The 57,200-nt window shown below is 62.2% G+C and carries 54 protein-coding genes and 2 pseudogenes (2 of these 56 only partly in view); 46 read left to right on the top strand and 10 right to left on the bottom strand.

What is annotated here, in order from left to right; genetic code table 11:
- From AC27VQ_RS17310 to AC27VQ_RS17285, 6 genes are all read left to right on the top strand, one after another.
- Positions 1–293, top strand: the 3' end of a protein-coding gene (locus AC27VQ_RS17310; protein ID WP_313523373.1) for a LysR family transcriptional regulator. 616 nt of this gene lie to the left of the window's left edge; only the last 293 of its 909 coding nucleotides appear in the window; its start codon lies beyond the left edge, outside the window; the stop codon is at positions 291–293.
- 129 nt (positions 294–422) lie between these two features.
- Positions 423–1,433: a hypothetical protein gene (locus AC27VQ_RS17305; protein WP_488717238.1), complete on the top strand. Its 1,011-nt coding sequence runs from the start codon at positions 423–425 to the stop codon at positions 1,431–1,433.
- A 64-nt stretch (positions 1,434–1,497) separates the two neighbouring features.
- Complete coding sequence (locus AC27VQ_RS17300) at positions 1,498–2,397, top strand: ABC transporter substrate-binding protein (protein ID WP_488717237.1); 900 nt, start codon at positions 1,498–1,500, stop codon at positions 2,395–2,397.
- Complete coding sequence (locus AC27VQ_RS17295; RefSeq protein WP_488717236.1) at positions 2,397–3,281, top strand: amino acid ABC transporter permease; 885 nt, start codon at positions 2,397–2,399, stop codon at positions 3,279–3,281. Before AC27VQ_RS17300 ends, AC27VQ_RS17295 begins: the two co-directional genes overlap by 1 nt.
- Positions 3,278–4,057 (top strand): amino acid ABC transporter ATP-binding protein, encoded by a 780-nt coding sequence (locus AC27VQ_RS17290; protein ID WP_313523381.1) that lies wholly within the window; start codon positions 3,278–3,280, stop codon positions 4,055–4,057. The genes AC27VQ_RS17295 and AC27VQ_RS17290 overlap by 4 nt, the downstream gene beginning before the upstream one ends.
- A 17-nt stretch (positions 4,058–4,074) precedes the next feature.
- The gene (locus AC27VQ_RS17285) at positions 4,075–5,019 is read left to right on the top strand and encodes an arginase family protein (RefSeq protein ID WP_488717235.1); all 945 of its coding nucleotides are present in this window, start codon (positions 4,075–4,077) and stop codon (positions 5,017–5,019) included.
- Positions 5,020–5,433: 414 nt separating this feature from the next.
- Here the strand turns inward: AC27VQ_RS17285 and AC27VQ_RS17280 are convergent, their stop codons facing one another.
- On the bottom strand, positions 5,434–7,143 hold the full coding sequence (locus AC27VQ_RS17280; RefSeq protein WP_488717234.1) for an IlvD/Edd family dehydratase: 1,710 nt from the start codon (positions 7,141–7,143) through the stop codon (positions 5,434–5,436).
- Positions 7,144–7,184: 41 nt separating this feature from the next.
- A complete protein-coding gene (locus AC27VQ_RS17275; protein ID WP_488717233.1) occupies positions 7,185–7,889 on the bottom strand; it encodes a GntR family transcriptional regulator in 705 nt (234 codons plus the stop codon).
- A 311-nt stretch (positions 7,890–8,200) separates the two neighbouring features.
- Between AC27VQ_RS17275 and AC27VQ_RS17270 the strand changes: the two genes are divergently transcribed.
- The 21 genes and pseudogenes from AC27VQ_RS17270 to AC27VQ_RS17170 all read left to right on the top strand — a co-directional run bounded on the left by AC27VQ_RS17270 (position 8,201) and on the right by AC27VQ_RS17170 (position 30,288).
- Entirely contained in the window at positions 8,201–9,064 is an 864-nt protein-coding gene (locus AC27VQ_RS17270; RefSeq protein WP_488717232.1) for a cyclase family protein, read from the top strand.
- A gap of 65 nt (positions 9,065–9,129) precedes the next feature.
- Positions 9,130–10,059 carry an NAD-dependent epimerase/dehydratase family protein gene (locus AC27VQ_RS17265; RefSeq protein ID WP_488717231.1) on the top strand — a complete coding sequence of 310 codons (930 nt, stop codon included), beginning with the start codon at positions 9,130–9,132 and terminating at the stop codon, positions 10,057–10,059.
- A gap of 3 nt (positions 10,060–10,062) precedes the next feature.
- A complete protein-coding gene (locus tag AC27VQ_RS17260; protein WP_488717230.1) occupies positions 10,063–10,821 on the top strand; it encodes an SDR family NAD(P)-dependent oxidoreductase in 759 nt (252 codons plus the stop codon).
- A gap of 27 nt (positions 10,822–10,848) precedes the next feature.
- Positions 10,849–12,318 (top strand): TCP-1/cpn60 chaperonin family protein, encoded by a 1,470-nt coding sequence (locus AC27VQ_RS17255; protein WP_488717229.1) that lies wholly within the window; start codon positions 10,849–10,851, stop codon positions 12,316–12,318.
- A 47-nt stretch (positions 12,319–12,365) separates the two neighbouring features.
- On the top strand, positions 12,366–13,454 hold the full coding sequence (locus AC27VQ_RS17250; protein WP_488717228.1) for an ABC transporter ATP-binding protein: 1,089 nt from the start codon (positions 12,366–12,368) through the stop codon (positions 13,452–13,454).
- 53 nt (positions 13,455–13,507) lie between these two features.
- On the top strand, positions 13,508–14,710 hold the full coding sequence (locus tag AC27VQ_RS17245; protein ID WP_313523396.1) for a twin-arginine translocation signal domain-containing protein: 1,203 nt from the start codon (positions 13,508–13,510) through the stop codon (positions 14,708–14,710).
- A 61-nt stretch (positions 14,711–14,771) separates the two neighbouring features.
- A complete protein-coding gene (locus AC27VQ_RS17240; RefSeq protein WP_488717227.1) occupies positions 14,772–15,674 on the top strand; it encodes an ABC transporter permease in 903 nt (300 codons plus the stop codon).
- An 11-nt stretch (positions 15,675–15,685) separates the two neighbouring features.
- Positions 15,686–16,528, top strand: coding sequence for an ABC transporter permease (locus AC27VQ_RS17235; RefSeq protein WP_488717226.1), 843 nt, complete (start codon positions 15,686–15,688; stop codon positions 16,526–16,528).
- Positions 16,529–16,558: 30 nt separating this feature from the next.
- Positions 16,559–17,383, top strand: a complete 825-nt coding sequence (locus tag AC27VQ_RS17230; protein ID WP_488717225.1) for a carbon-nitrogen hydrolase family protein — start codon at positions 16,559–16,561, stop codon at positions 17,381–17,383.
- Between the two features lie 53 nt (positions 17,384–17,436).
- Positions 17,437–18,588: a mandelate racemase/muconate lactonizing enzyme family protein gene (locus tag AC27VQ_RS17225; RefSeq protein ID WP_488717224.1), complete on the top strand. Its 1,152-nt coding sequence runs from the start codon at positions 17,437–17,439 to the stop codon at positions 18,586–18,588.
- Positions 18,589–18,635: 47 nt separating this feature from the next.
- On the top strand, positions 18,636–19,064 hold the full coding sequence (locus AC27VQ_RS17220) for a hypothetical protein (protein WP_488717223.1): 429 nt from the start codon (positions 18,636–18,638) through the stop codon (positions 19,062–19,064).
- A 55-nt stretch (positions 19,065–19,119) separates the two neighbouring features.
- Entirely contained in the window at positions 19,120–21,540 is a 2,421-nt protein-coding gene (locus tag AC27VQ_RS17215) for a TonB-dependent receptor (RefSeq protein ID WP_488717222.1), read from the top strand.
- A gap of 52 nt (positions 21,541–21,592) precedes the next feature.
- Positions 21,593–22,525: an iron-siderophore ABC transporter substrate-binding protein gene (locus AC27VQ_RS17210; RefSeq protein WP_488717221.1), complete on the top strand. Its 933-nt coding sequence runs from the start codon at positions 21,593–21,595 to the stop codon at positions 22,523–22,525.
- Positions 22,526–22,560: 35 nt separating this feature from the next.
- Positions 22,561–23,559, top strand: coding sequence for a FecCD family ABC transporter permease (locus tag AC27VQ_RS17205; RefSeq protein ID WP_488717250.1), 999 nt, complete (start codon positions 22,561–22,563; stop codon positions 23,557–23,559).
- Positions 23,556–24,542: a FecCD family ABC transporter permease gene (locus tag AC27VQ_RS17200; RefSeq protein WP_488717220.1), complete on the top strand. Its 987-nt coding sequence runs from the start codon at positions 23,556–23,558 to the stop codon at positions 24,540–24,542. The genes AC27VQ_RS17205 and AC27VQ_RS17200 overlap by 4 nt, the downstream gene beginning before the upstream one ends.
- Positions 24,529–25,326 (top strand): ABC transporter ATP-binding protein, encoded by a 798-nt coding sequence (locus tag AC27VQ_RS17195; RefSeq protein ID WP_488717219.1) that lies wholly within the window; start codon positions 24,529–24,531, stop codon positions 25,324–25,326. The genes AC27VQ_RS17200 and AC27VQ_RS17195 overlap by 14 nt, the downstream gene beginning before the upstream one ends.
- Positions 25,327–25,595: 269 nt before the next feature.
- On the top strand, positions 25,596–26,144 hold the full coding sequence (locus AC27VQ_RS17190; protein WP_488717249.1) for an RNA polymerase sigma factor: 549 nt from the start codon (positions 25,596–25,598) through the stop codon (positions 26,142–26,144).
- A gap of 60 nt (positions 26,145–26,204) precedes the next feature.
- Entirely contained in the window at positions 26,205–27,155 is a 951-nt protein-coding gene (locus AC27VQ_RS17185; protein ID WP_488717218.1) for a FecR family protein, read from the top strand.
- 59 nt (positions 27,156–27,214) lie between these two features.
- Complete coding sequence (locus tag AC27VQ_RS17180; RefSeq protein WP_313523418.1) at positions 27,215–27,511, top strand: DUF2218 domain-containing protein; 297 nt, start codon at positions 27,215–27,217, stop codon at positions 27,509–27,511.
- A 334-nt stretch (positions 27,512–27,845) separates the two neighbouring features.
- Entirely contained in the window at positions 27,846–28,223 is a 378-nt protein-coding gene (locus tag AC27VQ_RS17175; RefSeq protein WP_488717248.1) for a GFA family protein, read from the top strand.
- Between the two features lie 519 nt (positions 28,224–28,742).
- Positions 28,743–30,288 (top strand): annotated as a pseudogene (locus AC27VQ_RS17170) (ISL3 family transposase).
- A 52-nt stretch (positions 30,289–30,340) separates the two neighbouring features.
- Here the strand turns inward: AC27VQ_RS17170 and AC27VQ_RS17165 are convergent.
- Positions 30,341–30,562: pseudogene (locus AC27VQ_RS17165) on the bottom strand (histidine kinase); the annotation flags it as partial.
- A 356-nt stretch (positions 30,563–30,918) separates the two neighbouring features.
- On the opposite strand from AC27VQ_RS17165, the gene AC27VQ_RS17160 reads away from it, so the two are divergent.
- The 12 genes from AC27VQ_RS17160 (at position 30,919) to AC27VQ_RS17105 (ending at position 44,845) form a co-directional block, all read left to right on the top strand.
- Entirely contained in the window at positions 30,919–32,586 is a 1,668-nt protein-coding gene (locus AC27VQ_RS17160) for an amidohydrolase (RefSeq protein WP_488717217.1), read from the top strand.
- A gap of 316 nt (positions 32,587–32,902) precedes the next feature.
- Positions 32,903–34,003 (top strand): ABC transporter ATP-binding protein, encoded by a 1,101-nt coding sequence (locus AC27VQ_RS17155; protein ID WP_488717216.1) that lies wholly within the window; start codon positions 32,903–32,905, stop codon positions 34,001–34,003.
- A gap of 4 nt (positions 34,004–34,007) precedes the next feature.
- Positions 34,008–34,943 (top strand): ABC transporter permease, encoded by a 936-nt coding sequence (locus AC27VQ_RS17150; protein WP_488717215.1) that lies wholly within the window; start codon positions 34,008–34,010, stop codon positions 34,941–34,943.
- Complete coding sequence (locus tag AC27VQ_RS17145; protein WP_488717214.1) at positions 34,936–35,745, top strand: ABC transporter permease; 810 nt, start codon at positions 34,936–34,938, stop codon at positions 35,743–35,745. Before AC27VQ_RS17150 ends, AC27VQ_RS17145 begins: the two co-directional genes overlap by 8 nt.
- A gap of 3 nt (positions 35,746–35,748) precedes the next feature.
- Positions 35,749–36,780, top strand: coding sequence for an extracellular solute-binding protein (locus AC27VQ_RS17140; RefSeq protein ID WP_488717213.1), 1,032 nt, complete (start codon positions 35,749–35,751; stop codon positions 36,778–36,780).
- A gap of 336 nt (positions 36,781–37,116) precedes the next feature.
- A complete protein-coding gene (locus AC27VQ_RS17135; protein ID WP_488717212.1) occupies positions 37,117–38,166 on the top strand; it encodes a 2,5-dihydroxypyridine 5,6-dioxygenase NicX family protein in 1,050 nt (349 codons plus the stop codon).
- A 22-nt stretch (positions 38,167–38,188) separates the two neighbouring features.
- Positions 38,189–39,499, top strand: coding sequence for an acyl-CoA dehydrogenase family protein (locus AC27VQ_RS17130; RefSeq protein WP_313523432.1), 1,311 nt, complete (start codon positions 38,189–38,191; stop codon positions 39,497–39,499).
- A gap of 3 nt (positions 39,500–39,502) precedes the next feature.
- Positions 39,503–40,795: an alpha/beta fold hydrolase gene (locus AC27VQ_RS17125; RefSeq protein WP_488717211.1), complete on the top strand. Its 1,293-nt coding sequence runs from the start codon at positions 39,503–39,505 to the stop codon at positions 40,793–40,795.
- Positions 40,792–41,469, top strand: a complete 678-nt coding sequence (locus AC27VQ_RS17120; RefSeq protein ID WP_488717210.1) for a TetR/AcrR family transcriptional regulator — start codon at positions 40,792–40,794, stop codon at positions 41,467–41,469. The genes AC27VQ_RS17125 and AC27VQ_RS17120 overlap by 4 nt, the downstream gene beginning before the upstream one ends.
- 2 nt (positions 41,470–41,471) lie before the next feature.
- Entirely contained in the window at positions 41,472–42,815 is a 1,344-nt protein-coding gene (locus AC27VQ_RS17115; protein WP_421592868.1) for a glutamine synthetase family protein, read from the top strand.
- 4 nt (positions 42,816–42,819) lie between these two features.
- Positions 42,820–43,326, top strand: a complete 507-nt coding sequence (locus tag AC27VQ_RS17110) for a flavin reductase family protein (protein ID WP_488717209.1) — start codon at positions 42,820–42,822, stop codon at positions 43,324–43,326.
- 76 nt (positions 43,327–43,402) lie between these two features.
- Entirely contained in the window at positions 43,403–44,845 is a 1,443-nt protein-coding gene (locus AC27VQ_RS17105) for an APC family permease (protein WP_488717208.1), read from the top strand.
- 42 nt (positions 44,846–44,887) lie between these two features.
- Here the strand turns inward: AC27VQ_RS17105 and AC27VQ_RS17100 are convergent, their stop codons facing one another.
- Both AC27VQ_RS17100 and AC27VQ_RS17095 read right to left on the bottom strand, forming a co-directional pair.
- Positions 44,888–45,718, bottom strand: a complete 831-nt coding sequence (locus AC27VQ_RS17100; RefSeq protein WP_488717207.1) for an alpha/beta hydrolase — start codon at positions 45,716–45,718, stop codon at positions 44,888–44,890.
- Positions 45,719–45,800: 82 nt separating this feature from the next.
- On the bottom strand, positions 45,801–46,010 hold the full coding sequence (locus AC27VQ_RS17095) for a hypothetical protein (protein WP_488717206.1): 210 nt from the start codon (positions 46,008–46,010) through the stop codon (positions 45,801–45,803).
- Here AC27VQ_RS17095 and AC27VQ_RS17090 point away from each other — a divergent pair, their 5' ends adjacent.
- From AC27VQ_RS17090 to AC27VQ_RS17060, 7 genes are all read left to right on the top strand, one after another.
- Positions 46,011–47,630, top strand: coding sequence for an AMP-binding protein (locus tag AC27VQ_RS17090; RefSeq protein WP_488717205.1), 1,620 nt, complete (start codon positions 46,011–46,013; stop codon positions 47,628–47,630). It begins immediately after the preceding gene.
- A complete protein-coding gene (gene kynA / locus AC27VQ_RS17085; RefSeq protein ID WP_488717204.1) occupies positions 47,631–48,467 on the top strand; it encodes a tryptophan 2,3-dioxygenase in 837 nt (278 codons plus the stop codon). It abuts the gene before it with no gap.
- A gap of 39 nt (positions 48,468–48,506) precedes the next feature.
- Positions 48,507–49,643: an ABC transporter substrate-binding protein gene (locus AC27VQ_RS17080; RefSeq protein ID WP_488717203.1), complete on the top strand. Its 1,137-nt coding sequence runs from the start codon at positions 48,507–48,509 to the stop codon at positions 49,641–49,643.
- An 83-nt stretch (positions 49,644–49,726) separates the two neighbouring features.
- On the top strand, positions 49,727–50,647 hold the full coding sequence (locus tag AC27VQ_RS17075) for a branched-chain amino acid ABC transporter permease (protein ID WP_488717202.1): 921 nt from the start codon (positions 49,727–49,729) through the stop codon (positions 50,645–50,647).
- A 7-nt stretch (positions 50,648–50,654) separates the two neighbouring features.
- Entirely contained in the window at positions 50,655–51,626 is a 972-nt protein-coding gene (locus AC27VQ_RS17070; protein WP_488717201.1) for a branched-chain amino acid ABC transporter permease, read from the top strand.
- Positions 51,619–52,368: an ABC transporter ATP-binding protein gene (locus tag AC27VQ_RS17065; RefSeq protein ID WP_488717200.1), complete on the top strand. Its 750-nt coding sequence runs from the start codon at positions 51,619–51,621 to the stop codon at positions 52,366–52,368. The genes AC27VQ_RS17070 and AC27VQ_RS17065 overlap by 8 nt, the downstream gene beginning before the upstream one ends.
- Positions 52,365–53,051 (top strand): ABC transporter ATP-binding protein, encoded by a 687-nt coding sequence (locus tag AC27VQ_RS17060; protein WP_488717199.1) that lies wholly within the window; start codon positions 52,365–52,367, stop codon positions 53,049–53,051. Before AC27VQ_RS17065 ends, AC27VQ_RS17060 begins: the two co-directional genes overlap by 4 nt.
- 3 nt (positions 53,052–53,054) lie before the next feature.
- Here AC27VQ_RS17060 and AC27VQ_RS17055 read toward each other — a convergent pair whose 3' ends face one another.
- From AC27VQ_RS17055 to AC27VQ_RS17035, 5 genes are all read right to left on the bottom strand, one after another.
- Entirely contained in the window at positions 53,055–54,023 is a 969-nt protein-coding gene (locus tag AC27VQ_RS17055) for a threonine ammonia-lyase (RefSeq protein ID WP_488717198.1), read from the bottom strand.
- A gap of 55 nt (positions 54,024–54,078) precedes the next feature.
- The gene (gene kynU / locus AC27VQ_RS17050) at positions 54,079–55,326 is read right to left on the bottom strand and encodes a kynureninase (RefSeq protein ID WP_488717197.1); all 1,248 of its coding nucleotides are present in this window, start codon (positions 55,324–55,326) and stop codon (positions 54,079–54,081) included.
- 9 nt (positions 55,327–55,335) lie between these two features.
- Complete coding sequence (locus tag AC27VQ_RS17045; RefSeq protein WP_488717196.1) at positions 55,336–56,259, bottom strand: ABC transporter permease; 924 nt, start codon at positions 56,257–56,259, stop codon at positions 55,336–55,338.
- Positions 56,260–56,265: 6 nt separating this feature from the next.
- Positions 56,266–57,045, bottom strand: coding sequence for an ABC transporter ATP-binding protein (locus AC27VQ_RS17040; RefSeq protein ID WP_488717195.1), 780 nt, complete (start codon positions 57,043–57,045; stop codon positions 56,266–56,268).
- Positions 57,046–57,110: 65 nt separating this feature from the next.
- Positions 57,111–57,200 carry the 3' portion of an ABC transporter substrate-binding protein gene (locus tag AC27VQ_RS17035; protein WP_488717194.1) on the bottom strand. 897 nt of this gene lie beyond the right edge of the window, so only the last 90 of its 987 coding nucleotides appear in the window; its start codon lies off the right edge, out of view; the stop codon is at positions 57,111–57,113.

Below are 57,200 nucleotides of genomic sequence, written 5' to 3'. Positions count from 1 at the left end.
CTTACATCGCACGGGATTACCGCACGGATATTTTCAAGCCATTTGAACGAGAGTATCCGCTGCAGGTCGTCGCCCGTGGCAGTACACTTGAAGCCATTCTGGCTTCGGTGCTTGCCGGCGTCGGTTGCGCGTTGTTGCCTTCGCACCTCGTGCTGAGCGCTGGCGGCGGCCATCTTGTTGAAATCAGGACACGGCATACGCCCATCGACGTCCAGTTCCACTTCGCCTATCGACGCGATGCGGCCAAGCGCCGCGCGATCCGGGCGATGCTAGACTGTTTCCGCAAACGATAGCGATCCCTCCCACATTTGTTGGACCTGCTCATCACTTGCAATTTTCGCAAGTGTGATTTCACCCTTTGAGCTGTTGCCAAGCTCAATTCCAGTGAACGTTTAAGAGCCTTGCAACATATGGAGGAATGCATGGTTGTTTCGACCACGGCGCCCGCGGACTTATTCCTGGATCAGATCTATGTCGAATCCGAATGGGCGCCGCTCAAGGAATGTGTCTATGGATCGCCTGATACATGGGTGCTGCCAGTCTTCCTCAGCGATGTGAAGCTACGCGCTCAGGGCGAGTTCGGCGAGTTCTGGGCAAAGAACCAGGGTCGGAACGTCAAGGAGGCATCGCCCGAGCTGTTTGCCGAATTCAACAGCCAGATCAACGGTGCGATCGGTATTCTGGAAAGGCACGGCGTAAAGGTCCATGTGGCCGGCGAGATCAGCACGAACAACCGTAAGTATCCGCGCGGGCAGGACCATGGCGTTTCAACGCCGTGGATGCGCGATCCCTTCGTGACAATCGGCAACAACGTCATCGAACTCGCCCCGCGCAGCTTTTTCCACCGCCGTCAGCGCTTTGCAATCCGCGAAATCCTCGCCGGCACCATGGATCGCGGCGCACGTTATTTCTCCCAACCCGACAGCGGGGCTGACGACTATAATGACGGCCCGGGCTGGGGCTATCTGGAAGGCGGTGACGTCTTCGTGCTCGGCAAGAACATCCTGGTGGGGAATTCAGGCGGCTGTAGCAACCCCGAAGGCGCGCGTTGGCTGCAGCACATGCTTGGGCCGGACTATCGGGTCCAGACGGTCAAAATCGATCCGATGTTCCCGCATCTCGATTGCGTGTTGATGACGCCGCGAGAAGGGGTTGCCGTCGCCTGCATGGAGGCGCTTCCCGAAGGGCTGCCAGCCTTCATGAAGGACTGGGATATCTTTGTGGTTCCGAAAAGCCTCGCCAAGGGCCATATGGGCTGCAACAATCTCGTGCTCGATGACCAAACCGTCGTGGTTCCCTCGGAAGAGGCCCTGGATTCGGTGGCAGAAGCGCTTTCAGCCCGCAAGTTCGATGTCATTCGCATTCCCTATCGCGTGCCCTGCATGGCCGGTGGTTCTTTCCGCTGCGCCCATCAACCGCTCATCCGCGTCTGAAGCAGCGGGATAACCGCGGCGCCATCGGGCGCCGCTGCTCAACGTCACTCAAATATACAAAACGATGGGACCTGGTTCGCCAGGCCTACAACAAGAGGAGAACATCATGCGGAAATTTGCGGCTGTCCTGCCTGCCATCGCTGTACTGTCGTGTGCAGTATTTGCCTCGGGTAGCCTTGCGGCGCCGAACGAAAAGCTTCCCGAGCCGATAAAGGCGTCAGGTGTTCTAGTGCTCGGCACGACATCTAGCATCGGCTTACCCTGGACCGGCATCAAGGAAGGCACCAGCGACGTCTATGTTGGCGTCGAGCCCGACCTCGCCGCCGAGATCGCCAAGCGTTTGGGCCTGAAGCTCGAAGTGAACAATCTCGGCTTCGACTCCCTCATCCCGAGCCTTGAAGCCAACCGTATCAACATCATCATGTCCGACATGCTGGACACTCCGGTCCGCCAGAAGAAGGTCGATTTCGTCGACCACATCATGGGTGGCTCTGCCATGATGCAGAAAACCGGCTCCGACAAGAAGATCGCTTCCCTTGATGACGTATGCGGCCTCAAGGCGTCGGCATTGCGTGGTTCCATGGAATCGCTGTCTATCGCCAAGCAATCGGAAAAGTGCGTCGCCGAAGGCAAGCCTGCCATCGAAGCCCAACTCTTCCCGGACACCGGTGCGCAGATCACGGCCCTTTCAAGCAATCGCACCGATGTTGCGATGAGCGACCTCATCTATGTCGGCATGCTTGCCAAGAAACAGCCCGAACAGTTCACGATGGTCGGCGAGCCGTTCAACTTCGGCCCATGCGGCATCGCAGTGCCGAAGGATTCGCCCCTTGGTCCGCTGATCGCTGAAACGCTCGACTCGATGATTGCCGATGGCACCTATGCCGAGATCATGGAGCACAATGGCTTCGTCCCACAGTCCTACGTCACGAAGGCCGTAATAAACGGTGGTGAAGACAAATAATGGTCGGAATCGGCAAACAGGCAGGGCTGCCGTCCGTTCTCACGGACGAGCAGCTCGCATCTGCGCAGTTGCTGCCGCGCAAGCAACCGTGGACATGGGTTGCGGCCGTGGCCGTCGCGCTGGTGCTCGCAAATGCGCTTTATTCGATTGTCACCAATCGGGGTTTTGGATGGCCTGTCGTCAGCGAATATTTCTTCTCGCCGCAGGTGATGGCCGGTCTCTTCACCACGCTGATGCTGACAGCGATCTCGATGACGCTCGCGCTGTTGCTCGGCATCATCGTCGCGGTTGCCGCCGCCAGCCGCAATCCGGTGCTGTCATCGGTCGCCAGGGGCTACATCTGGATCTTTCGCGCCATTCCGCTGCTGGTCCAGATCATCTTCTGGTACAATCTGGCGGCGCTCTATCCTAAACTCGGTTTCGGCATCCCTTTCCTGCCGCCGATCGTTGAATTCGATACCAACAGCGTGATCACCGCTATCAGCGCGGCAATTATCGCGATGTCCCTCAACGAAGGTGCCTACATGGCCGAGATTGTCCGTTCGGGCCTCAACTCGGTGGATTCAGGGCAACGTGAGGCTGCCCGTGCGCTTGGCATGTCCTCTTTGGACTCCTTCAGACGCATCGTAATGCCACAGGCGATGCGCGTCATAATTCCTCCCACCGGCAACGAGACGCTGTCCATGTTGAAGTACACGTCGCTGGTAAGCGTGATCGCACTGCCGGACCTGCTTTATTCAACGCAGCTCATCTCCTCGCGCACCTTCGAAGTCATCCCCATGCTTCTTGTCGCCAGCTTATGGTACCTGTTGGTCAGTACCCTCTTGATGGTGATACAATCCGGCATCGAGCGCCACTTCGGTAAATCGGTGGTGCGCCCATGAGCGGCTCTGCGGTAAATCCGATCCGCGCGCGCGGCATTCGAAAATCATTCGGCGCGTTGGAAGTCCTGAAAGGCGTCGATCTCGATCTGGCCATGGGTGAAGTGCTGTGCATCCTGGGGCCTTCGGGCTCTGGAAAGAGTACGCTGCTGCGCTGCATCAACCATCTCGAACGACCGGACGGCGGCATGATCGAGCTGAACGGCGTGCCGGTAGGCTATCGTCTGTCGGGCACGACGTTCCGCGAGCTGCCCGAGCGCGAAATACAAAAGCAGCGCGCCGCCATGGGCATGGTGTTCCAGCGCTTCAATTTGTTCCCGCATCTAACGGCGCGCCAGAACATCATGGAAGCGCCGCGGCGGGTTCTCGGTCTGTCTGCCGCCGAGGCATCGCAGCGCGCGGAGCGCCTGATGAAGCAGGTCGGCCTTGCCGATAAGATCGACACCTATCCCGGCGCGCTTTCCGGCGGTCAGCAACAGCGCGTTGCGATTGCCAGGGCGCTCGCAATGGAGCCGGCGGTCATGCTTTTCGACGAGCCCACATCGGCGCTCGATCCTGAACTGGTGGGCGAGGTTCTCGACGTGATGCGAGCGCTGGCTGACTCGCACGCCATGTCGATGATCGTTGTGACCCATGAGATCGGCTTTGCCCGCAGCGTCGCCGACCGCGTCATGTTCATGGACGGTGGCGTCGTGGTGGAACAAGGCAAGCCGAAGGATGTGCTGGTAAATCCGGAACAAGAACGTACCCGCGCCTTCCTGCGCAGAATTCTCGAATAGATCTTTGGAGTACAAGCATGCTCTCTCCTTCCCTTCCGACCTTCCTCGGCGCTGAAAGCAGCATCGATCCCACTGGTGTCAAAACGCCCTACGCCTTTCTCGGCATACCTTACGGCCCTTCGTATGAGGCCTGGGAGTTGTCTGCGGCGGCCGGCGGCGCGGACAAGGTGCGTGCCGCAGCAGTGGCACATGCCTATACCCGTTTCCTCACGCACTGGAATTTCGACATCGGCGAACCGCAGTTCGAGGACGGCAAGCCGAACGTGACCGACCTCGGCAACATTGCCGGAAACGTGCGGGATCCGGAATGCATCGTGGATGATGCCGCCGCCGTCCTCGGTCCACTCGTTAAGGCGGGCGTGGTTCCCGTCGTAATCGGCGGCATGGATTCTGTGCCTCCGATGCTCGTCGCGCCCTTCGAGGGTCAAGAGGACATCAATGTCCTTCAGATCGACGCGCATATCGACTTTCGCGACGAGATCAATGGTCGTCGGGATGGCTTTTCCAGCCCGATGCGGCGTCTCCGCGACTATGCCTGCGTGCGCGATCTCGTGCAGGTCGGTGCGCGCTCGATCGGCAGCGCCCGTCGGCAGGAGGTCGAAGCTGCACTCAAGGCGGGCAATCGTATCGTCACGGCCTGGGACGTTCATGAGAATGGATCAAAGTGGGTCGCTGAATCGCTCGATCTTTCCCGACGGTGGGTTGTCTCGCTCGATTGCGACGGAATGGATCCGTCCGTGGCACCAGGTGTCGGTGCGATAGAGCCTGGCGGATTGACGTTCATGCAAACTGCCATCCTGCTGAACCACCTCGCCCGGAACAACCGTTTGGCAGGCATCGTCTTCACGGAATATCAGCCGGCCCGGGACGAGGGCGATGCAACGGCGCACGTGATTGCGCGCTTAATCCTTAACATTCTTGGTCTGCAACGCGATCCGCAAGCAATTGCGGTGCAGAGGTAACAGCCACGCCGCTTGCGTACGTTAACATATTCGGCGGGGTTTACGGCAATAGTCGTGAACCCGCCGAACGATGTTGCCCCCAGACTTCCTGAAGTGTTCTGCCGTTGGTTGCGGGCCTGTTCGTGGCCCTCAAGGCTGTGAACAATACGGGTTTGATCGAGACAAGATCGCCCGTACTGTGCTGACCTGCCATCAAGGCAGAGATCATCCATACGCAAATACCCAGGACGACGGAGACTGGAGCCGGAAAACATGGCAATACCGAGGTAGCACGTCGTGAAGAACGCGAGATAAGCGGGAAGCGTTTTTGCGCTGGCGACGCACGTTTCCCGGAAGGCTTCGGTCTCGTTCTTAGCGCCGACGATCATCAAGGCAGTTAAGCCGAAAAGCGGGCTTTTTCAGAAAATATCCACGCTACGGGTCCGACGGCTCTGGGACAAGGAAGGCGAAGTCGCATCCCTGTTCCGCCTGCAGGACCTCCTGGCCGTAGAGACGAGCGTAACCACGCTTGGGGAGAGGAGGGGCTTGTCCCGGCGTGCGCTGGGCAAGCACGTCTGCATCGACGAGAAGATCGACGCGGCGCTCCTTGACGGAAAGCCTTATGCGGTCTCCCGTCCTTACGAGCCCGAGAGGGCCGCCCGAGGCGGCGTCGGGGCTGACATGCAGGACGATGGTGCCATAGGCCGTGCCGCTCATGCGTGCATCGGAAATGCGCAGCATGTCCTTTACGCCCTTGCGAGCAAGTTTTGTCGGGATCGGCAGATAGCCGGCTTCAGGCATGCAGGATGCGCTCTTCGGCCCGGCATTCTGCAGGACCATGATGTCGTCCTCGTTGATGTCGAGGTCGGGATCATCGACGCGGGCTGCCATATCCTCGATGCTCGTGAAGACCACCGCGCGGCCCTCGTATTCGAACAGGCGCGGATCGGCGGCCGCGCGCTTCAGGATAGCTCCGTTCGGAGCAAGGGAGCCGAAAAGCGCGACAAGGCCACCTTCGGGCTGCAGCGGCGCGGATACGGCATGGATGATCTTGCGGTCGATATAGGGCTGCGGCGCCTCGAGGCGTTCACCGAGGGTTTCGCCCGATACGGTCATGCAGTCGAGATGAAGCAGATCCTTCAGCTCCCGCATGACGGCGCCAATGCCGCCTGCCGCATGGAGGTCCTCCATATAGTAGCTGCCGGTGGGCTTGAGATCGACGAGAACGGGGGTCGTGTCGGAGAGCTCGTTAAGTCGTTGCAGGTCGACCTTGATGCCCGCCCGCCCGGCAATCGCCGTAAGATGAATGATCGCGTTGGTCGATCCGCCGATGGCGAGCAGAACACGAAGGGCGTTCTCCACGGACTGTCCGGTGATGATCCGATCCGGGGTCAGCTTGTCGTGGGCAAGCCGCATGGCGGCTACGCCGCTTGCCTCGGCTGCCCGCAGCCGATCCGCATGCACGGCTGGGATTGCGGCCGTGCCCGGGAGCATGATGCCGAGCGCTTCGGCGATCGCCGCCATCGTGCTGGCCGTTCCCATCACCGCGCAAGTGCCGGCGGTCGTCGACAGGCTTCCCTCGACTTCCTGGATGCTTTCACTGTCGAGCTCGCCGGCGCGGTATTTTGCCCAGAAACGCCGACAATCCGTACAGGCGCCAAGACGTTCGCCGCGCCACCGGCCCGTCATCATCGGGCCGGTGACGAGTTGAATGGCTGGAATATTGGCCGAGACGGCGCCCATGAGCTGTGCCGGAACAGTCTTGTCGCAGCCGCCGATCAGGACAACAGCATCCATCGGCTGGCCCTTCAGCATCTCCTCGGTGTCCATGGACATGAGGTTGCGGAAGAAGAGGCTGGTCGGCTTCAAGAAAACCTCGCCGAGCGAGACCGTCGGAAACTCGAGCGGCAGGCCGCCGGCCGCGATGACCCCACGCTTGACCGCGGCAATCAGCTCCGGAACCAGACGGTGACAGTTGTTGAATTCGCTGTATGTCCCCGCGATGCCTACTACGGGGCGTGCGAGCATCTCCGTGGAATATCCCATGGATCGTGCGAACGACATTCGGAGATAACGCGCGAAATCGAAATCGCCATAATTGGTGAGGCCGCGCGAAATCCCGACCGGCTCTTGCTTGTCCGTCATAAAATGCTCCGAAAATGTAGTTGGTGAGAAAGACCGGCGGGCTAGCCGACGATCTTTCCGAAGGCTCGCAGATAGGCCATTTTCGACGCCGGAAGATGTTGCCGGCACAATGCCACCAGCGCGTCGCCATCCCCGCGCTCCAGCGCGGCGATCATCTGGTGATGTTCCTTGCGAGCCTTGTCACGCTCGGCTTTGTCGGCAAGCACGAGAAAGCGGATTCCGTGGGCACGCTGCGAGTAGGTTTCGATCGCGCTGGCGAGATAGTGGTTGCGGCAAAGCCCGAAAAGCTTGCGATGGAATTCGTGATTGTGTCGGAAGACGCCGACTAGGTCGTCCGTGTCGACTGCCGCATCGTGGTGTGCTTGGATGGCCTTGAGTTCGTTGATATGTGTTTCCTCGACTGGAAACACGATCTGCGCGGCAGCGGTGGATTCCAGCAGTTCGCGAACCGCATAAAGCTGCTCGACGTCGGAAGCCGAAAACGCCCGGATCATCGCGCCACGGTTCGGAAAGCGCTCGATCAGGCCCATTTTGTCGAGCTCCGCCAGCGCGAGTCGCAGGGAATGGCGCGAGACGGAAAACCGTTCGGCAAGCTCTTCCTCGATGAGGCGTTCGCGCGGATGAAGCCGGCCGAGAACGATATCTTCCTCAAGAGCCATCACGACCGCAGCGACAGGGTCCTGGCGTACGGCTTTCGCCTCGGATTCGCCGGACGGCAGTTCCTTCATGTCTTTCTGGACCCTCATGTTTCCTCCCCTGTCCAAAGCCGCATTCATCCTTATCTGAAATTGACCATACATACAGGCGACAAGATTGTCGACAAAAATGTTGTTTATTTTGTTGACGCCGAAATATCGTTGGTGCTATCGATGGCGTCATAAGCAAACGGCAATCCGGCTTCAGGCTTGGAAAATGCCGCGGGAACTCGAAAAAGCGAGGGTGTGCCATGTGCTCCGAATGTCTGGTCACGGAAGCGATTAAGGACAAGATCGCAGCCCATGGTGCGGCGTTCCGCAAGGCGACGGCCAGTCCCTTTGGTGCCGATGACGAGATCGGCATGCTCAATCTCGTCACTGGCGAGACCCGCAAGGCGATCATGGACCGTGCGGATCCGACACGAATGTACGACCTGTCGGTCGATAATTTCATCGGCATGCCGGGATGGTTCGGTGCCGAGGATCAGCCCTATCAGATATGGATGACGCATACGCCGCGCGGTGAAAAGGTCGACGACATCATGAATGTCGGCCCGGCGGCTAATGACCTGGTATCCTATTCCGGCGATGCGATCTCGATGTACACCCATACGGGAACGCACATCGACGCCTTCAATCACTTTGGTTACGACGGCAAAATCTTCAATGGTTTCTCCGTCGACGAGCACCTAGGCAGCCGTGCCTGGCGCAAGGCCGGCGCGGACAAGCATCCGCCGATCATCGCGCGCGGCATCATGCTCGACGTTGCCGCCCTGCATGGCGTGGACGTGCTTCCGCCAAGCTACGGTATCGGCGAGGCAGACCTGCGCGGATGTCTGAAGCATCAGGGCACCAAGCTGATGGTTGGCGATGTCGTTCTGATCCGCACGGGTCGGATGCGGCTCTGGCCGGATCGATCGACCTACCTACCGAACCCTCCGGGCCTCAATCGCGAAGGCGCAGAGTTCCTGGCCAAGGCCGGAGCGATCATCATCGGCGCCGACAATCATTGCCTCGAGCAGGCGCCGTCGGCGGATGCGGAAAACTGGCAGGTTGTGCATACCTATCTTCTGGCTGAGGCCGGCGTTCCGATCCTTGAGATTGTGAACCTGGAAGAGCTTGCGGAAGACGGCGTGTATGAATTCGCCTTCTTCGGTGCCTGCATTAAGCTGCGCGGGGCAACCGGCGCGCCGATGCGTCCGGTGGCGATGCGGCTCAAGAAGTAAGCTTTTTCCTCACGGCTTTCACGAGGGGGCGCATGGTGTCATGCGTGCCGACGGCGGAGTATGACATGGTGGCAAGAACCCATTTTATCACCGGCGCAGCCGGACTGGTCGGGCAGGCGGTGGCTAACAAACTCGTCGCTCGCGGCGACCGCGTCATCGCCATCGACAGGAATTCGGCCCTTCTTCCCTTCGGCAATGTCATTGCCTGCGATCTCAAGGATATCCACCGACTTTACGCGTTGGCCGAAGACGCCGATCTGGATTCGGTCATCCATTGTGGCGCCTATTCCGGCCCGATGGTCGCGCGCGACAACCCCTATGACCTCGTTGCGGTCAATGTCATGGGAACGGCAAATGTGCTGGAACTGGCCCGGATTTCCGGGGTGCGCCGTTTCATCAACTGTTCGTCCGTCAGCGTTTACGGCTCGACGGCGAAGGGGCCGGTAAAGGAGGATGTGCATCTAGCGCCCTCCACGGTCTACGGCGCTACCAAGCTTGCAGCCGAAGCGCTTGTGACGGCATTTGCGCGCGAGCATGGTGTGGATGCCGCATCGTTCCGTCTTTCCTGGGTGTATGGCCCCAACCGGAGCACGCCCTGTCTTCTCGGACGGATGCTGCGGGACGCCCTGTCTGGCAGGGCGACAGAACTGCCGTGGGGAAGCGATTTCTACCGCCAGTATATTCACGCGGATGATGCCGCGGACGGCTTGATTGCAGGCCTCGATACGAAAGAGCTCTCGACGCGCGTCTTCAACCTGACGGGCGCAAATTATCAGACGCTGGGAGAGACGGCAGCTCTCGTTCGACAGATCCTGCCGCAGGCGCAGATATCTCTGGGCGATGGGCCTGATCCGGGTGACGACGCCCAGCACGAATTCGACATTTCGGCGGCAACGGAAGAATTGGGATATCGGCCTTCCGTCTCCCTGGAGCAGGGAATTCGCCGCTTCGTCGCTTCAATCAACCGTGAAAACGGCAATTCTGAAGGAGTTTGAGCGATGCTGGATGTTTTCAGCCTGGAGGGGCGCACGGCCCTGGTGACCGGCGGCAGCCGCGGGATCGGAGCCGGCATCGTGAAGCTCTTTCTCGAAGCCGGTGCGCGTGTCGCATTCTGCCATTACCGTGACGGGGCCGAGGCCGAGCGACTGGCCGATGGTCTGAAGAGCGCGGGACATGCCGTTGATTTCATCGAATGCGACGTCGGCGACGCTGCCGACGTTGAAAGGCTTCGCGATTTTGCCATTGAGAAACTCGGCCATGTCGATATCGTCGTCAATTCTGCCGGCATCAGCGGCGACCGGCCGTTTGCCGAGGTCGAGGTCGCAGATTTCGATCGCATGATCGACGTCAACCTGCGCGGCACCTTCATCGTTACCCAGGCGTTTTTCCAGCAGATGGTCGAGCGTGGCCACGGCCGCATCATCAATTTCGCCTCGCAGCTGGCCTATAAGGGTGCTCCTGCCATGGCGCATTACTGCGCGTCCAAAGGTGGTGTCGTCGGGTTCACTCGGGCGCTCGCCTATGACGGCGCTCCGTTTGGTGTGACTGTCAACGCGATCGCGCCCGGGCCGATCGAAACCGCGCAGCTTGCCGGTATGACGGAAGACTGGCGGGCGATGAAACATGCGGAACTTCCGATCCGCCGCTTTGGCACCGTCGAGGAAATTGCACCGACGGCGCTGCTCCTTGCCTCGAAAGCGGGCTCCTACTTCGTCGGCCAAACGCTGTCGCCGAATGGCGGCGACGTGATGCTTTAGCCAACGGGCTTCCGGAGCGAGGCGATCATGGTTACCACGCGCTTGCATTTTGCCGATGATGCCAGACGCAGGATCGTGCGGGGGGCCACTCAGGTCGCACGGCTTGTCGAGGTGACACTCGGACCGGCTGCCCGAACTGTGCTCATCGAAAGGGCTCCGGCCGGGCCGCTTGTCGGCTCCAGTGGTTATGATGTGGCGCTTCATGTCGAACTTGTCTGTCCGGTTGAACAGATCGGTGCGCAGGCGATGCGCAATGTCGCCTGGGAGGTCAGCGACCGGTGGGGCGATGGCACGGCAACCGTGGTTTGCCTCGCGGCGGCGTTGCTGCAGTCGCTCGACCGGGCGGAGACGAGAGGGTGTGAGCGGCGCGCCCTTGCGGAGGCGCTCGACGCTGAGATTGACGAGGTGGTTGCGGCACTGACCCGATCCGCGACGCCCGTGATGGAGGATGACGATCTTCGCCGTGTCATAGAAACCGCAGCGGGCGGTCCTGATCTGTCGCCGCTTCTTTTCGAGGCAGCGCTGCGCGCCGGGCCGCAAGGTTACATCGATGTCGTGCCGGCAGCCGAAAGCGATGCGCTCGAGGTTGTTCAAGGCCTCGCTTTTGATGGTGGCTGGTTGAGCCCGAGCTTTGCCGCTTCCGGCGCGGATAGGATCATCCTTGAAAATACCTATGTGGTGGCATTCGACGGAGCCGTTCAGTCGATCGACGAGATCGGGCCCATGCTGGACGTCTTCGTTCGCATGGATCAGCCGTTGCTTTTCGTCGCGACGTCCTTCTCGGAGGACGCGAAAGAAAGACTTGGCTCGCTGGTTCGAAGGACCGGAGCGAAAATAGCAGCCATGCGCGCGCCGGGAGAGGGCGACTGGAGACGTTTTCATCTCGGCGATATCGCGGCTGCGACAGGCGCGACGCTCTTCGGCGACGAAGGGGGTTATTCGCTACGGACCGTCCGGCCCGAGCTGATTGGTCGCGCGAAAAAAGTGGAACTGACGGCGAGGGAAAGCCGCTTCTATGGGGGCGCCGGCGGTTTGCCTGAACTGGACTTTCGCAAGGCGCAAATCCGCGGCGATATCGCCCGCTCGCGTTACCTCTCGCTCGATCGTGAGCGACATGAGAAGCGCCTCGCCCTGTTCTTCTCCGGTATCGTGACGCTTTCGCTCGGTGGGCGTACGGAGCCGGAAAGGGCATTGCGCATTGGGTCGGCACAACGGGCCGTGCAGGCAATAAGGGCTGCCCGCCAGTCCGGCAGCATCGCCGGCGGTGGTCTAGCGCTGCGGGATGCAGGCCGCGCACTTGGAAATGGAAGTATCACAGGGCGAGCGTTCGAGGCACCGTTCCGCGCGCTTTCGGTCAATGGCGCCACTGACGCGACAGTCTCGCCGCGTGACCCCTGCAATCTGGTGATCGACGTGGTGCGGCGTGCCGCGGCAACTGCGGCATCCCTCGTGAGTACGGATGTGGCGATCACGCACCCGCGTCGGCTTGCGAACTGACAAGCGGGCAAAATCAAGAAGGCAATCTGATGTCAAAGGAAGATACCATGGCCGAGATGTTGCGTTCCCCGCGATCGAATATGCTCGAGGTGCTCGGCGCGACGCTCTACTACGGCAGCGTCAAGGCCCTGGATAACGTGTCGGTGGTGGCCGGCGAGGGTGAGTTCCTGACGATCCTCGGCGAAAGTGGTTCCGGGAAGACGACACTGCTCAAGATCATCTCGGGGCTGGAGCAGCCTTCCGAGGCGGAGACGTTACGCATCGGTGGCCAGGACGTTCGTGCACTTGGCGCATCCGATCGCAACTGCACCACCGTGTTCCAGCACTATGCGCTGTTTCCCCACATGTCGGTTCGCGAAAATGTCGAATACGGTTTGAAGGTGCGTGGAATCTCGCGGGATGCCCGCAAGAAGCAGGCGATGGACGCGCTTGAAATGGTGCGCCTGGCCCATAAGTCGGAACGCCGGATCACGCAGCTAAGCGGCGGCGAGCGCCAGCGCATCGCTCTTGCCCGCGCCTTCATCACCAAGCCGGCCATTCTGTTGCTCGACGAACCACTTGGCGCGCTGGACGAGAAGCTTCGGGTGGACATGCAGGAAGAGCTCATCGCTATCCAGCGCAATCTCGGCATCACGTTCGTCTACATCACGCACAGTCAGGAAGAGGCGCTGACTATGAGCGATCGCATCCTGTTGATGCGCAACGGCAGAATTGCTCAGGAGGGTGCGCCGACCGATCTGTTCGACCGGCCCAACAGCGGCTTTACTGCCCGTTTCATGGGCGTGGACAATGTTTTCGAAGGCGTGATCACCGCGATCGAAGGCTCGGCGGTTTCGTTGTCTGTCAGCGGTCAGCTACTCACGGGACAATGGTCGGGAACGTCGGCGCCCGTTGCCGGCCAGAAGGCTGTTCTCGGCGTTCGGGCCGAGAGGGTCAGGCTCGACCCGCAGGATGGACTGGAAAACGTGCTGGACGCAACAATCCAGAACTCGGTCTACAAGGGCAAATATCTCGATATCGCATTCGAAACGCCCATCGGGCCTGCACGTGCCCGACTGTGGGATTCCGAACAGCCGCCCGGCGGTGTCCGGAAGATCGGCTGGGCGAAGTCTGCCTGCACGGTCATGGATCCGTGATCCGGCCTGCAACATCGCTTCACGCTTCACGATAACCAAAAAAGGAGAGCAGCATGTCAGTTCATCAGCAGCATACCGGCGGAGACATCAGTCGCCGTTCGTTCCTGAAATCCACGGCAGCCGTCGGTGTGGCGATCGCAGCGGGTGGCGTCTTCAAATCGGCTGCGTTTGCGCAGGACGAAGTCCTTCTGAAGGCTTACGGCGTTACGACGGCGCAGATGGGCGATCCCTCGCTCCTGACCAAGGCAACCGGCGTCAAGCTCGAATTCACGGGAACCGATGCCGATATCGGCGTCTTTATGCGCGACGTCATGGCCAACAATATCGGCGAGACGCATGACATCCTCATCTTTGACAACGGGACGCAGAACATTCTCGGCCCCAACGGTTTTTACGCTGAGATCGACACCACCGACCCGGAACTGAACCTCTGGGACCGTACACCCGATTTCTGGAAGAAATCCGACATCTCAATGTTTGACGGCAAGGTCTACGGTGCGCCGATCCTTGGCAACTGCGATACCTTCGCCTATTTCCCGGAGGTTATCGGCGCCAATCCGAACGGTGAGGACGAAATTCCCTATGCGGTGCTCTACGAAGACGACCGCACCCGTGGCCGCGTGGCGCTCGACCGCGTCCTGTCGCAAGCCATGGCCTGCATGGCCAACTTCCTGAAGATCAACGGGCGTCTCCAGATCGGCGATCCGGCCAACCTGACGCCCGAGGAAGCCAAGGCGGTCGTCGATTATGCCATCGAGCGCAAGCGGGCGGGACAATTCCGCACGTTCCATAACTCCTTCGAGGAGCAGGTGCAGCTGATCCAGAATCGCGAAGTCGACGTGCTCGAGTGCTGGGAGCCGGCGGTCAAGGAGGCGGAGAAGACGATGGGCGAGAAGGCACCAATCTACGCTTTTGCCGTCGAAGGCGGCAAAAAGTGGGGACACGGCGCCTATGTTCCGGCTCAGGCGATCGAGCGAGGCAATAAGGACGCCATCTACAAGGTGCTCAACTACTTCCTCGGCGGCGAGTTCCGCGCCATCCAGGCACGGGACCGTGGCTATGCCGGCCCGAACATGGATCTTGGCGTCGAGTATGCCAAGCAGGCCGGCTGGGATCAGGCGCAGATCGACGCGCTTCAGGCGACCGACAAGAAGATCGAGCGCAAGATGTCCAACCCCAACGCCTTCTGGAGCAAGCCGACGGCTGAGAATGCCGACGTGATGGAACAGGAATGGCAGCGCTTCCTCAGTGCTTGATACGGTCAAAAGACGATCCCGCCGGTTGCCCGGCGGGATCGGCAGAAAGGAGAGGGACGGAATGACGATGTTTTCGAATCAAAGGAAACTGGCGCTGCCAAAAACGGCCACGGGCTGGTTCACGCTGGTCTTTCTGAGCGGCTGGGTCGGCATAGTTCTCGTACCGTTGCTGATCATTTCCGTGTTCAGCTTCTTCTCCATCAAGCAATATCAGATGGTCTTCGAGCCGACGCTCGCGACCTGGACCGGTCTTTTCGAATCCGGACGCTGGACCGTGGTCGCACGCACGCTTCAGTTCGCCGTGACGGTGACGATCATAGAGCTTCTGCTTGCCTTCCCCTTCGCGCTCTGGCTCGCCAAGGGCTGCCGGTCCGACCGGGTGAGGGCGCTGATCATCACGCTTCTGACGATACCCTTCTTTCTGGACGCATCCTCGCGCATCATCGTCTGGCGCTCGATCCTCGGCACGAATGGCTTGATCAACACATTGCTGATGAATGCAGGCCTGATCGACCAGCCGATCACCTGGCTGCTCTATTCGGGCTTTGCCGTGCATTTCGGCATGATCGGCAGCTACTTTCCCTCCGCGGTATTCCCGATCTTTCTGACCATCTCGTTGATCGATGACGATCTCATCAAGGCGAGCGCAGATCTGGGCGCCAGCGCCCGGCAGACGCTCTTAAACATCATTCTGCCGCTCGCAATGCCCGGCATCATCGGCGGCGCCATATTTACCGTCGTCCCCCTGATGGCCGCCTGGGTAGAGCCGCAATTGCTTGGCGGCGGGCAGGTCAATCTGCTTGGCCAGTCCATCCAGAGTGCGCTTTCCAACCTGAATTATCCGGTTGCGGCGGCCCTCTCTACCATCGTCATCGTCATTCTTGTCCTGTTGCTCTCCGTCCTGACGCTCAGCCTCAAAGGCAGGATGAACATGGCATCCATTTTCCAGAACCACGGTCATTGAGGGGCACGTCTATGTCAGCAATCGTCCATGACCAGGCCGCCTCCGGCATAAGGTTTTCAAGGCGAGGCAACTCTGCCAAAGCGTGGAGCCCCATTGCAAGGCTGTGCGGTTTCTTCGCCCTTGCGCTTATATACATTCCAGTTGTCTGGCTGGGGATCATGTCCATTAGCGCCGAGCCGCTTTCGGGCCGGCCTTATCCGCTGACCTTCAATCACTACCAACTGCTGTTTGCCAATACCAACTGGCATGCGCCATTCCTCAACAGCGTCCTGCTCGGTACGGCGGTTTCGGTTGCCTGCATGATTTGTGGGACCTTCGTGGCACGGTCGATCGTCGCGCTGGCGCGGCCGGGGCCGGTCGTCATGATGGCGGTGTTGCCGCTTTTCGTTCCAGGGCTGACGATCGGCGCGGCGCTCTTCGTGCTGTTGCGCACGGTTCTGGACCTGCGGCTCGGGTTTTGGTCGCTGTTCATCGCGCACATGGTGTGGGCGTTTCCATTCGCGCTGCTTCTCATCCTGATCGTCATGCTACGCTTCGACCGGCGACTGATACAGGCAGCCGAAGATCTCGGTGCCAAGCCCTTCCGCCGCTTCATGGATATCGAACTGCCGCTTCTGATGCCGGGCATTTCCGGTGCCGGCATCTTCAGTTTCCTCTTGTCCTTCAACGAATTGCTGCGTTCGACTTTCCTGCGCGGAACGGAAACCACGATGCCGATCTACAATTGGGCGATGGCATCGGCCCAGCAGTCGCAGGTACCGATCGTCTTTTCCCTCTCCACCCTCATTCTGCTGGTCACACTTCCAACGATGGCAGCGATTTTCATCTTCCTCTTCGCTCGCCCGAAGTCCTGACCACCACTTGGAACATTGAAAGGAAATTCGATGACTGAGAGCGCATATGTGGCCGTCGCCCAAGTGCCCGCCGTTCTGGGTGATGTCGCCCACAATCTCGCCGCCATGGGCGGTTGGATGAAGCAGGCCACCGAAAAAGGGGCCAAGCTTCTGGTCTTCCCGGAATGCTATCTCTCCGGATACATGTTCGAGAGCCGCGACGACGCCTATGCAAGCGCCATCGAGCAGGGCGGGCTGGAGCTCGAACAGGTGCGTCTGCTCTGCGCGGAGCATTCGCTGGAAGTCGTCGTCGGGTTCCTGGAGCGGGTTGGGCCGAAGCTGTATAACGTCGCAGCGGTCATCGGTCCCAATGGCGTGACCGGCATCCACCGAAAGCGTCACCTGCCTTTCCTAGGCGCAGATCGCTTCGTGGATGAGCCTGAAGGCATCGACGTTTCGGTTTTCGACACGGCCTTGGGCAAGGTGGGCGTGGCGATATGCTATGAGATTCGCTTCCCGGAGGTCTCGCGGACGCTGGCGCTGGCGGGCGCCGATTTCATCGCATTGCCGACGAACTGGCCGGTTCAGTCCGTCCTTCTCGCCGACTACTTCACGCGCGTACGCGCCGCCGAGAATTTCGTCTTCTTCCTCGTCGCCAACCGCGCGGACAGCGAAGGCGATGCCGATTTCCTCGGCAAGAGCCAGATCATCGACCCGCTCGGCAATGTCATCGTCAACGCGGGAACAGATGATGGCATCGTGGTGGCGGCCGCCGATGTTGACCGCGCTCGCAACAAGACGATCGCGTTCAAGGCTGGCGAGTTCGAACTGTCACCCTGGAAGGACCGCCGGCCGGCCACATACAGGCTCGATTGAGTTCCCCGGCTATGCCGCGCCCGCTGTGCCTTTGGAAATGAGGGAATTTTAAAATGAAAATCAAGATGATCGAGGCGCGCGCCGTCAGCGTGCCGGTGGCCAAGCCTACCCGTATCGCCAAACGGTTGCTCGACAAGCGCGATTATCTCGTCGTGGAAATTGCCGCGGATGGCAGCGAAGCGAAGGGCTTCGGATATATCTATGCTGGTACGCGCGGTGGTGCGGTCGCAGCGCAAGTCGTTGCCGATCTCCTCACGCCGGTGCTCGCCGGTGCCGATGCCGACGATATCTGGGGCCTTTGGGACCGGCTGTATCAGGAAACGCTGCTGACCGGCCGCCAAGGCATCGTCCTACGCGCAATTTCAGCGGTCGACATGGCGTTGTGGGACCTCGCGGCCAAGCGCAGGAACATGCCGCTTGCCGTCATGCTTGGCGGCACGGTCCGTCCGGTACCAGCCTATGCGTCTGGCGGCTATTATCGCCCGGACGACGGTCCGTGGGCAGAGGCGGTTCATCGCGAAATCCGCCTCAATATCGCGCATGGCTTTTCCGATCACAAGATCAAGGTCGGCGGTCTCTCGATCAAGGAAGACGCCGACCGCGTGAGAGCGGCGATTGATGCCATGGACGGGCAGGGCCGCCTGGCGCTCGACGCAAACAATGCTTACCGCGACTACAACGAGGCTCTTCTGGCCGCGCGTGCTTTCGAGAAGGCAGCCGGGGACGCAGGTCTCTGGTGGTTCGAGGAGCCTCTTTCTCCCGATGACTATGCCGGCCATGCGGAATTGGCACGCAGGCTGGATACACCGGTGGCTACCGGTGAAATCCACCAGACGCGCCACGAATTCCGAAGGCTCATCGAATCGCGATCAGCTGATATCCTGCAGCCGGATGTGGGTGTTCTCGGTGGCGTGAGCGAATGGATCCGAGTGACGCGTGCTGCCGAAAGCTTTGGCATCTCTGTTGCACCGCATTGGCATGCTAACGCGCATGCACAACTCGCCGCGGCGACACCTAACTGCATCGCGGTCGAACATTTCCTGCTTGAGAAGGACATTTATAATTTCGAGCATCTTGTCTCACCAGAAACGCGTCAGGTCTATAAAGATGGACAACTGATCCTCACCGATCGTGCGGGCTGGGGGTTCCAGTTTGATAGGGCGGCGCTGGATGAATTCACTGTTGAGCATTTCATGTCTAGCTGAAATATCAGCAAACTCATTTCCTGGGAGCAGACGCTAGGCTGGGGTGGATGTTTCCTGCTGATGGCTGCGGTGCTCGGCTGCTGCCTGGTGCAAATCCTGTTCTTTATGGCTGGATTTGGCGTTTTTGGGCACAGCCGGTCATGGCGAGCTGGGCGGGACTGATGATGATCGTGCCGTCCGGGATCGGCATGATCTTCGACATTCTCAGCCCGATGCTGGTGGATGTCGGATGGTCTCTCGAGGCCGTCGGCTTCACGCATCGCGAGCGCGGTTTGCTATTCGATGCTTGTGACCATTGCCGCGGGCCAGGAGTTCCCTGCCGGCTTGCTGGTAATCTGTCGTTTTCACCAGGTGCCGGGCGCGCCGGCCTTGAACAGGCTCCTGCGTCGAACCGGACTGACGGTTTCAAAAAACATCGAGCGGACAAGAGTCCCAAATCGGAAAACCCAATCGTCAAAGCCAGTGAGTGGGTGTGATCCGCTCCATTGGTGGACTGCGGCGCCTTGAACGCCGCATGGATTGGGGATTTTCATGAATACGAGTTTTTCCGCAAAGGCGATGCTCCTGGCCGGGACTACCGCTTTTGCGTTCGGCACTGCGGCGCCGGCCGTTGCACAGGCACCGGCACAATCGCAGTCCGCGGCGCGGTCCATCGTTGTGCCAAGCGGTCCGCTTACCCCGGCGCTCAACAGCCTGGCCGCTCAGACGGGCCTCCAGATCCTCTATGACGCATCGCTGGCAAACGGAAAATCGACGGCGGGTGCGCGTGGCAGCCTGACGCCCGAGCAGGCGCTGAAAGTCGTGCTGGCCGGCACCGGTGTCGATGCACGGTTTGCCGGCAGCAATCATGTGACGCTAAGCGTCGATCGGGCGGAAACCGGCGCCACGGCCGGTGGGATCGGCGAGGGTGCGACCATGCTGGAAGCGATCACGCTTTACGGCGCACGCGAGGCGACGACGCTCAACGATACGACCGCAAGCGTTGGTATCGTCGATGCCCGGGCAATCCAGAACGGCCAGATCCGGCATACGCAGGACGCCTATCGCCGTCTTGCCAACGTGCTGGACAGCGCCACGGTCAATTCCGGCTTCGTCATCCGCGGCATGAGCTCGGAAGGCTTCGTTCCGGGCGGTGCGCCGGTCGGCTCGCTCTATGTCGATGGCATCCTCCAGACCCGTTATAACTCGCGCTTCGGCGCCCGAAACCTCTGGGACGTCGAGCAAGTCGAGGTGTATCGCGGCCCGCAGTCGACGCTTTCCGGCCGTGCAGCCATGTCGGGTGCGGTCTATATCAAATCGAAGGACCCGACCTTCGACAAGGAGGTGGAGCTTTCCAGCACCGTCGGCAGCAACAATCTCGTCGGCGGCGCATTCGTCGTGAACACCCCGCTGGCCGAGGACCAGATTGCGCTGCGCATTGCCGGCGCATTCGAGCGGTCCCGCTCCGATGTCAGCTACTCGAATTTCAGCCACTATGCCGGTTATGACGATCTGACCACGGATATCAGCGGCACCATCAGGGCCAAGGTGCTGTTCACGCCGTCCGAAATGCCGGAGACGCGCGCAGTCGCGACCTATTCCTATTCTAAGGACCGTCCAAACGACCGCTTGGTCGGGCTTTACGACGGGCGGGGCGATTTCAACAACAATCCTGACACCTATACCGAGTATCGTTGGACCGAGGTCCACAATCTCGGCCTCGAATTGACGCATGATTTTTCCGATGCGCTGCGCTTCACCTCGCAGACGGGATTCCAGTACGGTATCAACAAACGGCGCTCCGTCGATGCTGATACGCCCGGTTATGTGACGGGCATCTGGGGTACGGACAACGATTCCATCATCACCCAGGAGCTGCGCCTCAATTACGAGGCCGACCGCTGGAAATGGGTCGCCGGCGTCTTCGGCAGCCATCAGGTCTTCGATGGCGCATCGCGTTTCATCGCGGAGCCCTATCCGGATTTCATGCCGGGCGTGATCTATCAGCTTGATGACGACCAGAATCGCAGGACCTCGAACCTCGCGGTATTCGGCGAGGCGACCTATGAGTTCGCGCCCACATGGTTTGCGACCGTCGGCGGGCGCCTCGATTACCTCAAGGAAAAGAACACCGAACTGAACTCGATGGTTCTCCACGGTATGGACCCGGTCTGGTCACCGCCGAACGGCACATCGTCATTTAACGAAGTGAACTTCGTGCCGAAAGTCGGTCTGGTGAAGGCGTTCGGCGACAATCATAAGGTGGGTGTCACCTATTCGCAGGGTTTCCGCTCGGGCGGCTCTTACGTCAACCGAAGCCGGGCACCGGTGTATACGATCGATACCTATGACCCGGAATACTCACAGAGCTATGAGCTGTCCTACAAGGGCACGCTGCTGGACGATCGCCTCACACTGAATGCCAACCTCTTCTATACGAAGTATACGGATCAACAGGTCGAAATCCGGCCACGCTCGGACATTCCCGGCTACCGCGTGACGGAAAACGCTGCATCCTCCCGCGCCTGGGGGTTCGAAATCGAGCCGACCTATCAGATCACCGTTCAATTTTCAGCATTTGCGTCAATCGGTTATCTGAATACCAAATTCCTCGAATGGAATCACGGTGGCCTCGGCGATCAGGCCGGCAAGTCCTTCCCGGAAGCGCCGGAATGGACCGTCGGTTTCGGTGGCCGATATGAGTTCGAGAACGGCGTCTATGTCGGCGCGGATGCCAAATACACCACGGACTACAATTCGCGCTTCGGCACGAAGGGCATGTACGCAATCGACTCTCGTTTCCTCGTGAACGCGCAGGCCGGGTTCAAGAAGGACAACTGGGAGATTACCGCCTTCGCGGAAAATCTCACCGACGAGAAATACTTCACCATCGTCGATCCGGACGCCGCCTTACCCTTCGGCCAGGCCGGCGCACGGCGGTCGTTCGGGCTGAATGTCCGCGCCAAGTTCTGATCGGGTTGCGGGGCGAAAGCCCCGCGATCGCCATCTGCATTGCTATGAAACGGTGTTCGCCTTGCGCTTTTGTCTGATTGTCGTGCTCCTTCTTTCCTCCCTCTCGCTGGCAAAAGCCGCCTGCCAGGGACGAGAGATAACGGAAGGCATCTATAACCCGCCGGTCTGCGTTCCGGCGGAGGCCAAGCGGATCGTCACGCTCGATCCCTTGCTGACGCTCGGCCTTCTCATCGAGCTCGATGCGCCCGTCGTCGCCACGCCCTACATGGCCATCCAGGATGAAGAGGTTTTGAATGCCGTCAAACAGGCGAAAATGGTGGATCTGGGAAACCCGCGCGAACCGAGCCTGGAGCGTGTCGCGGCTCTGAAACCCGATCTCATCATCGGCAGCACAGAGGGCCATGCCGCGATTTACGAGACGGTGTCGAAGATCGCGCCGACGGTTTTCCTCGACCACACGAACTGGAAGAAATATCGCCGGCGCATCGCGCAGATCACCGGCCGGGAAGGCATGGCCGACAAGACGTTTGCAGCCTATGAAACGCGCGTTGCAGCGATCCGCGAGCGCATGAAGGGCAAGGACATTACGGTGTCCACCGTTCGTTTTGCGCCGGGCCGGTTTGTCGTCTTCCTCGATGGCCCTGCCGCATATGCGCCCTTTGCGGTTCTGCACGAAGCCGGTGTGAAGCGCACCGCCTATGAGACGGTGATGGATGGAACGATCGTCAAGCGGCCGGACTGGGAGGAACTTGCCAATCTCGATGGTGATGTTCTTCTCTACGTATCGGCCAGCGGCTTCGAAAGCGGCCCGGACGACGCGCTTGAAAAGGAAGTGACGAGCAATCCGCTCTGGCAGCTTCTGCCCGCGGTGCAGAACGGTCGCGCCCACCGGGTCGATCGGGCAACCTGGCAGAGTTTTCACGGCGTCGCCTCCGCGCACCGCATCCTTGACGATATCGAGCGCTACATCCTGGCAGATCGATGAATCGTCGAGCCGGCACGAATACCGCACGTCGCGCCATGAAGAGCGGACGCAGGCCTCTGGGCCTGCTTCTGCTTTTCTGCCTGCTTGTTGCGGCTGTGCTGTGGTCGCTCGTCGCGGGCGCGACGCGCATACCGCTTGCGACCGTGTGGAGCGCGGTTGTCGACCCTGACAGGTCGCGAGACCACCTGCTGGTCACGATGATCCGCTTGCCACGCGTGCTTGCAGCCGTGCTCGCGGGCAGTGCACTCGCCGTTTCCGGCGCCATAATGCAGGCGGTCACGAACAATCCTCTCGCCTCGCCGGGACTGCTCGGCATCAATGCCGGTGCGGCCTTCGCCGTCGTTCTGGTCATGACGCTTTTCGGGACCGGCACCGGGGACATCTATATGTGGTTCGCCTTCGGCGGGGCGGGCGCTGCCGCGCTGCTCGTCCATGTGATGGGATCCTTCGGCCCGGCAGGGCATTCGACGATCGGGCTCGTCATCGCGGGCGCCATCGTCGCAACGTTTCTGACAGCCCTGACGAGCGCAGTTCTCATCTTCGACCAGAACACGCTCGATGCCGTCCGCCTCTGGACCGCGGGATCCGTAACCGGCCGGACGATGGCGCAAAATGCTGCGGTGGCTCCCTACGTCTTGACGGGGCTTGTGGCGGGTCTGCTTCTCGGACGTCATCTCGTGACGCTGAGTCTCGGGGCGGATGCCGCGCGGTCGCTGGGGCAAAATCAGGTGGTCTGGCGGTCGATTTCCATTGCGACCGTCATCCTGCTGGCCGGTAGTGTGGTGTCCCTTGCCGGGCCTATCGGCTTTGTCGGGCTGGTCGTTCCTCATATCGTGCGGCTTACGATCGGTGTCGATTATCGCTGGGTCCTGCCTTTCAGTGCGCTTGGCGGCGCGCTGCTGGTCGTGGTTGCCGATCTCGCGGGCCGTGTGATTTTCGGTAGCCAGGACTTTCCCGTGGGTGTGACGACGGCCTTGATCGGTGCACCGTTCTTCCTCTGGCTGGCGCGCAGCAGGGCAGGGAGCGGGATATGATGCGCTGCCTGCTTTTCCTGGCGTTCGTGCTTGCCGGATTGGTGATTGCCAGCCTTGCGTTGGGAGATGTCGGGTTGTCCCGACAGGATCTCTGGGAAGCGCTCACCCGACCGCGCGACATGACTTCGCAGAACGCCATGATCGTCTTCGATCTGCGGCTTCCGCGCGTTTTGCTCGCAGGCCTCGTCGGCGCGGCCCTTGCGACGGCCGGTACGATCACGCTCGCGATCATGCGCAATCCGCTCGCCGAACCGGGCGTTCTCGGTATCAACAGCGGTGCCGCGGTTGCGGTGATGGCCGTCATCGTGCTCCTGCAGGATCCACCGGTTCTCTTGCTTCCCGTTGCCGGTTTCGTGGGCGCGGCGGCGATGGCGGCTGCCGTATACCTGTTGTCCTGGTGCGGCGGGACGTCGTCGTTGCGCATCATATTGATCGGGATCGGCCTTGGCTCGCTGGCCAGCGCCGCCACAACCTTCCTTTCGGCCTTCGGCGAGATCGGCGATGTCCAGCGCGCGATGATCTGGCTGGCGGGCAGCGTCTATGACGCCAGCCTTGCCAAGGTGTGTTTCCTGTTCCTCTGGCTGGTCATTCCGCTGGCCCTGGTGTGGATGGCCTCACGCGAACTTGATCTGATCCGTTTCGGGGACGACGCGGCAAAAAGTTTCGGGCAGCCGGTGGATCGGACCCGCGGCCTCATGATCGTTCTCTGCACGCTCATCTCCGGAGCTGCCGTCGCCGCAGCGGGGCTGATCGGCTTCGTCGGGCTGGTCGCACCCCATGTCGCAGGCCGGTTGGTCGGTCCGTCTCATGTGAGGATCCTGCCCGTGGCCGCCCTCTGCGGGGCGATCCTCGTGGTGGCCGCCGATCTCCTGGGGCGGCTGGTCATTGCACCGGTCCAGCTTCCGGCCGGGATCGTGACGGGGCTGATCGGGGCTCCCTTCTTCGCCTCTCTCTTATGGAAACGTCGCCATGTCCGAGGATGAAAGCAATAGGTCGGCAAAGTTCGACGGGCAGGGGGTGTCCATTGCCTATCGCGACCGCCCGATCGTCGAAGACCTCGATCTTCCTGTGCCGAAGTGCTGTTTCACGGCGCTTGTCGGACCGAACGGCAGCGGCAAGTCCACGATCCTGCGTACCTTCGCCGGGCTCATGCCACTCCTTCGCGGATCGATCCTTCTGGATGGCAGGAGTATCGCGACACTCGGCGCGCGTGAGATGGCGCGGCGTGTCGGCGTTCTCCTTCAGGGACCCGTGGCGCCGGAGGGGCTGACGGTTCGCGATCTCGTCCAGCAGGGACGTTACCCGCATCGGTCTCTTTTCGGGCGGTGGTCCGAAGCCGATCAGGCAGCCTGTGACGAGGCCCTGAAGCTGACAGGCACGACGACACTGGCCGAAGTGCCTCTCGACACACTGTCCGGCGGCCAGCGGCAGCGCGCATGGATCGCGATGACGCTGGCGCAACAGGGCGAGGTGCTGCTGCTGGACGAGCCGACGACCTATCTTGATCTCGCGCATCAGATTGAGCTGATGAATCTGATCACGGTTCTCGTGCGCAATCACCGAAAGACTGTCGTCGCCGTGCTGCACGACCTCAATCAGGCGGCACGCTATGCCGACCATATTGTCCTGTTGAAAGACGGAAGGATCAGCGCGGCGGGCCGCCCATCGGATGTGATCTCGCAACAAGCGATTGCAGAAGTGTTCGGCGTGCGGTCGGTGGTCATTCGCGATCCCGTCGCTGGAACGCCCCTCTGCGTTCCGTTGTAGCTTCCGGAGTGTGGCGGAAATATCACGTCGAGTGGGTTTTCCGGGCAGAGGCCGAACCCGCTGAAACCGAGAGCCAAAAGGATTCTGGCAACGAAATCAGACATAAAGATGAGTTATTTTGTCTTGATTAATCGGATGACTCTCGGAGAAACTAACCTATTGCACTTGCAGGCATTTTATAGAGTCGATACCCCTTCCTCCGAAGGCCTGAAATGTTTTTTGATATCCGAATGCAGGCATGCCGTCATGCGACTGGGAACAGAGTGCTGATGTCTAACTCCTCCTCTCCGCTCGGTTGGGATGCTCTCGATAGCAACGATTTGCTCAATCGCGCGATGGAGGCTCACTACGCTGACATGACCAAGGCCGTACGGCGCAAGGGGCACCCACTCTCTACCGCCAGGGATGTGGTGCACGACCTCTACATCAAGCTGGCCGCCCAGCCCGATGTCCTGCGGAAAAAGCGATCCATCAAGGCGTTCCTCTGCCGTTCGGCCATCAATCTGGGGATCGATCGTCTGCGGCGCGAAAGCAGGGAAGCGCGCCTTTTCTCCGGCACGGAGAAGGAGGCGCTTACTGTTGCCAGCACCGGCCCGGCGCCGGACCTTGCGCTCGAGATCGAGGCGCGCATCGCCATCTTGCGCCACGCCATCTCCGAACTGCCCGAACGCCGCCGCGTGGTGTTCATCCTTCACCGGCTGCACCATCTTTCACCGGATGAAATTTCGCGAAAGCTCAAGATTTCCCGCAACATGGTCGACCGGCATCTGCGCCGGGCGTTCGCGCATTGCCTCGACCGTCTTCTTTGGATCGAATAAGAGTCCCGAACAGGCGGTGCCAATCGTCTACCAGGTAGACCAATGCTCCGGGAGAAGTCGATGCGGGGCAACCGTGCCAATCAAGTTCAACGAAAACGCAACAGGGAAGCGACGGACTGGTTGTTGCGCAACCGTGATCCCGCACAACCGTTGGAAGAGAAGGCGCATTTCGCGGATTGGCTGAACGATCCGGAAAACTGTCGTACATACCGGATCGCCGAGGCGCTGATGGGAGATGCCCGTTCGGCCATTCAGTCCGATCCGGCGTTGCGAAACATCAGAACCGAGACACGCAGCCGCGCCAAGCCCGTTCTGTCGGCCATGCTGCTGCTCGCCTGTGCTGCCGCGTCGTTTCTTGCTCTCGATGGCCCGATGCGCCTGCGGGCCGATGCCATGTCCAATGCGGACGAAATGCCGGTTCTCGCGCTTGAGGACGGATCCATTGTGCAGATGAATGCGTCGTCGGCGATCGCGGTGGATTTCGACGAGAAGCGCCGGACGATCCGCCTGCTGCGCGGGCAGGCTTTCTTCCAGGTTGCATCTGCCCCCTCGAGGCCTTTTACCGTCGAGGCGGGAGACACGCGCGTGACGGCTCTCGGTACGGCATTCGATGTTCGCTACGGCGCTCTCGACACGGGGGTCACGGTCACCGAGCACACCGTGCTGCTCGAATCCGGTGGTGCAAGTTCGCCATCCATGCGCGTGTCCGAGGGCGAGCAGGCCACCTACGATCGCGCAAGCGGAAAGACGCAGATCCAGTCCGTGGACGGCGTCGTGGCCCTCGCCTGGCAGCGCGGCCAACTCGCTGTGGAAAACGCGCCGCTTTCGTATGTCATCGAGGAGATAGGCCGCCACTTCTCCGGCCGGATCATCCTTGCCGGCAGCGGGCTCGCAAATCGCCGGGTGAGCGGCACGATCACCGTCTCCGATACGACGGCCGCGCTCTCCTTCGTTCGTCAGGCGCTTGGCGTGAAGATGACGCGGGTCGGACCGCTGATCGTCATTCGCTAAGGTCGATCAAGAGATAATGCCCTTTCGAGGGCGCAGAAGTCGATGACAGGAGCAATCACATGATCGCAACAACCGCCGTGGTGAAGACCGAATTTGCGGCCAAGTACCTGGTCCAGATGTGCAAGCACTTCGCCCACAAGGTGGATGTCGAATACACCGAGACCCACGGTGAATGCCGTTTTGATGGTGGTGTCGCGACCTTCGACGCAAATGCGGAGGGCCTGCATCTGTCCGTGCAGGCGCCGACCGAGGAAATCGTCGCCTGGGCCCAGTCGGCCATCGAAACCCACTTGGTGCGCTTTTCTTTCCGTGAGGATATTGAAGGCCTCGCTTGGCAGCGCTCAAATGTTACCTAGCCTGGTACGGCAGCCACCGCGCCACTACGATCGAACGAAATCATTGAATGTGGCGGATTATTCGATGAGCATGGGTCCATATCCGCTCGAGAGCTTATCGGTCGCACGGGCTCACGATCCTGAAACATCGAAATGACGGTTCTGCAGCATCAAGGGGACCGAAGGTTTGGTCTGTTGCTCGAATTGGTGAAAGAAGCCGGCCTCGATCATTCGGGCATCCTTAAACAGGGTGTAGGACACTGAGGGACCAGTGAGCACAGGGGTGGGTTCTGCTTCCAGAATGGGTACAGCAACAAATTATTCAACCGTGGTGAATGCACCGGGGAACGCCATGATGAAACGCAAGGCAATGTGTACCTGCGGCGCGCTTACGATCGTTGCGCACGGCGAGCCTGGAAAGATTTCCGCCTGTCACTGTCAGGAATGTCAGCGCCGCACCGGTTCCGCCTTCGGGGTCGCCGTCTTTTTTGCAACGGAGGTAACGGCGGTTACAGGCCCCGACGCGCTATTTTCCCGGATAGGCGATAGCGGTCTGCCGGTTGAGTTTCACTTCTGCCCCACCTGCGGGTCAACCGTCTTCTGGAAACCTGCCTTCAAGCCGGGCATGACGGCAATCGCCTTCGGTTGTTTTGAAGACAAGGAGGGGCTCAGCCCAACCCAAAGTGTCTATGACGCCCATCGCCACCTATGGGTAACGATACGAACCCCATAGGTGCCCCGTCGAACACGAGCCTGCTGCGCGAGTCCGCTGTCATCATTGCGTTCGACACACACTTCGGTGAGACGGCCACTGGCGCCTAGACACTCTTCGACGCGCCGCAGCCAGACCAGCAGATCATCCATGTCGACGGTTCGGATCTGGAGGTCGACGAGGTTTACTGGCCGACGTTCGGCATTCACGCTGTCCGAATGCCTTTGCGAAAGCATGTTCTCGCCGACCGGCCGACGGATAGCTGTTCGGACCAAAACGGTCGCAGCCTCGCCGGCACTCGGCACATAGCTGGGATCGCGGTGGATAGATGTGCTCCTTTTCGCTCTGCGGCGGCTTCTCCTTCTCGATCTAACATCGAAAGGAGCTGCGTCTCCACTGGCGTTTGCGATGCCTAGATGGCACCCAACAACGCGCAAAAGCTTAGTGTGGCTGCGTTTCCGCGACCAATTTTGAGTCTGACCCAGTTTTGATGCCGTTGTGACGATGCTGAATTGCTTGTTTCCACAGAGGAATGATCTGATGAGCACCAAGTTTGGCCCCTCAGATTTGGTGCCGGCCGGTTGCATCGCCGAACGCATCACCCACATTGACGATGAGACCTGCATCTTGCTTCCCGAGCCGGCGCTACCGCCTCATGTCCGGTATGCGGGCGAATTTCGCGAACGGTTCGAAGCGGATATTGCCGCCAGGTCGCGGACCTCCCCCTGTCGGGAAGGCGCGTCAGACGTCTCGTGCGCACACGGAGGCTCACCTGTGACGCAGTGCTACTGCGGCAGGCAGATATTCGCCGAGCGGTTCGGCGATGTGCTATCTTCCTACGCCCGACGAACCGGGCGTATCGGGCATCTCGTCCACCATCTCGCCCTCGCGCTTGGAGGACGCCCGGCGGCGCGTTTTGCACAGCGGCTCATGCTTCCCGTCAGCAACGACACTTTGCTCCGCGTTATCCGCAGGCAAGGATTGCCGTCGCCGATCCCGCCCTCGGTGATTGGCATCGACGACTGGGCCTGGCGGCGCAATCACCGCTATGACACGATCGTGTGTGACTGGAGCGCCGGCGGCCGATCCGTCTGCTGCCCGAAGATGAGCCAGCGACGGCAGAGGCCTGGTTACAGGGAAATCCTCAAATCCAGATCATGGCACGCGACCGTGGCGGCGCTTACGGGCTGCGGCGGCAAAGGCGTTGCCGATGCACCGCAGGTCGCTGATTGATGGCATCGGATGTAGAACGCTAGCCGTGCATTCCTGGATTCCGTCGCAAATCTATGCGGCAAATTCGCAAGGCGCTCGGTACAACGCGCATCAATCCTAAACTTCTGACTGCGGCCGAACGCCTTCAATACGAAGGCTATCTCAGGCGCGAGCATACCAACTCGACGATTATAGCGCTCGCAAAGAGCGGTGTTACGATCAGGAGATCGTGCGCCATACCGGTCATAGCCGCGGCTTAATCCGCAAAGTACTCAGAGGGCGACGCAACGACGTCTTTCGGTCAAGAAAGTTCGAAGGAGCCCTGTCTCGAATGCTCGATGCGCAATGGACTGCCGGCAAGCGGAACGGCACTGGGCTATGGCGGCGATTGAGACCACTGGGCTTTCGTGGTTCCCGTCGGGTCGTCGGTGAATGGGTCACACGGCGGAAGCGGGCCGACAAGGCGGATGCAGAGTCATTGATCCGCATCCGCTCTGCTCCAACGATTGCCCGCCTTTTGACAACCAGCAGAGGCAACCTGACGAAATCCGAGACCGTCACCATCGCCGCGATCGAAAGCGGCGTTCCCTTGCTCGTTGCTGCTCGCAATATCATTGCCGACTTTCATCTTATGATCCGACGCAAATCGGAAAACGAGCTCGCATCGTGGGCCGACCCCGCTTGCGACAGTCTGGTTGCCTCCTTTGGCAATGGCGTTGCGAAAACGATACAGGCAGTCCGGGCAGCGATCGTCTAGACGTGGCCCAATGGATAAACCGAAGGTCAGATCACCAAGCTCAAGCTCGTGAAACACCACATCTACGGTCGCGGAAAGCTTGATCTTCTTCAAGCCCGCCCGATCGGCGCGACATGAGAGAATTCCACCAAATCTGCGGCAGAGCCAAAATTGGAAGCCGATTGACAGGTAGAAGTGAGGCGAGCTTGGGCATTGCCCATTCGCCACTTCCGAGCGAACCGAGTGGTCTGCCGGGAATTGTCGCCGGATCGATTTCGAAGGTCCGGCAGAACGATGTGCTCGCTGCAATGACCGTCTGGTCTTTGGAGAGGAAAAGCAGCGACTCGTTCGATGAAACCACCACGGCAAGGATACTTGCCGCTTCGAAATGGACGATCGGTTTGTTGGACATGGAAATGGCCCTCGAGGACCGAAAACTCGCGGGGCACGAGCCATCACTCGGCAGGAACGTCGCCGGATGCAAATCCTCATGCCTACGTTCTGAAACACCATATCATATCGAACCTGAACAGGCGTTACACTTAATCGGCATGGTCGTTGCTATGTCGAGCGTAACGGCTGGGTCGCCCGTGACATCGACGATCGTCCCGATCTCGATGAGAGTAACGCCGTGTCGTCGCCTGGATTTGAATGAGACCTCATCCTAGCCTTTTGGCGTATTCCTTCACCTGTACGCCTGCGTCAAAGGTCGTGGCGAAATCGATGCCTGATCGATGGACGCTGGCGTAGCAAGAGGAGGAGATTTGCATGCCTGTAACCGCTGATCTGATTGTCACCAATGCGCGCATCCTGACCATGGATGACGCCAATCCGCGTGCCGAGGCGATTGCACTTTCCGGCGGCCGGATCGTCGCCGTCGGCGGCGTGGACGCGGTTCTGGCGCTGAAGGGCGAGACCACGCGGGTGATCGACGCTGGCCGCACTTCGGTGCTGCCGGGCTTTATCGAAAGCCATCTCCATATGTTCGGCGGCGCCGAGGAGCTGCCGCATCTGCAGGTCGGCGATATCGAGGGCTTCGAGGCGCTGAAGGCGAGCCTTTCGGCGCATGCCGCCGCCCGGCCGAAAGATGCGCTCCTCAGGGCGCATGGCGCCGGCTATACGATCATTTCCGAAAGCGAGACGCTGACCCGTCACCACATCGATCGCATCGTCGCCGATCGTCCTGTCGTCATCGTCGCCGCCGACCATCACACCGCATGGGCCAATACCAAGGCGTTGGACATGGCCGGCATCCTCAAGGGCAAGGCGGTCAATCCGGGCAACGAGGTCGTCATGGGGCCGGATGGCCTTGCGACGGGCGAATTGCGGGAAGGGGAGGCCATGGCACCCGTGCTGCATCTCGCAGGCGCGAACCGAAGCCATCTCGGCATCGAGACCGGCGGCGAGCCCGACCCGGCGCCGACGGCGGCCGAATGGGAGGCCGACAAGGAGATCATGCGCGCGGGCCTCGCCCATGCCGCCAAACACGGCATCACCTCGTTCCACAATATGGACGGCAATCTCTACCAGCTCCAGCTGCTGGACGCGCTGGAGAAGGACGGCACGATCACCGTGCGCGGCCAGGTGCCGTTCCACTTCAAGAAGCCGATGACGCTTGCCGATCTGGAAAAGGCGAGCGAGATGGACCGGCGCTATCGCGGCGACTGGGTATCCTCGGGCATGGTCAAGGTGTTCATGGACGGCGTGCTGGAATCCGGCACGGCCTTTCTCGTCGAGCCCTATGCCGATCGGCCGGACTGGCATGGCGAACCCTATTTCAGCAATGAGGAGTTTTCGGAACTCGCCACCGAGATCGACCGCCGCGGGTTGCAGATCGCCGTGCATTCGATTGGCGACGGCGCGGTGCGCCGCGTGCTCAATGGCTACGAGGCGGCGCAGAAGGCGAATGGCGTGCGCGACAGCCGCCACCGCGTCGAGCATGTCGAATTGATCACCGAAGAGGATATACCGCGCTTTGCCGCGCTTGGCGTCATCGCCTCCATGCAGCCGCCGCATCCGCCCGGCGGCATGTGCTTTCCGCTCGAACCGACCCTTTCGCGCATCGGCGAAAAGCGGCGGTATCTCGCCTATGCCTGGCGCCGCATCAAGGAGACGGGGGCAGCGATTGCCTTCTCCTCCGACTGGCCGGTTTCGCCGATCGACCCCATCGCCGGCATCCACGCCGCCGTGACGCGCAAAGTCTGGCAGGACGGTGATCCGGACCATTCCGTCAGCCTGCACGATGCCATCGCCGCCTATACGATCGGCAGCGCCTATGCGGAATTCGCCGAAGACCGCAAGGGCATGCTGAAGCCAGGCTACTTCGCCGACCTCGTCATTCTCGACGAGGACATCGAGGCCGTCGCGCCCGAGAGCATCGACAAGATCCGCCCCAAGATGACGATCTGCGGCGGCCGGATCACCTACGCAGCCTGAGGTCAAATCACCGGAAAGCGGAAACGAAGACGCGCGGCAAAAGAAGCCGCGACTGAAATGCGCATGTTGACGATCTTGCATTGCAGTGATATTTCACTGATGTATTAATGAGCGAGCCTGCGAGATACGCGAGCGGAGGAATGGGTGGCAACACAGACAATGTCGGCCGCAGCAGGAGCGCGGCCACGGACATTCCGGGGCGGCGCATCAGGAAAAGCAGCGTGGGCCAGCCCGCAGCCTCGGCCGCGGGCTGGCAAGCCGTACGCATTTGACAGGGATAGCCGCTCCGTGCGGCCCAACGGGAGGACCATCGATAGTGCCGGATCGGACGCATAAGAGTGCCATTGAAGTCTGCGATGTCAGCAAGGTTTTCGGCACGGGCGACAGCCCGTTCAAGGCCCTGGATCATGTCAGCGTCGATATCCGCGAGAACGAGTTCTTCACGCTGCTCGGCCCGTCCGGCTGCGGCAAGACCACGCTGCTGCGCATGATCGCCGGTTTCACCTATCCGACGGATGGCGAGATCAGGCTCTACGGCCAGAACATCGCCGCGCTGCCGCCGTTCAAGCGGCCTGTCAACACGGTGTTCCAGAACTACGCGCTCTTCCCGCATATGACGGTCGGCGAAAACATCGCCTTCGGCCTCGAAATGCTCGACCGCCCCAAGGCCGAGATCGCCAAGCGCGTCGAGGAGATGCTGGCGCTCGTCAAGATGGGGCATCTGAGGGACCGCAAGACGGCGCAGATTTCCGGTGGCCAGCAGCAGCGTGTGGCGCTCGCCCGCGCGCTTGCCCCGCAGCCGAAGGTGCTGCTGCTCGACGAGCCGCTGTCCGCCCTCGACTACAAGCTGCGCAAGGACATGCAGATCGAGCTGAAGCGCCTGCAGACCGAGACCGGCATCACCTTCATCTTCGTCACCCATGACCAGGAGGAAGCGTTGACCATGTCGGACCGCATCGCCGTCATGTCGGCAGGCAAGATCCTTCAGGTCGGCGGCCCGCGCGATATCTACGATCGGCCGGCCGAACGTTTCGTCGCCGAATTCATCGGCGAGACGAATTTCTTGAAGGCCGACGTCTTGTCGGTCGCGGACGGCAAGGCGGATGTCGTGCTGCCCGGCGGCACGCGCGTCTCCGCCCGCCTGCCCGAGGGCTTTTCGCCCGCCGGCAAGGTCACCGTGGTCACGCGGCCGGAACACGCCGCCATCGTCGCCAATCCTGAAGGCGCGCATCTCACCGGCAAGCTGTCGAGTGTGGTCTATGTCGGCACCGACACGCATTTCCACGTCGCGCTGGAAAGCGGCGACCGTTTCTGCGTGCGCCGCCAGAACAGCCTCGAACAGGGCGCGGCTTTTGCCGAAGGCGATGTGGTCGGCATCGTGCTGGAGACGGGCGCGGCCCAGGTGCTAAAGGATTGACCCGATGAGCACTGTCACCAGCACAGCAAGCGAAGCCGCGCGCCGGGTCGAGGCGCAGGATATCCGCAACCGCTGGCTCCTTTCGACGCCGGCCCTTCTCATCATTGCGCTGGCGGCCATCGGGCCGCTCGCCATCGTCTTCGTCTATTCCTTCCTGATGCCTGGCAGCTATGGCGACGTCGTCTGGACCTTCTCGCCCGACGCGTGGATCGCCGTGCTCTTCGAAAAGGATATTTTCGACGGCACCTGGTCGATTGCCGATGCGCATCTGTCGATCTTCTGGCGCTCCGTCTGGCTGTCGCTCATGACCACGGTCACGACGCTGCTGCTCGGCTTCCCCACCGCCTATTTCATCGCCACGCGCTCCGAGCGCACGCGCGAAATCTGGCTTTTCCTCATCACCATCCCGTTCTGGACGAATCTCCTCATCCGCACCTTCGCGATCCAGGAGCTCATTCGCAACGAGGGCATGATCAACACGCTGCTCATGAAGATCGGCGTGATCTCCGCACCGATCCAGATGATGTACACCGACTTCGCCATCCTGCTCGGCATGACCTATGTGTTCTTTCCGCTGATGGTGCTGCCGCTCTATGCGAGCCTGGAAAAGGTCGATTTCCGCCTCGTCGAGGCTGGCTACGATCTCTATGCCAGCCGCTGGCGCGTGCTGAAGCGCATCATCCTGCCGCTGGTGAAGCCCGGCGTGATCGCCGGCTCCATCCTCGTCTTCATCCCCTCGCTCGGCTCCTACGTCACCCCGCGCATGCTGGGCGGCGGCAGCAAGATGATGCTCGGCAACCTGATCGAGCTGCAATTCGGCCAGGGCCGCAACTGGCCGCTCGGCGCCTCGCTCTCCATGGCGCTGCTCGCCATCGTCATGATCGCGCTGATGGTGCAGGTGCGGTTTGCCGGAAACCAGGGAGGACACAACCATGGCTGAGACATCAGGCGTCTTCGACGTTCGCCGCCAGGCCGGCTTCCCGACGATTGCGGTCGTCTGCTTCTTCCTGCTCTATCTGCCGATTGCCGCCCTCGTCGTCCTCTCGTTCAACGACGGCGCGTCGATCGCCACCTGGGAAGGCCTGTCGCTGCGCTGGTTTGCGGCGGCATGGAACAACGACAAGGTGGTGGAGGCCTCGATCCGCTCCGTGCAGATCGCCGCGGTCGCCGCCGTCATCGCGACGGTCGCCGCCACCATGGCCGCCATCGCCACCACGCGCACGCGCAAATATCGCGGGCTCAATGCGAAATACGCCTTCATCAACATGCCGCTGATGGTGCCGGAAATCGTCGTCGCCGTGGCGCTGCTGATCTTCTTCTCGCGCATCAAGATGGCGACCGGCTATTCCGGCCTCGGCTACCTGATCGCCGCGCACACGGCCTTCTGCATTCCCTTCGCCTATCTGCCGATCCGCGCACGGCTGGAGACCATGGACCTCTCGCTGGAAACGGCGGCCGCCGATCTCTATGCGACGCCGTTCAGGGCCTTCCGCCGGGTGACGCTGCCCTTGCTCTGGCCGGGCATCCTTGCCGGCCTGATGCTTGCCTTCGTTATTTCTCTTGATGACGTCGTCATCACGGAATTCGTCAAATCCGGCGGGCAGGACACGCTTCCGACCTATATGCTCGGCCAGCTGCGCCGCGTGGTGACACCCGAGATGAATGCGATTTCGACGGTGTTCCTGCTGCTCTCCATCGCCATCGTCACCCTCTTCTTCTTCATCAGCCGTAAAAAGGATTGATCCATGACCCGTACTTTAGGCCTCGCCGCTCTCGGCCTTGCGCTCCTCGGCTCCACCGCCGCCCATGCCGCCGGCGAGCTCAACATCTTCAACTGGGGCAACTACACCAACCCCGAGCTCATCAAGAAGTTCGAGAAGGAATATGACGTCAAGGTCACCGTGACGGACTACGATTCCAACGATACGGCGCTGGCGAAGATCCGCCAGGGCGGCCACGGCTTCGACATGGTCGTGCCGTCCGCCAACGTTCTGAAGATCTGGATCGACGAGGGCCTGCTGCTCGAAGCGCGCCCCGACCAGATGGAGAACTTCAAGAATGTCGACGAGCGCTGGATCGACGTCGCCTTCGATCCGGGCCGCCACTACACCGTTCCGTGGCAGTGGGGTACGACGGGCGTGATCGTCAACAAGTCCATCTACAAGGGCGATCCGAACACCTCGGCCATCTTCCTCGATCCGCCGGCCGAACTGCAGAACAAGTTGAACGTCGTGCCGGAAATGTCCGACACCATGTTCCTCGCCATCCGCTATGTCGGCGGAGAGCCCTGCACGAACGACCTCGCCGTGCTCAAGAAGGCCCGCGACGTGCTGGTCGCCGCCAAGCCGAAATGGCTGTCCGTCGACTACGGCACCATCGAACAGCTGGTGAAGGGCGACTTTGCCGGCGGCACGGACTGGAGCGGCGCCGCCTTCCGCGCCCGCCTGCAGAATCCCGATCTCGTCTACGGCTATCCGAAGGAAGGCTATCCGGTCTGGATGGACAATCTCGGCATCATCAAGGATGCAAAGAATGTCGAGAACGCAAAACTCTTCATGAACTTCGTCATGGACCCGCAAAACGCCGCCATGATCTCCGCCTTCGCCCGCTACGGCAACGGCATCAAGGGTTCCGAAGAGTTCATGCCCGCCGACATGAAGGACGCGCCGGAAGTCAAGATTCCCGAGGAGTTCAAGTCTGCGGGCAAATTCAACCTTGCCTGCTCGCCGGAAGTCCAGCAGCTCTACACGAAGATCTGGACCGATCTGATGAAGTAAGCGGAGACAATCCCGGCCGCGCCTGCATGGGTGCGGCCGGGGCTCCCGCCGGATTTTACCGGCTGATGGCCGCGGGTTTGCATCGCCTGCCGCCGGATGGATCGTCCGCGACGACATCCGAAATCTTTGGCGCTCCTGGCCGCCGAGGCTGCCTTCCTGATGCGCATCCTTGATTTAACAGTCTGAAAATAAAAGATTTTCAACGCCGGTACAGAGGACGGCTCCGGTGCATTCGCGCGCCCGGAATTAGCACTTGACAAAACTTCAGACTTCAAACAATTCTTAACTCATAAGTAAAGAAATCGCTGAGGGGCGATCCAAAATCGGGAGGGTTCAATGCTGCAGGAGCGCATTGAAGGGAAGTGGCTTGCCTGCTTCCGACGGGTCTTCGTGCTCAATGGAATTGGCTTGGGAACGCGGGTGGCGATCGTAGCGGAGACGCAGTCGCGGCCGGTGCTGGTGCAGCTTGCCGATCTCGCCTGCCACGATCTCGGCGCTGATTACTGCATGATCACCATGCCCACCCCGCGCCAGACGGCGCCCGTTCCGGTCAAATCGACCGGCACCTCGCTCGCCATCCAGGGCAACCGCGCGGCGATCGAGGCCATGAAGCAGTGCGAGATCATCGTCGATTGCACGGTGGAGGGCATGATCCATGCCGCCGAATGGCCTGAAATCGAAGAGGCCGGCGCGCGCATCCTCGTCGTCTGCAACGAGCATCCCGAAATCCTCGAACGCTGCGAGCCCAAGGCCGAACTCGGCCCAAAGGTGGCGCTCGGCATCCAGATGCTGCGCGAGGCGAAGGAAATGCGCGTGACCTCGGCTGCGGGCACCGATCTCGTCATCGACCTGCGCGATGCACCCTGCGGCGGCACGCCGGGCTTCGGCACGACGCCGGGTGCGGTGGCGCACTGGCCGGGCGGCCTGTGCCTGGCCTTCCCGGGTCCGAACACCGTCAACGGCCGCATCGTCATGGATGTCGGCGATATGAACCTGACCTTCAAGAGCTACCTGACGAGCCGTATCGACTTCACCGTCGAGAACGATTTCGTCAAGGAAATCAAAGGCGACGGTTTGGATGCCGAGCTGTTCCGCGACTATATGGAAGCCTGGGAGGACCCGCTGGCCTACGGTTTCTCCCATGTCGGCTGGGGCATGAACCCCGCCGCCCGCTGGGTCTCCGGCGCGCTCTATGACAAGCGCGACATGCAGGCGGTCGAGTTCCGCGCCTGGGCCGGCAACTTCCTCTGGTCGACGGGCGCCAACCAATATGCCGGCCGCTTCACCGAGGGGCATTTCGACCTGCCGATGCGCAAATGCACGATCACGCTCGATGGCCGCGTGGTGGTGAAGGAAGGCCGTCTCCAGGGTGACCTCGCCCTCTGACCGGATTTGAGAAGGACTGCTCATGAGCGAACCTGCAGACTATTATGACCTCTCCCGCATCCGGCCCGAAGTGCTCGATGTGCTCACAAGGATCAACGAACTCGGCCGCGAGCGTTTCGCCCCGCGCGCCAAAAGCGTCGACGACGAGGCGTCCTTCCCGGTCGAGAACTACAGGGATCTCGCCGCCGAGGGCTTTCTGACCCTGACGGTGCCGAAGGAGTTCGGCGGCCACGGCTTCAGCCTCGGCGAATATGCCATGGTCGGCGCGGAGATCGGCAAATATTGCGGCGCCACCGCGCTCACCTTCAACATGCACAACTCCTCCATGATGTGGTCGCGCTTCATGTACGAGCTGCCGAACCTCACCGACGAGGACCGCGCCGCCTTCGCGCCGTTGCGCGAGCGCCAGTTCCGCCGCGCCGTCAAGGAGCAGGGCATCTATTCGCAGCCGATTTCCGAGGCCGGGCAGAACTGGACCTCCAAGCCCGCGCAGACCGCCTGCCGCAAGGTGGAGGGCGGGTGGAAGATCAACGGCTTCAAGAAGTTCGCCTCGCTCGCCGGCTATTGCGACTATTATTCCATCGTCTGCACCGAGCATTTCGAGGGCATCGAGCCGCGCCACGAGGACACGATGATCTTCGTCGTGCACAAGGACGCGCCGGGGCTTTCCGTGACGGGCAGCTGGGATCCGCTCGGCATGCGCGGCACCAACAGCCGCGACCTGATCCTGAAGGATGTCTTCGTCACCGAAGAGGATCTGATGATGCCGCGCGGCATCTTCATCAAGACCCTGCCGCACTGGCCGCACATGATGGCGACGCTCTCGCCGACTTATATGGGCGTGGCGCAGGGCGCCTTCGATTTCACCGTCGCCTATCTGCGCGGCGAAGTGCCCGGCCAGCCGCCGGCCGACCGGCGTATGTTCGGCACCAAGCGCCTCACCGTGGGGAAAATGTACACCCAGCTCGCCGCCATGCGCGCGCTGTGGTGGCAGGCCTTCATGGAGGCGCAGGGTTTTCCGACCAAGGCGCAGGTCATGCGCATGTATGCCGCGCAGTATAATGTCATGGAGGGCGTGCAGGAGATCGCGGCGCTCGCCATCCGCACCTGCGGCGGCCAGTCGATGCTCAAGACCATGCCGCTGGAGCGCATGTATCGCGACAGCCGCTGCGGCGCGCTGATGCTGCCTTATACGACCGAGATCATGGAGGACTATCTCTCCGTCCTGACGCTCTACGACATGGACGAACTCGACAAGGCGCCGGGCGACGAGGGCGGTGCGCGCTCCTCGCTGTGGCGCGGCACGGGCGGCACGCTCAAGGGGCTGCGCTGAGCCATGGTGGAGGAGCGGGTTCAGGTCATCGGGTTTTCCGCGGCAGAACCTGCTGCGGTCTGGGCCGTCGCCGGCAATTTCTGCGGCGCCTGGCATCCCGTGATCGCGGAAATCAGGGCCGAGCGCAATGGGCGCGGCGCGCTGATCCGCGCCTTCACCACGAAGGGTGAGGACACGCTCTACCGCGAACAGCTGACCTATCGTTCCGACACGGATCGCGTGCTCGCCTATACGCATCTCGAAGGCATTGCCGGTGTCGAGCGCTACGACGCCCGGCTTCAGGTCTTTGCCGGCGAGGCCGGCGGCAGCCGGATCGAATGGTCGGCACGACTTTCCGCCTCCGCCGAACGCGCCTCCGCGATTGCCGCCGGCACCCGGGCGATCTTCGAAATGGGAATTGCGGCGTTTGATGGTCTCGTCGGCGATGTGCAGCCGGGGAAGCCTGCTATCTCGGAGGAGGAGACGCCCGCACTCCGGACGCTTTTCATCGACGGCGACGCGCAACTCGCGCTGACCGTCTCGCCCCACAAACCGGGGCCGCTGGTGCTTTTCCTGCATGGCATCGGCGGCGGCCGCAGCAACTGGCTGGCGCAGTTTCGCGCGGTTGCGCCGACCATGCGGGTCGCCGCGCTCGACCTGCGGGGCTATGGCGAAAGCAGCCTCGGCGGATCGCAAAGCACGGTCGAGGACTATTGCGACGACATTCTGAGCGTCGCCGATGCGCTGGGCGCTCAAAAACTCGTGCTCTGCGGCCTCTCCTACGGATCGTGGATCGCCACCTCCTTCGCCATGCGCCATGCCGAGCGGTTGGCGGGCCTTGTGCTCTCGGGCGGCTGCACCGGCATGTCCGAGGCCGGTGTCGCGGAGCGCGATGCCTTTCGCACGGCGCGGGAAGTGCCGCTCGATGCCGGCAAGACACCGGCCGATTTCGCGCCTGCCGTCGTCGATGTGCTGGCCGGCCCGAATGCCGGGGAGGTGGTGCGCCAGACGCTCCTCGCTTCGATGGCGGCGATCCCCGCTTCGACCTACCGGGATGCGCTCACCTGCTTCACAAACCCGCCGGAGCGTTTCGATTTTGCCAAACTCACCATGCCGGTGCTGATGATGACGGGCGAACACGACCGCCTCGCATCCCCGGACGAAATCCGCGGCGTGGCAAGCCGGATCGTCAAGGCCGCCCCACGCGCCTCGGTCCGCTTCGAGGTGATCGCGGATGCCGGCCATGTTTGCAATGTCGAGCGGCCCGAGGCCTATAACCGGGTGCTCACGGAATTCCTCTCGGAGGTCGCGTCATGACGGCTCTTCCCAAGCGCCAGCAGAACCGCATCCTGCGCGAGCGCCGCATTCTCGACGCCGCCCTCGTCGTCTTCTCGCAGAAGGGCTTCGTCAGCGCCTCGATGGATGACATCGCCGCCGAGGCTGGGCTGACCAAGCCGACGCTCTACCAGTATTTCCCGTCCAAGGACGAGCTCTTCACGGCCATGATGACCGAGGAGCGCGACCACATGCTCGAATCCTTCGAGTATCCCTCGGCCTCCGGCATGGTCGCCGAACTCTACGCCTTCTCGTGGCACTATGCCGATGTCGTGCTGCGGCCCGACATGCTGAACCTCGCCCGGCTGATCATCGGCGAGGCGCAGCGGCTGCCGGATATCGGCCGCGCCTACCAGGCGTCCGGTCCCGACCGGGTGCTCGCCGGCATGATCGCCTATCTGGAGCGCCAGCGCGCGGCGGGCCTGATCGTCTTCGACGATGCCGAGCTGGCGGCGGAAGACCTCTGGGGCCTCATCCTCTCCGCGCCGCGCAACAGGGCGCTGCACATTCCTGATGCCGTGCCCGACCGGGCGACCATCGAACGCTATATCCGCAACGGCCTCCGCGTCTTCCTGCGCGCCTATTCCACGGCGCCGCATAAGGACCTTGCCACCCTTTCATCCCTGACACCGCCGCCGGCCACCGAAACGGAGTGACCATGACCCTCGACGCCTATCTCGACGATCCCGCAAGCCGTTTCGCCACCGTCGCCATGACCGATACGAACGGCCTGCTGCGCGGCCAGATGGTGTCCGTGCGCTCGCTCGCCGGCATCGCGCGCGCGGGCATGGGCATGTCGCCGGTCACCTTCGCGCTCGATCCCACCGACGTGGTGCTGAACATTCCCGGCGTCTCGGACGACACGTCGGATTTCCACGACGACCCGCTGGTGCTGGACCCCTCCACGGTCCGCCGCCTGCCCTGGTCAAAGCCGGGCCACGACCTGCTGGTGCTCTCCAACTATGGCGGCGCGACATCGGCGCTTTGCCCGCGCTCGCTTCTGACGCGGGTGCTGGCGCGGGCCGGGGAGGCGGGTTATGCGCCGCGCTACGGCATGGAGCTGGAATATACGCTTTTCGACGAGACGCCGGAAAGTGCGCGCGAAAAGGGCTATCGCAATCTCAAGACCGCGACCATGCACAAGAGTCACGATCTCGTGCTCTATCAGGTGCAGCAGACGGAGTGGTACGAGGCGCTCGCCGAAATCTGCGAGCCGCTGAAGATCGACCTCGCCAAGATGCATGAGGAGATCGGCGGCGGTTTTCTCGAAGCCTGCATTGCCGCCGGCACGGGCCTCGAGCCCGCCGACCAGCTCGTGCTGCTCAAGAATTTCGTGCGCGCCCTGGCGCAGCGCCAGGGCAAATGCGTCACCTTCATGCCGCGCTGGACGGAGGATGCCGACAGCCAGTCGATCCACCTCCATGTCAGCCTGACGGACGGGGAGGGCAGGAAGGTCTTCCACGATCCCGCAGGCAGAAACGGCATGTCAGAGACCTTCCGCCACTTCATCGGCGGCCTGCAGAAATATATCGGCGACATGACGCTGATCTTCCAGCCGACAGTCAATTCCTACCGTCGCTTCGCGCCCGGCACCTTCGCGCCGCCCGGCCTGACCTGGGGCTTCGAGAACCGCACGACCTGCTTCCGCGTCGTCGGCCATGATGCCGGCTCGCTGCGCGTCGAAAACCGTCTGCCGGGCGCTGATACCAACCCCTATCTGACCGTCGCAGCGACTGTGGCGGCCGGTGTCGCCGGCATCGTCGAGGGCATCGAGCCGGAGCCTGAAGTCATCGGCAACGGCTATGTACAGGCGGGTGCCGGCCCGGATTTCGCCCGCTCCATGCCGGAGGCGATCCAGCGGCTGCGCAACTCCACCTTCGCCAAGGACTGGCTCGGCGAGCGCTTCGTCGAGGCCTTTGCCGCGAGCCGCCAGAGCCAGCATGACGAATTCTGCAAGAAAGTACCCGATGTAGAACTGCAACGCTTCTTTGACCTGGGGTAGCGCCATGAAACCGGAACTTCGCCTGCAATTCCTCGAAGGCATGAGCCGCGCCGCAACCTTCGTCGCCGTGGTGACGACAGATGGCGAGGCGGGACGCTTCGGCGTCACGATCAGTTCCCTCACATCGGTCTCGGCCGATGGCGACCATCCCTCGCTGCTCGCCTGCCTCCACCATATGAGCCCGGTCGCCGCGGCGATCCTGAAGAACCGGTCCTTCTGCGCCAACCTCCTCCACGAGGACCAGCACCAGGTCTCCGACCTTTTCGCGGGGCGGCTTTCGGCCGGCGAACATGCCGAGCGCTTCGAACGCACGCCCTGGTCTTCAGGTGAACTCGGCCAGCCCTCCCTTGAAGGGGCCACCGCCAGCTTTCAGTGCCAGGTCGCGACCTCGGTGCTCTGGGAAACGCATCACATCATCATCGGACGCGTCATGAACGTCCGCTTGTCGGAAAAGCCGGCCTCTCTGCTCTACGGCCACCGGGCCTATCACCGGGCGGTTCAACTGCCGTAGCGCACATAAAAACGAAAAGAGGCTGCGCATGCCGGTCGGGTGAGCCGGCGAATGGGGAACAAAACTGGAGAGACCAATGACTGACGTGACGACGGCGGGGATAAACCAACTCCGCAGAAATTCGCTGGGGCTGATCGCCGTGACCTTCATGGTCATCTCGGCCGCCGCTCCGCTCACCGGCGTGGCCGGTGCGGTGCCGATCGCCTTCCTGCTCGGCAACGGCACGGGCGTTCCCGCAACCTTCCTTCTGATGACGCTGATCATGCTGGCCTTCTCGGCCGGCTACGTGGCGATGTCGCGCCATGTCACCAATGCCGGCGCCTTCTATGCCTATGCCGCGCGCGGGCTCGGCGGGCGCATGGCCGGTGCCGTGGCGATCATCGCGGTGGTCGCCTACAATGCTATGCAGTTCGGCCTGATCGGCCTGCTCGGGGGCGTGGCAGCGGGCGTCTTCGCCGGCTTCGGCATCGAGCTGCCGTGGTATCTCTGGAGCCTGATCGCGGTCGCCCTCGTCGGCATCCTCGGCTACCGGCAGGTCGATCTCTCGGCCAAGGTGATGATCGTGCTGGTACTGCTCGAATATCTCATCGTGCTGCTGGTCGATTTCGCCATTTTGGGCAAGGGCGGGGCAGGGACCCTTTCGTTTAATTTCTTCGACACGACGGCCATGTTCTCCGGCTCGCTGACGGCCGCAGTCCTGTTCTGCCTCGGCTCCTTCATCGGCTTCGAGGCGACGACGATCTATGCGGAGGAGGCGCGCGATCCGGAAAAGACCATTCCGCGTGCGACCTATCTCTCGGTGCTGATGATCGGCCTGTTCTTCGTCTTCACCACCTGGCTGATGATTGCCGGCGTCGGAGCCGAGAAGCTCCTGCCGACGATCGGCGCCCTGCCCGATCCGACCGCCTTCTTCTTCGATCTCGCCGGCAGCTATGTCGGCGGCCCGGTGCCGGCCATTGCCGGTCTGCTTCTGGTGTCGAGCCTGTTTGCGGCGATCAGCGCCTTCCACAACTACATCGCCCGCTACAGCTATGTCGCGGGTCGTGAGGGCCTGCTGCCGGCCGCCTTCGGCCGCACGCATGATGCGCATCAGAGCCCGCATGTCGGCTCGGTGGTACAGACAGTGATGGCGCTTGTCGTGCTGGCGGTCTTTGCCGGCCTCGGGCTCGATCCGGTGCTCAACATGTTCACCTGGATCAGCCAGGTCGGCACGCTCGGCGTGCTCGGCATGATGACGATCACCTCGCTCTCGGTCATCGTTTTCTTCCGCAAGCGGGGCGGCGACAATCCGGTGCTGACGACGCTCATCCTGCCGGCCGTCTCCGGCCTCGTGATGGCGGCGCTCTTCGTCTACATCTTCATCAATTTCGGCGATCTCACCCAGACCGCCGGCGGTTCGCTCGGCATCATCCTGCCGGCGCTGATCCCTCTCGCGGGCATCGTCGGCTTCCTGATGGCGAGCCGCCTCAAGGCATCCGACCCGGCCGCCTATGCCCGCATGGGCCAGAACCGCGCCTGATCGTTTCGGCGGCGCCGGCCCGTGCCGGCGCCGCTGATCCCGTCAGATGGACAGAAGCCGGCGCGTCAGCGGATGCTGCGCATCGGCAAGGCCGTCGATGACGTTGAAATGGTGCCTGTCCGGCTCGACGACTTCAGCCGTGGTCGCGCCGAGACCGGTCCAGATATTGGCGAGCAGCGCGTTCTGCCGTAGGAATTCCGAACGCTCGTTGCCGCCCACCCAGCAGGTGATGCGGGCATTCCGCATGGGCCGCAGCAAGGCGGGGCTTTCCGCCAGTGCCTCCGCCTCGTCGATCGCAAGCCTTGCATTCATGGCGGTCGAGAGCATCGGGCGCAGGTCGTGCACGCCTGAAATCGAAACGACGTTGCGGATGCGCTCATGGACCTCGGGTGCGAGCGGTGCCGTCGTCGTGACCATGCGGCTGGCAAGATGCCCGCCGGCCGAATGCCCCGTCAGCATCAACGGTCCCTCGACATGGCGTGCCGCCTCCGTCACCGACGCGGCGATCTCCTTCACGATCTCGGCGATGCGCACCTCGGGGCAAAGCGTATAGGACGGCATGGCGACGGCATACCCGCTCTCGACGCTGCCGGCAGCGAGATGCGACCAGAAACTCTTGTCGAGCTGCAGCCAGAAGCCGCCATGCACGAAGACGACAAGCCCTTTGGGCGTGCCTTCCGGGAGGAAGAGATCAAGCCGGTTGCGCGGCCTGTCGCCATAGGCGAGGTCGAGTTTCGCGCGGCCGGCAGCGGCCAGCGTGGTGCGGAAGGTTTCGGCGGGCTCCACCCAGGCGGCCGGCCAGCGATCGCCGCGCGCGATATTCGCGCCGTTGGAATAGGCGTCGTCCCAGTCCGAAATCCGGTGCTCCAGCATTGCCGCACTCCTCCCTCGTGTTGTCAGCGGCGTAGAAATCGCGCGGATGCGCAACAAAGGCAATGCCATTACGTGAGAAACTTTAGGCTTGAAATAATTTTTGACAGGTGCCATGCTGGCTCATGTTCAGCGCGGAAGTGGAGGTCTTCGCTGTGCCCATCACACCAGATGATTTTTTCCGCGCGACGATATGGTCCGGCGAAGCTTCGCCCGGCTGTGCGGTTCTGCGCGGCGCGTTGACCGGCCAGCTTTGACCATGCAGGCCGGCACGAACAGGGGGAATAGCCGTCACATGCTTGGACCGACCGCTCACGTCGATACATTCACCCGCGACAACCTGCCGCCGCCGGAGGAATGGCCGGATTTCCTGCTCGAAGGGTTCGATTATCCCGACCGCATCAATGCCGCCGTCGAGCTGACGGATGCAGTGGTCGCCAAGGGTTTCGGCGACCGCACCGCCCTCATCGGCAACGGCCGCCGCCGTACCTACAAGGAGCTGTCCGACTGGACGAACCGGCTGGCCCATGCGCTGGTCGAGAATTACGGCGTGAAGCCCGGCAACCGTATCCTCATCCGCTCGGCCAACAATCCCGCCATGGTCGCCTGCTGGCTTGCCGCCACCAAGGCGGGCGCGGTCGTCGTCAACACGATGCCGATGCTGCGCGCCGGCGAACTCACCAAGATCGTCGACAAGGCGGAGATCAGTCTGGCGCTCTGCGATACACGCCTGATGGACGAGATGATCGCCTGCGCCAAGGACAGCCGTTATCTCAAGCAGGTCATCGGCTTCGACGGCACCGCCAATCACGACGCCGAACTGGACCGGGCGGCACTCGACAAATCCGTGATCTTCGAGGCGGTGCACACCGGCCGCGACGACGTGGCGCTGCTCGGCTTCACCTCGGGCACGACGGGTGTGCCGAAGGCCACCATGCATTTCCACCGCGACCTGCTGATGATTGCCGACGGCTATGCCAAGGATGTACTCGGCGTGACGCCGCACGACGTCTTCGTCGGCTCGCCGCCGCTCGCCTTCACCTTCGGCCTCGGCGGCCTTGCCATCTTCCCGCTGCGTTTCGGTGCCGCCGCGACGCTGCTCGAACAGGCGACGCCGCCGCAGATGGTCGAGATCATCGAGACCTACAAGGCGACCATTTCGTTCACCGCGCCCACCGCCTACCGCGCCATGCTGAAGGCGATGGATGCCGGCGCCGACCTCTCGTCGCTGCGGGTCGCCATCTCCGCCGGCGAGACCTTGCCCGGCCCCGTCTTCGACGAATGGACGCAAAAGACCGGCAAGCCGATCCTCGACGGCATCGGCGCCACCGAAATGCTGCACATCTTCATCTCCAACCGTTTCGAGGACCGCAAGCCGGCCTCCACCGGCAAACCGGTCGGCGGTTATGAGGCGCGCATCGTCGACGAGGACATGCAGGAAGTGCCGCGCGGTACGGTAGGCCGTCTTGCCGTGCGCGGCCCGACCGGCTGCCGCTACATGGCCGATGACCGCCAGCGCGACTATGTCCGCGACGGCTGGAACCTCACCGGCGATGCCTTCTTTCAGGACGAAGACGGTTTCTTCCATTTCGCCGCCCGCTCGGACGACATGATCGTCAGCGCCGGCTACAACATCGCCGGCCCGGAAGTGGAGGCGGCCCTGATCGCTCATGCCGACGTGGCGGAATGCGCCGTGGTGGGAGCGCCCGATGGCGAGCGTGGCCAGATCGTGGAGGCCCATGTCGTGCTGATGGCCGGCGTTCTGCCCGACGACGCGACGGTCAAGCGGCTGCAGGATCATGTGAAGGCGCTGATCGCCCCCTACAAATATCCACGCTCGGTCAAGTTCCTGGACGCTTTGCCAAAGACGGCGACGGGCAAGATCCAGCGTTTCCGCCTGCGCACGGAGCACTAGATGAGCAAGCCCTACGACCCCTCGAAGGAAGGCGCGCAGATGTCGTTCGAAGGGCGCATGTCCTACAGCGACTATCTCATGCTGGAAAAGGTGTTGACCGCGCAGGAGCCGCTTTCGACGGCGCATGACGAGATGCTGTTCATCATCCAGCACCAGACTTCCGAGCTCTGGATGAAGCTTGCGTTGCACGAGATCACCTCGGCCGTCCGCGCGGTGCGCGAGGACCGGTTGGAGCCGGCCTTCAAGATGCTGACGCGGGTCGCGCGCATTTTCGAGCAGCTGAACAGCGCCTGGGACGTGCTGCGCACAATGACGCCGAGCGAATATACTGAATTCCGCGAATCCCTCGGCCAGTCCTCCGGCTTCCAGTCCTGGCAGTACCGGGCGATCGAATTCCTCGCCGGCAACCGCAACCTCGCCATGCTGCGCCCGCATGCGCACCGCCCTGATCTCATGGAAAAGCTGGAGGCGATCCTCGCCGCGCCCTCGCTCTACGACGAGGCGATCCGGCTTCTCGCCCGCAACGGTTTCGACATCGGCGAGGAAGCCGAGCGTCAGGACTGGCGGGAGACGCGCGCCGAAAACGACAAGGTCTTCGCCGCCTGGCAGACCGTCTACCGTAATCCGCAGCGCTACTGGATGCTCTACGAACTGGCCGAAAAGCTCGTCGATTTCGAGGACTATTTCCGCCGCTGGCGCTTCAACCATGTCACGACCGTCGAGCGCATCATCGGGTTCAAGCGCGGCACCGGCGGCACGTCGGGGGCATCCTACCTGAAGAAGATGCTGGAAGTGGAACTCTTCCCCGAGCTATGGCATGTTCGCACAGACCTTTGATAGAAAACGATAAAAACCTGAACATATGAGGAGAACAGCATGAAGCGCATTTTAGCAGCAAGCCTTTTCGGCCTTTCGCTCGCGACATCCGGCCTCGCCTATGCCGAGCCGGTCAAGATCGGTGTCATCACCACGCTTTCCGGCGGCGGTGCCGGCCTTGGTATCGACATGCGCGATGCCTTCCAGCTCGCCATCAAGCAGTCGGGCAACAAGGATATCGAGCTCGTCGTGGAGGACGACGCGCAGAAGCCGGAACTGGCGGTGCAGATCGCCGAAAAGATGATCCAGGGCGACAAGATCGACCTGATGACCGGCATTATCTGGTCGAACCTCGCCATGGCCGTCGTGCCGAACACGGTGGCGCAGGACGTCATCTATCTCTCGCCGAATGCCGGCCCTTCGGCGCTGGCCGGTGCGAACTGCAATGCGAACTATTTCAACGTCGCCTACCAGAACGACAATTTCCATGAAGGCATGGGCGAATACGCCAACAAGGATTACAAGAACACCTTCATCCTGGCGCCCAACTATCCCGCCGGCAAGGACGCGCTGACCGGCTTCAAGCGCTACTACAAGGGCGCGCTGTCGGGTGAGGTCTATACCCAGGTCGGCCAGACGGACTATGCCGCCGAGATCGCGCAGATCCGCGCGTCGGGTGCGGATTCCGTCTATTTCTTCCTGCCCGGCGGCATGGGCATTGCCTTCATGAAGCAATATGCCCAGTCGGGCGTCGGCATCCCGGTCATGGGCCCGGCCTTCTCCTTCGACCAGGACGTTCTGCCGGCCGTGGGGGACGCAGCGCTTGGCGTGAAGAACGCCGCAAGCTGGTCGCCGGACCTCGACAACGAGGCGAGCAAGGCCTTCGTCAAGGCCTTCAAGGCCGAATATAACCGCCTGCCGTCGGTCTATGCCGCGCAGAGCTGGGATACGGCAAATCTCATCCTCTCGGCACTGGCCAAGGCGAGTGTGAAGGACAAGGACGCTTTCCGCGCGGCGCTGAAGGCGGCGGACTTCAAGTCCGTGCGCGGGGACTTCACCTTCAACAACAACCAGCACCCGATCCAGAACATCTATGTGCGCGAGGTGGTGAAGGACGGTGACGTGCTGACCAACAAGATCATCGCCACCGCGTTCGAAAAGCACAAGGACGCCTACGCCGAACAGTGCGGCCTCTAAGGTCTTTTGACGTCTGATCTCCGGGTGCCCGGCTTTTGCCGGCGCCCGGGGGCATCCTGTGACCCGAAGCCTGGACCGACGCCGTGTTCACCGCACTCCTGATCGAACAACTGCTCAACGGGCTCCAGCTCGGCGTGATGCTGTTTCTGATGGCCGCCGGCCTGACGCTGATCTTCGGCGTGATGGGCCTGATCAATCTCGCCCACGGCTCGCTCTACATGATCGGCGCCTTCGCCTGCGCGGTCGTCGCCTCCGCCACCGGTTCCTTCTGGCTCGGCCTCATCGCCAGCCTTGTTGCGGCCGCTGGCGTCGGCGCGCTGATCGAGGTTGCGGTGATCCGGCGGCTCTATGACCGCGACCATCTCGACCAGGTGCTCGCCACCTTCGCGCTGATCCTGATCCTGTCGGAAGGTGCGCGCTGGCTGTTCGGTTCTTTCCCGCTTTATCTCGATATTCCCAAGCTGCTGCAGGGCGCGGTGCCGCTGCCGGGCGGCGGGCAATACCAGCTCTACCGCCTCGCCATCATCGCCGTCGGCATCGTCGTCGCCGTCGGTCTCTATCTGCTGATCTCCAAGACCCGGCTTGGCATGCGCATCCGCGCCGGCGAATCCGACCGCGAGATGATCGCCGCGCTCGGCGTCGATATCAGCACGCTCTATACCGTCGTTTTCGCGCTCGGTGCCGCCCTTGCCGGCTTGGCCGGGGCGCTGGTCGGCGCGCTGCAATCCGTGCAGGTCGGCATGGGCGAACCGGTGCTCATCCTCGCCTTCGTCGTCATCGTCATCGGCGGCATCGGCTCGATCAAGGGCGCGCTGGTTGGCGCCGTCATCGTCGGCGTGGTCGATACGATGGGGCGTTTCCTGCTGCCGTCGCTGCTGGCGCTCACCATGCCCGCCGCGCAGGCCACCACCATCGGTGCGGCACTCGCCTCCATGCTGATCTATGTCGTCATGGCCCTCATCCTTGCCTTCAGGCCGAGCGGCCTGTTCGCCGCGCAATCGTGAGGGCTCGATGAACCGCGAAACCGCCATCAACCTGCTGCTCGCAGCCCTGCTTCTCGCCCTGCCGCTGATTGCCGCCGGTATCGGCGAACCGTTCTATGTGACGCTCGCGACCCGCGTCGTCGTGCTGGCGCTTGCCGCCGTCGGCCTCAATCTGGCGCTCGGTCTCGGCGGACTGCTCTCCTTCGGACACGCCGCCTTCTTCGGCCTCGGCGGCTATGCCGCCGGCATTCTGGCAACCCATGCCTTCAATGCCGAACCGCTGTTCGCCGGTATTCCCGGCACGACGTCCATGCCGCTGATCTGGTTGGTCGCTATCGCGGTGGCCGGCCTCGTCGCGCTGCCGATCGGCGCGATCAGCCTGCGCACCACGGGCGTCTATTTCATCATGATCACGCTCGCCTTCGCGCAGATGATCTACTATTTCGCGATCTCCTGGCCCGCCTATGGCGGCGAGGACGGTCTGTCGATCTATGTGCGAAACGCCTTTCCCGGCCTCAACACCGCGCAGCCGCTGCCCTATTTCCTGATCTGCTTCGCCGTGCTGATGGCGACACTCCTCATCTTCCGTCTCGTCGAGGGCTCGCGCTTCGGCAGCGCCTTGCAGGCGGCGCGGCAGAATGGCGTGCGCCTTGCCGCCGTCGGCATTCCGCCGTTCAGGATCCGGCTCGTCGCCTTCGTGCTGTCGGCGATGATCACCGGCCTTGCCGGCGCGCTTTATGCCGATCTCAACCGCTTCGTCGGTCCGTCCATGCTGTCGTGGCACATGTCGGGCGAACTGATGGTGTTGATCATTCTCGGCGGCAAGGGGCGGCTGTTCGGGCCGGTCGCGGGCGCCATGATCTTCGTCTGCCTCGAATATGTGCTCGGCGGCATCACCGAGCGCTGGCAGTTCTTCCTCGGCCTCATCCTGCTCGGTATCGTGCTGTTCGCGCGCGGCGGGTTTTTAGGCCTCCTCTCGGGAAAACCGCGCCATGTCTGAGCCCATTCTCGAAATCCGCGATCTCCGGAAATCCTTTAATGCGCTGAAGGCTACGGATGGTGTCAGCCTTGATCTTCATCCCGGCCAGATCCACGCGCTGATCGGCCCGAACGGCGCCGGCAAGAGCACGCTGATCCACCAGATCGCCGGCGCGTTGAAAGCCGACAGTGGCACGATCCGCTTTCTCGGCCAGGATATCGGCGGCCTCGACATGGCGGCGCGCGCGCGGCTCGGCCTTGCCCGCAGCTTCCAGATCTCCTCGCTCGCCCAGGAGTTCTCCGCGCTGCGCAATGTCATGCTGGCGGTGCAGGCGAAGGCGAGCAGCAGTTTCCGGTTCTTCCGGCAGGTGACGAGCGACAGGAACCTGATCGACCCCGCCATGGCCATGCTGGAGCGTGTCGGCCTTGCCCACCGCGCCCATATTCCGGCGGCCGAGCTGTCTCACGGCGAACGCCGCCAGCTCGAAATCGCCATCGCGCTGGCGCTTCAGCCAAAAGCCTTCCTGTTCGACGAGCCGATGGCCGGCATGGGGCCGGAGGGTTCCAAGCAACTGACCACGTTCCTCGACGGCTTGCGTCACGAAGCGCCGATGCTCCTGGTGGAGCATGACATGGACGCCGTCTTCGCGTTGGCGGACCGCATCTCGGTACTCGTTTATGGCCGCATCATCGCGACCGGCACGGTCGATGAAATCCGCCGCGATCCCGAGGTCCGCCGCGCCTATCTGGGAGAAGCTGCGTGACCCTTCTTTCCCTCAAGGGCCTCGAAACCTTCTACGGCGCCTCGCAGGCGCTGTTCGGCGTCGATCTCGATGTACGCCAGGGCGAAGTCGTCGCACTGATGGGCCGCAACGGCATGGGCAAGACGACGACGATCAATTCGATCATTGGCCTCGTACGCCCGCGCGCCGGTGCGATCAGCTTCGGCGGCAAGGCGATCTTCGGCATGCGGCCGCATCGCATCGCGAGACTCGGCCTCGGACTTGTGCCGGAAGGGCGCCGCTGTTTTCCCAACCTGACGGTGATGGAAAACCTCGTCGCGACCGCCCGTGGCAGCGACTGGACCTTCGAAAAGGTGGTCGATCTTTTCCCCCGCCTCGGCGAGCGGCGCGATCAATATGCCCGCACGCTCTCGGGCGGCGAACAGCAGATGCTCGCCATCGGCCGCGCGCTGATGACCAATCCGCTTCTGCTCATCCTCGACGAGGCGACGGAGGGGCTTGCTCCCGTCATTCGGCAGGACATCTGGGCGGCGATCCGCACGCTGAAAACCGCTGGCCAGTCGATCCTCGTCGTCGACAAGACGCTCTCGGAATTGCTGCCGGTGGCCGACCGCTGCTTCGTGCTGGAAAAGGGCAGGACGGTCTTCGAGGGCGCCCCGGCAGCGCTGACGCCGGAGCTTCAGGACCGCTATCTCGGCGTCTGACCCTCAGGCAGCCGGAATGCCGCCCGCAAGAACGGTGGAATAGGCTTCCGCATCGATATTGCCGCCGGAGATGACACAGACGACGTTGCCGGTGAGATCCGGCCGCGCGATGGCTGCGGCCAGCGAGGCGGCGCCCGCACCTTCTGCTACGATCTTGGCCTTGCGGAACAACAGGCGCATCGCCTCTGTGACCTCCTCGGGGCTGACGGCGATGGCGCCGTCGATCAGGTCCTTCGCGATGGACCAGAGCTGCGGCACTAGCGAGGGGCCGCCGATGCTCTTGATGAAGGAGGGACGGGTCTCGATCGTCACGATCTTTCCGGCTGCAAGCGCTGCGGTGACCGGCGCTGCACTGTCGTCCTCGACGGCGAAGACCCGTACCCGTCCGGATGCGGCCTTTAAGGCGCTGGCAACACCGGTGGTCATGCTGCCGCCGCCATAGGGCGTCAGCACCACGTCCACCTCGGGCAGGTCCTCGACGATCTCCATGCCGATGGAGCCGTTGCCGTCAAGCACAGCCTGATCGGTTACCGGATTGATCAGGAGTTCCGGCGCATCCGGCCGGTCCGCACCGATGATGTAGTCCCACCAGGTTTCCGCGCTGATGAAGCGAACCTCGCCGCCGAGTGTGCGCACGCCGTCGATCTTGGTCTGCGGCGCACCGCGATACATGTAGGCGACCATCGGCACGCCGATAAGCCGCGCCGCCCGGGCCATGCCATAGGCCATGTTACCGGAACTGGTGACGGCGACGCCGTTGCGAAGGCTTGCCGGATCGCGCGACAACACCGCATTGAGGGCAGGGCGCAGCTTGAAGGCGCCGATCGGCGAGAGGGTTTCGAGCTTCAGGAAGATCTGCCGGTCGGGCAGGCCGAGATCGAGTCTGACGAGCGGCGTGCGGGCGAGGTGAGGGGCGATGCGTGTCCGCGCTTGCGCGATCGCGTCGAGGCTGGGGCGGTGTGGTGCGGTCATGGCAAAATCCCCGGATGAAGAACCGCGGGCGTTCGGACCGCCCGCGGCCGAAAAATCAGGTCACGGCCGCACGCACGGCGAAACGGGCATCCTTCCAGGCGCCGGTGACCAGAATGTCTTCGAGGATTTCGACGGCCTTCCAGACATCGGCATAACTGACATAGAGCGGCGTGAAGCCGAAACGCATGGTCGAGGGGGCGCGGAAATCGCCGACGACGCCGCGGGCGATCAGCGCCTGCATGATCTCGTAGGCATGCGGATGGCTGAACGAGACCTGGCTGCCGCGCTTGGTGCGGTCGCGCGGGCTTTCGAGTTCCAGGCCATGCGCCGCGCATTTTGCCTCGACGAGCGCGATGAAGAGGTCGGTGAGGCCGAGGCTCTTTTCACGCAGCGCCGCCATATCGACGTCTTCCCAGATGTCGAGGGCACCCTTCAGTGCCCGCATCGACAGAATCGGCTGGGTGCCGCAGAGGAAGCGGAGCATGCCCTGGCCGGCCGCATAATTTTTTTCGAAGGCGAAGGGCCGGGCGTGGCCCCACCAGCCGCTGAGCGGCTGGCGGACATCGCCGTGGTGGCGTGTCGCGGCATAGATGAAGGCCGGGGCGCCGGGGCCGCCGTTGAGATATTTGTAGGTGCAGCCAACGGCGAAATCGACGTTCGCGCCGTCGAGATCGACGGGCAGGGCGCCGGCCGTATGGCAAAGGTCCCAGATGACGAGCACGCCGTGGTCATGCGCCTTCTTCGTCAGCGCCGCCATGTCGCGCAGTTCGCCGGACTTGTAGTTGACGTGGTTGACGAGCACCACGGCGACGCTGTCGTCGATCAATTCCTCGATGGTGTTGGCATCGACGCCCTCGAGGCGCAGCGTTCCGCCTGGCCGTGTCGAGAGCACGCCTTCGGCCATGTAGAGGTCCGTCGGGAAGCTGGCACCCTCGCTGACGATGACCGAGCGGTCAGGTCGCAGCGCCATCGCCGCACGCAGGGCCTTGTAGATGTTGATCGAGGTCGTGTCGCAGACGACGGTCTGGCCGGCGGCGGCCCCGATCAGCCGGCCGACGCGGTCGCCCAGCGTCAGCGGCATGTCGAACCAGCCAGCAACGTTCCAGCTGCGGATGAGGTCCTGACCCCATTCCTGCGTGGCGGCCTGCTGCAATTCGGTGAAGGCGGCCTTGGAGGCGACGCCGAGTGAATTGCCGTCGAGATAGATCAGACCATCCGGCAGGATGAAGCGGTCGCGGAAGGCGCTGAGCGCATCGGCCGCATCCATGGCCTCGACGGCGGAGAAGTCGGGAATGGCAGTCATCGGAAAATCCTATTCACGAACGGTTTCGCGGGCGGGGGCCGGGCCGCGGCCGCGCTTGAGGCTCGGCAGGGCCAGCATGGCGAGCACGAAGAGGCCCGTCGCCAGCTTCAGGTCCGGCGGCGGCATGCCGGCGGCAAGGCAGAAGGAGACGAGCTGGTAATAGACGATGGCGCCGACGAAGGGGGCGGCGAGCTGGCGCAGCACACTCTGCTTGCCGACAATGGCCTCGCCGATCATCAGGGCGGCCAGCCCGTTGATGAGGATGCCGAGACCCATATTGACGTCGGCGAAACCCTGCGACTGCACCATCAGCGCGCCGCCGGCGGCGGAAAACGCGCCGGCAAGGCCGACCCCGCCGATGGTGGCGAGCCAGACATTGATACCCTGTGCCTCGGCCATATCAGGGTTGGCGCCGACGGCGCGCACGGCCGTGCCCTTTTCCGTGCGGAAGAAATGCAGGAGCAGCGCGAAGACGAGGAGACCGAAGGCGCCGGCCATCACGATCTTACTCGCCGGAAAGCCGGGTTGCAGGCCCGGCACCCAGTCGAACACCGTCGGCGAACCGAAGACCGAAAGGTTCGAGCGGCCCATGATGCGCAGGTTGATCGAATAAAGCATCGTCATCATCAGGATGCCCGCCAGCAGCGTATGGATGCGGAAGCGCAGATGGATGAAGGCGGTGCAGCAGCCGGCGACGAAACCGGCGAGAAGCGCGATGAGGATCGCCGGCAGGGGCGACATGCCCGCCGCCATCAGCACGCCGCAGACGCAGCCGCCGAGCGGGAACGCGCCCTCGCTGGTCAGGTCCGGAAAGCTCAGCATGCGGAAGGGGATCATGATGCCGAGCACGACGAAGGCGAGGATGAGGCTCTGTGCCAGCGTGACGGGAACGAGCGAGACAAAGCTCGCAAGGGTGTTTTGCAGGAAATCCATGGGTTCTCAGCTCGCCAGAAACATGCGGTCGGTCTTGACGGAGAAATGGCCGATCAGGTCGGGGACCGTGATCGCCGTCTTCTCGGCGCCGGCGATTTCAAGCCGCACGCGGCCGGCATCGAGCATGATGACCCGGTGGCCGAAATCCACGGCGTGCTGCATGTTGTGCGTCACCATCAGCGTGGTGAGTTTGAGCGCCTCGACGGCGCGGATCGTCGCCTGCATGACGATGTCGGCGGTGCGCGGATCGAGCGCTGCCGTGTGCTCGTCGAGCAGAAGCAGTTCCGGCGATCCGCCGACCGCCATGATCAGCGACAGCGATTGCCGCTGGCCGCCGGAGAGCAGTTCCACGCGGGTGTCGAGCCGGTTTTCGAGGCCGAGGCCGAGCAGCGACAGGCGCTCCTTATAGGAGGCGAGCCGTGCCGGGTTGAGGCCACGGCGCAGCGTGCGCTTGTTGGCGCGAAGGTCCGCAAGCAGCATGTTTTCGGCCACCGTCATCGAGGCGGCGGTGCCCTTCATCGGGTCCTGGAAGACGCGAGCAAGCCGCATGGCGCGTTTGTGGACCGGCATCGCCGTCACGTCGTCGCCGTTGATGACGATCTTGCCGCTGTCGAGCACCAGCGCGCCCGAGATGGCATTGAGCATGCTGCTCTTGCCGGCGCCGTTCGAGCCGATGACGACACCGAATTCGCCCGTTCCGAGCCGCAGGTTGAGATCGCCGAGGGCGGTCTTCTCGTCCGCCTGTCCCTTGTAGAACACTTTTCGCGCCGACTGGATTTCCAGCATGGGCTTCCCCTTTTTATGGGGTGACGGCGCGCAGGCGCCGTCACCGGATAGACGCGAAGGTCGGATCAGTCGATCAGGCAGCCGCAATCGGCAAGCGAGGCGGGCACTTCGACGCCGAAGGCGGCGAGCGTCTTCTTGGAGATCAGCGGCTTGTG

Source organism: Shinella sp. 20P9.1.1 (assembly GCF_057798995.1).
Note: the sequence above shows the minus strand (reverse complement) of the source record. Positions and strands in the feature narration are given on the sequence as shown.

Excerpts from the sequence above, each read along its gene's own strand:
- AC27VQ_RS17145 (WP_488717214.1), top strand. The coding sequence starts at position 34,936 with ATGGCTGAGACATCAGGCGTCTTCGACGTTCGCCGCCAGGCCGGCTTC.
- AC27VQ_RS17280 (WP_488717234.1), bottom strand. The coding sequence starts at position 7,143 with ATGACGGACAAGCAAGAGCCGGTCGGGATTTCGCGCGGCCTCACCAAT.
- kynU (WP_488717197.1), bottom strand. The coding sequence starts at position 55,326 with ATGACTGCCATTCCCGACTTCTCCGCCGTCGAGGCCATGGATGCGGCC.
- AC27VQ_RS17135 (WP_488717212.1), top strand. The coding sequence starts at position 37,117 with ATGCTGCAGGAGCGCATTGAAGGGAAGTGGCTTGCCTGCTTCCGACGG.
- AC27VQ_RS17265 (WP_488717231.1), top strand. The coding sequence starts at position 9,130 with ATGGTGGCAAGAACCCATTTTATCACCGGCGCAGCCGGACTGGTCGGG.
- AC27VQ_RS17100 (WP_488717207.1), bottom strand. The coding sequence starts at position 45,718 with ATGCTGGAGCACCGGATTTCGGACTGGGACGACGCCTATTCCAACGGC.
- AC27VQ_RS17160 (WP_488717217.1), top strand. The coding sequence starts at position 30,919 with ATGCCTGTAACCGCTGATCTGATTGTCACCAATGCGCGCATCCTGACC.
- AC27VQ_RS17190 (WP_488717249.1), top strand. The coding sequence starts at position 25,596 with ATGTCTAACTCCTCCTCTCCGCTCGGTTGGGATGCTCTCGATAGCAAC.
- AC27VQ_RS17300 (WP_488717237.1), top strand. The coding sequence starts at position 1,498 with ATGGGACCTGGTTCGCCAGGCCTACAACAAGAGGAGAACATCATGCGG.
- AC27VQ_RS17105 (WP_488717208.1), top strand. The coding sequence starts at position 43,403 with ATGACTGACGTGACGACGGCGGGGATAAACCAACTCCGCAGAAATTCG.
- AC27VQ_RS17045 (WP_488717196.1), bottom strand. The coding sequence starts at position 56,259 with ATGGATTTCCTGCAAAACACCCTTGCGAGCTTTGTCTCGCTCGTTCCC.
- AC27VQ_RS17130 (WP_313523432.1), top strand. The coding sequence starts at position 38,189 with ATGAGCGAACCTGCAGACTATTATGACCTCTCCCGCATCCGGCCCGAA.
- AC27VQ_RS17205 (WP_488717250.1), top strand. The coding sequence starts at position 22,561 with ATGAAGAGCGGACGCAGGCCTCTGGGCCTGCTTCTGCTTTTCTGCCTG.
- AC27VQ_RS17065 (WP_488717200.1), top strand. The coding sequence starts at position 51,619 with ATGTCTGAGCCCATTCTCGAAATCCGCGATCTCCGGAAATCCTTTAAT.
- AC27VQ_RS17240 (WP_488717227.1), top strand. The coding sequence starts at position 14,772 with ATGACGATGTTTTCGAATCAAAGGAAACTGGCGCTGCCAAAAACGGCC.
- AC27VQ_RS17290 (WP_313523381.1), top strand. The coding sequence starts at position 3,278 with ATGAGCGGCTCTGCGGTAAATCCGATCCGCGCGCGCGGCATTCGAAAA.
- AC27VQ_RS17090 (WP_488717205.1), top strand. The coding sequence starts at position 46,011 with ATGCTTGGACCGACCGCTCACGTCGATACATTCACCCGCGACAACCTG.
- AC27VQ_RS17080 (WP_488717203.1), top strand. The coding sequence starts at position 48,507 with ATGAAGCGCATTTTAGCAGCAAGCCTTTTCGGCCTTTCGCTCGCGACA.
- AC27VQ_RS17255 (WP_488717229.1), top strand. The coding sequence starts at position 10,849 with ATGGTTACCACGCGCTTGCATTTTGCCGATGATGCCAGACGCAGGATC.
- AC27VQ_RS17260 (WP_488717230.1), top strand. The coding sequence starts at position 10,063 with ATGCTGGATGTTTTCAGCCTGGAGGGGCGCACGGCCCTGGTGACCGGC.
- AC27VQ_RS17040 (WP_488717195.1), bottom strand. The coding sequence starts at position 57,045 with ATGCTGGAAATCCAGTCGGCGCGAAAAGTGTTCTACAAGGGACAGGCG.
- AC27VQ_RS17180 (WP_313523418.1), top strand. The coding sequence starts at position 27,215 with ATGATCGCAACAACCGCCGTGGTGAAGACCGAATTTGCGGCCAAGTAC.
- AC27VQ_RS17175 (WP_488717248.1), top strand. The coding sequence starts at position 27,846 with ATGAAACGCAAGGCAATGTGTACCTGCGGCGCGCTTACGATCGTTGCG.
- AC27VQ_RS17110 (WP_488717209.1), top strand. The coding sequence starts at position 42,820 with ATGAAACCGGAACTTCGCCTGCAATTCCTCGAAGGCATGAGCCGCGCC.
- AC27VQ_RS17150 (WP_488717215.1), top strand. The coding sequence starts at position 34,008 with ATGAGCACTGTCACCAGCACAGCAAGCGAAGCCGCGCGCCGGGTCGAG.
- AC27VQ_RS17215 (WP_488717222.1), top strand. The coding sequence starts at position 19,120 with ATGAATACGAGTTTTTCCGCAAAGGCGATGCTCCTGGCCGGGACTACC.
- AC27VQ_RS17120 (WP_488717210.1), top strand. The coding sequence starts at position 40,792 with ATGACGGCTCTTCCCAAGCGCCAGCAGAACCGCATCCTGCGCGAGCGC.
- AC27VQ_RS17275 (WP_488717233.1), bottom strand. The coding sequence starts at position 7,889 with ATGAGGGTCCAGAAAGACATGAAGGAACTGCCGTCCGGCGAATCCGAG.
- AC27VQ_RS17220 (WP_488717223.1), top strand. The coding sequence starts at position 18,636 with ATGTTTCCTGCTGATGGCTGCGGTGCTCGGCTGCTGCCTGGTGCAAAT.
- AC27VQ_RS17225 (WP_488717224.1), top strand. The coding sequence starts at position 17,437 with ATGAAAATCAAGATGATCGAGGCGCGCGCCGTCAGCGTGCCGGTGGCC.
- AC27VQ_RS17115 (WP_421592868.1), top strand. The coding sequence starts at position 41,472 with ATGACCCTCGACGCCTATCTCGACGATCCCGCAAGCCGTTTCGCCACC.
- AC27VQ_RS17140 (WP_488717213.1), top strand. The coding sequence starts at position 35,749 with ATGACCCGTACTTTAGGCCTCGCCGCTCTCGGCCTTGCGCTCCTCGGC.
- AC27VQ_RS17285 (WP_488717235.1), top strand. The coding sequence starts at position 4,075 with ATGCTCTCTCCTTCCCTTCCGACCTTCCTCGGCGCTGAAAGCAGCATC.
- AC27VQ_RS17250 (WP_488717228.1), top strand. The coding sequence starts at position 12,366 with ATGGCCGAGATGTTGCGTTCCCCGCGATCGAATATGCTCGAGGTGCTC.
- AC27VQ_RS17055 (WP_488717198.1), bottom strand. The coding sequence starts at position 54,023 with ATGACCGCACCACACCGCCCCAGCCTCGACGCGATCGCGCAAGCGCGG.
- AC27VQ_RS17245 (WP_313523396.1), top strand. The coding sequence starts at position 13,508 with ATGTCAGTTCATCAGCAGCATACCGGCGGAGACATCAGTCGCCGTTCG.
- AC27VQ_RS17230 (WP_488717225.1), top strand. The coding sequence starts at position 16,559 with ATGACTGAGAGCGCATATGTGGCCGTCGCCCAAGTGCCCGCCGTTCTG.
- AC27VQ_RS17195 (WP_488717219.1), top strand. The coding sequence starts at position 24,529 with ATGTCCGAGGATGAAAGCAATAGGTCGGCAAAGTTCGACGGGCAGGGG.
- AC27VQ_RS17070 (WP_488717201.1), top strand. The coding sequence starts at position 50,655 with ATGAACCGCGAAACCGCCATCAACCTGCTGCTCGCAGCCCTGCTTCTC.
- AC27VQ_RS17305 (WP_488717238.1), top strand. The coding sequence starts at position 423 with ATGGTTGTTTCGACCACGGCGCCCGCGGACTTATTCCTGGATCAGATC.
- kynA (WP_488717204.1), top strand. The coding sequence starts at position 47,631 with ATGAGCAAGCCCTACGACCCCTCGAAGGAAGGCGCGCAGATGTCGTTC.
- AC27VQ_RS17125 (WP_488717211.1), top strand. The coding sequence starts at position 39,503 with ATGGTGGAGGAGCGGGTTCAGGTCATCGGGTTTTCCGCGGCAGAACCT.
- AC27VQ_RS17270 (WP_488717232.1), top strand. The coding sequence starts at position 8,201 with ATGCTCAATCTCGTCACTGGCGAGACCCGCAAGGCGATCATGGACCGT.
- AC27VQ_RS17235 (WP_488717226.1), top strand. The coding sequence starts at position 15,686 with ATGTCAGCAATCGTCCATGACCAGGCCGCCTCCGGCATAAGGTTTTCA.
- AC27VQ_RS17295 (WP_488717236.1), top strand. The coding sequence starts at position 2,397 with ATGGTCGGAATCGGCAAACAGGCAGGGCTGCCGTCCGTTCTCACGGAC.
- AC27VQ_RS17185 (WP_488717218.1), top strand. The coding sequence starts at position 26,205 with ATGCGGGGCAACCGTGCCAATCAAGTTCAACGAAAACGCAACAGGGAA.
- AC27VQ_RS17200 (WP_488717220.1), top strand. The coding sequence starts at position 23,556 with ATGATGCGCTGCCTGCTTTTCCTGGCGTTCGTGCTTGCCGGATTGGTG.